The sequence below is a fragment of the Amycolatopsis thermalba genome (assembly GCF_003385215.1).
Taxonomy (GTDB): domain Bacteria; phylum Actinomycetota; class Actinomycetes; order Mycobacteriales; family Pseudonocardiaceae; genus Amycolatopsis_E; species Amycolatopsis_E thermalba.
Map to the genome: position 1 here is coordinate 1 of NZ_PQHW01000043.1, position 52,865 is coordinate 52,865.

The 52,865-nt window shown below is 73.0% G+C and carries 46 protein-coding genes and 1 pseudogene; 24 read left to right on the forward strand and 23 right to left on the reverse strand.

Going from position 1 to position 52,865, the window contains the following annotated elements; translation table 11 throughout:
* From D0D15_RS18385 to D0D15_RS18400, 4 genes are all read left to right on the forward strand, one after another.
* Positions 1 to 914: alpha/beta hydrolase family protein (locus D0D15_RS18385; protein WP_162830604.1), on the forward strand; the 914-nt coding region annotated here is incomplete at its 5' end.
* Entirely contained in the window at positions 911 to 1,768 is an 858-nt protein-coding gene (locus D0D15_RS18390; RefSeq protein WP_094003016.1) for a S66 peptidase family protein, read from the forward strand. The genes D0D15_RS18385 and D0D15_RS18390, both read left to right, overlap by 4 nt.
* Positions 1,758 to 2,186, forward strand: coding sequence for a TIGR03668 family PPOX class F420-dependent oxidoreductase (locus D0D15_RS18395; RefSeq protein WP_094003017.1), 429 nt, complete (start codon positions 1,758 to 1,760; stop codon positions 2,184 to 2,186). Before D0D15_RS18390 ends, D0D15_RS18395 begins: the two co-directional genes overlap by 11 nt.
* A 16-nt stretch (positions 2,187 to 2,202) precedes the next feature.
* On the forward strand, positions 2,203 to 2,565 hold the full coding sequence (locus D0D15_RS18400) for a hypothetical protein (RefSeq protein ID WP_143266126.1): 363 nt from the start codon (positions 2,203 to 2,205) through the stop codon (positions 2,563 to 2,565).
* Between the two features lie 588 nt (positions 2,566 to 3,153).
* On the opposite strand, the gene mptB is transcribed toward D0D15_RS18400, so the two are convergent.
* The 5 genes from mptB to D0D15_RS18425 all read right to left on the reverse strand — a co-directional run bounded on the left by mptB (position 3,154) and on the right by D0D15_RS18425 (position 10,088).
* Positions 3,154 to 4,707: a polyprenol phosphomannose-dependent alpha 1,6 mannosyltransferase MptB gene (mptB, locus tag D0D15_RS18405; RefSeq protein ID WP_094003139.1), complete on the reverse strand. Its 1,554-nt coding sequence runs from the start codon at positions 4,705 to 4,707 to the stop codon at positions 3,154 to 3,156.
* A 74-nt stretch (positions 4,708 to 4,781) separates the two neighbouring features.
* Positions 4,782 to 6,398 carry a nickel ABC transporter ATP-binding protein NikE gene (nikE, locus tag D0D15_RS18410; protein ID WP_115944607.1) on the reverse strand — a complete coding sequence of 539 codons (1,617 nt, stop codon included), beginning with the start codon at positions 6,396 to 6,398 and terminating at the stop codon, positions 4,782 to 4,784.
* Entirely contained in the window at positions 6,395 to 7,291 is an 897-nt protein-coding gene (locus D0D15_RS18415; RefSeq protein WP_094003020.1) for an ABC transporter permease, read from the reverse strand. The genes nikE and D0D15_RS18415 overlap by 4 nt, the downstream gene beginning before the upstream one ends.
* Positions 7,288 to 8,304 (reverse strand): ABC transporter permease, encoded by a 1,017-nt coding sequence (locus D0D15_RS18420; protein ID WP_094003021.1) that lies wholly within the window; start codon positions 8,302 to 8,304, stop codon positions 7,288 to 7,290. Before D0D15_RS18420 ends, D0D15_RS18415 begins: the two co-directional genes overlap by 4 nt.
* A gap of 2 nt (positions 8,305 to 8,306) precedes the next feature.
* On the reverse strand, positions 8,307 to 10,088 hold the full coding sequence (locus D0D15_RS18425) for an ABC transporter substrate-binding protein (RefSeq protein ID WP_094003022.1): 1,782 nt from the start codon (positions 10,086 to 10,088) through the stop codon (positions 8,307 to 8,309).
* A 140-nt stretch (positions 10,089 to 10,228) separates the two neighbouring features.
* On the opposite strand from D0D15_RS18425, the gene D0D15_RS18430 reads away from it, so the two are divergent.
* From D0D15_RS18430 to D0D15_RS18460, 7 genes are all read left to right on the forward strand, one after another.
* Entirely contained in the window at positions 10,229 to 11,056 is an 828-nt protein-coding gene (locus D0D15_RS18430) for a M55 family metallopeptidase (RefSeq protein ID WP_094003023.1), read from the forward strand.
* Entirely contained in the window at positions 11,049 to 12,338 is a 1,290-nt protein-coding gene (locus tag D0D15_RS18435) for a M20/M25/M40 family metallo-hydrolase (RefSeq protein WP_094003024.1), read from the forward strand. Before D0D15_RS18430 ends, D0D15_RS18435 begins: the two co-directional genes overlap by 8 nt.
* Before the next feature lie 54 nt (positions 12,339 to 12,392).
* Positions 12,393 to 12,956, forward strand: coding sequence for a DUF3558 family protein (locus D0D15_RS18440; protein WP_094003025.1), 564 nt, complete (start codon positions 12,393 to 12,395; stop codon positions 12,954 to 12,956).
* A gap of 117 nt (positions 12,957 to 13,073) precedes the next feature.
* Entirely contained in the window at positions 13,074 to 16,889 is a 3,816-nt protein-coding gene (locus D0D15_RS18445; protein WP_094003026.1) for a GH92 family glycosyl hydrolase, read from the forward strand.
* A gap of 80 nt (positions 16,890 to 16,969) precedes the next feature.
* Entirely contained in the window at positions 16,970 to 20,062 is a 3,093-nt protein-coding gene (locus D0D15_RS18450) for a GH92 family glycosyl hydrolase (RefSeq protein ID WP_115944608.1), read from the forward strand.
* Complete coding sequence (locus tag D0D15_RS18455) at positions 20,059 to 22,221, forward strand: FUSC family protein (protein WP_094003028.1); 2,163 nt, start codon at positions 20,059 to 20,061, stop codon at positions 22,219 to 22,221. The genes D0D15_RS18450 and D0D15_RS18455 overlap by 4 nt, the downstream gene beginning before the upstream one ends.
* Positions 22,218 to 23,207: a malate dehydrogenase gene (locus D0D15_RS18460; RefSeq protein WP_094003029.1), complete on the forward strand. Its 990-nt coding sequence runs from the start codon at positions 22,218 to 22,220 to the stop codon at positions 23,205 to 23,207. Before D0D15_RS18455 ends, D0D15_RS18460 begins: the two co-directional genes overlap by 4 nt.
* Positions 23,208 to 23,262: 55 nt before the next feature.
* Here D0D15_RS18460 and D0D15_RS18465 read toward each other — a convergent pair whose 3' ends face one another.
* Positions 23,263 to 24,444 (reverse strand): MFS transporter, encoded by a 1,182-nt coding sequence (locus D0D15_RS18465; RefSeq protein WP_094003030.1) that lies wholly within the window; start codon positions 24,442 to 24,444, stop codon positions 23,263 to 23,265.
* 96 nt (positions 24,445 to 24,540) lie between these two features.
* On the opposite strand from D0D15_RS18465, the gene D0D15_RS18470 reads away from it, so the two are divergent.
* Positions 24,541 to 25,119, forward strand: a complete 579-nt coding sequence (locus D0D15_RS18470; protein WP_094003031.1) for a TetR/AcrR family transcriptional regulator — start codon at positions 24,541 to 24,543, stop codon at positions 25,117 to 25,119.
* Between the two features lie 12 nt (positions 25,120 to 25,131).
* Here D0D15_RS18470 and D0D15_RS18475 read toward each other — a convergent pair whose 3' ends face one another.
* From D0D15_RS18475 to D0D15_RS18485, 3 genes are read right to left on the reverse strand one after another with little or no spacing between them, the layout of a single operon-like run.
* Positions 25,132 to 26,037, reverse strand: coding sequence for an NmrA family NAD(P)-binding protein (locus D0D15_RS18475; RefSeq protein WP_094003032.1), 906 nt, complete (start codon positions 26,035 to 26,037; stop codon positions 25,132 to 25,134).
* Positions 26,038 to 26,066: 29 nt separating this feature from the next.
* Positions 26,067 to 27,041, reverse strand: coding sequence for a zinc-binding dehydrogenase (locus D0D15_RS18480; protein WP_115944609.1), 975 nt, complete (start codon positions 27,039 to 27,041; stop codon positions 26,067 to 26,069).
* Positions 27,042 to 27,080: 39 nt separating this feature from the next.
* Entirely contained in the window at positions 27,081 to 27,551 is a 471-nt protein-coding gene (locus D0D15_RS18485; protein ID WP_094003034.1) for a MarR family winged helix-turn-helix transcriptional regulator, read from the reverse strand.
* A gap of 105 nt (positions 27,552 to 27,656) precedes the next feature.
* Here D0D15_RS18485 and D0D15_RS18490 point away from each other — a divergent pair, with 105 nt between their 5' ends.
* The gene (locus tag D0D15_RS18490; RefSeq protein WP_094003035.1) at positions 27,657 to 27,983 is read left to right on the forward strand and encodes a YciI family protein; all 327 of its coding nucleotides are present in this window, start codon (positions 27,657 to 27,659) and stop codon (positions 27,981 to 27,983) included.
* 4 nt (positions 27,984 to 27,987) lie between these two features.
* Here the strand turns inward: D0D15_RS18490 and D0D15_RS18495 are convergent, their stop codons facing one another.
* The gene (locus D0D15_RS18495) at positions 27,988 to 29,421 is read right to left on the reverse strand and encodes an amidase (RefSeq protein WP_094003036.1); all 1,434 of its coding nucleotides are present in this window, start codon (positions 29,419 to 29,421) and stop codon (positions 27,988 to 27,990) included.
* Positions 29,422 to 29,525: 104 nt separating this feature from the next.
* On the opposite strand from D0D15_RS18495, the gene D0D15_RS18500 reads away from it, so the two are divergent.
* Positions 29,526 to 30,644, forward strand: coding sequence for a YbfB/YjiJ family MFS transporter (locus tag D0D15_RS18500; protein ID WP_094003037.1), 1,119 nt, complete (start codon positions 29,526 to 29,528; stop codon positions 30,642 to 30,644).
* A gap of 55 nt (positions 30,645 to 30,699) precedes the next feature.
* Here D0D15_RS18500 and D0D15_RS18505 read toward each other — a convergent pair whose 3' ends face one another.
* The 4 genes from D0D15_RS18505 to D0D15_RS18520 are packed head-to-tail and all read right to left on the reverse strand — an operon-like array spanning position 30,700 to position 35,008.
* Positions 30,700 to 31,404: a class I SAM-dependent methyltransferase gene (locus D0D15_RS18505; RefSeq protein WP_094003038.1), complete on the reverse strand. Its 705-nt coding sequence runs from the start codon at positions 31,402 to 31,404 to the stop codon at positions 30,700 to 30,702.
* The gene (locus tag D0D15_RS18510) at positions 31,401 to 33,449 is read right to left on the reverse strand and encodes a M3 family metallopeptidase (protein ID WP_115944610.1); all 2,049 of its coding nucleotides are present in this window, start codon (positions 33,447 to 33,449) and stop codon (positions 31,401 to 31,403) included. The genes D0D15_RS18505 and D0D15_RS18510 overlap by 4 nt, the downstream gene beginning before the upstream one ends.
* The gene (locus tag D0D15_RS18515) at positions 33,446 to 34,162 is read right to left on the reverse strand and encodes a histidine phosphatase family protein (protein WP_115944611.1); all 717 of its coding nucleotides are present in this window, start codon (positions 34,160 to 34,162) and stop codon (positions 33,446 to 33,448) included. Before D0D15_RS18515 ends, D0D15_RS18510 begins: the two co-directional genes overlap by 4 nt.
* A 9-nt stretch (positions 34,163 to 34,171) precedes the next feature.
* Positions 34,172 to 35,008, reverse strand: coding sequence for an undecaprenyl-diphosphate phosphatase (locus D0D15_RS18520; protein WP_094003041.1), 837 nt, complete (start codon positions 35,006 to 35,008; stop codon positions 34,172 to 34,174).
* 176 nt (positions 35,009 to 35,184) lie between these two features.
* On the opposite strand from D0D15_RS18520, the gene D0D15_RS18525 reads away from it, so the two are divergent.
* The 3 genes from D0D15_RS18525 (at position 35,185) to D0D15_RS18535 (ending at position 37,453) form a co-directional block, all read left to right on the forward strand.
* Positions 35,185 to 36,147 carry an aldo/keto reductase gene (locus D0D15_RS18525; protein WP_094003042.1) on the forward strand — a complete coding sequence of 321 codons (963 nt, stop codon included), beginning with the start codon at positions 35,185 to 35,187 and terminating at the stop codon, positions 36,145 to 36,147.
* Between the two features lie 62 nt (positions 36,148 to 36,209).
* Positions 36,210 to 37,235, forward strand: a complete 1,026-nt coding sequence (locus D0D15_RS18530; RefSeq protein WP_369806726.1) for a YncE family protein — start codon at positions 36,210 to 36,212, stop codon at positions 37,233 to 37,235.
* Entirely contained in the window at positions 37,232 to 37,453 is a 222-nt protein-coding gene (locus D0D15_RS18535; RefSeq protein ID WP_094003044.1) for a DUF5703 family protein, read from the forward strand. Before D0D15_RS18530 ends, D0D15_RS18535 begins: the two co-directional genes overlap by 4 nt.
* 60 nt (positions 37,454 to 37,513) lie before the next feature.
* Here the strand turns inward: D0D15_RS18535 and D0D15_RS18540 are convergent, their stop codons facing one another.
* Together D0D15_RS18540 and D0D15_RS18545 are read right to left on the reverse strand one after the other, a co-directional pair.
* Positions 37,514 to 38,020: a helix-hairpin-helix domain-containing protein gene (locus D0D15_RS18540; RefSeq protein WP_094003045.1), complete on the reverse strand. Its 507-nt coding sequence runs from the start codon at positions 38,018 to 38,020 to the stop codon at positions 37,514 to 37,516.
* Entirely contained in the window at positions 38,017 to 39,327 is a 1,311-nt protein-coding gene (locus tag D0D15_RS18545; protein WP_094003046.1) for a M20/M25/M40 family metallo-hydrolase, read from the reverse strand. The genes D0D15_RS18540 and D0D15_RS18545 overlap by 4 nt, the downstream gene beginning before the upstream one ends.
* 351 nt (positions 39,328 to 39,678) lie before the next feature.
* Between D0D15_RS18545 and D0D15_RS37065 the strand changes: the two are divergent.
* A pseudogene (locus D0D15_RS37065) lies at positions 39,679 to 39,789 on the forward strand (aminoglycoside adenylyltransferase domain-containing protein); the annotation flags it as partial.
* 216 nt (positions 39,790 to 40,005) lie between these two features.
* Here D0D15_RS37065 and D0D15_RS18555 read toward each other — a convergent pair.
* On the reverse strand, positions 40,006 to 41,076 hold the full coding sequence (locus tag D0D15_RS18555; protein ID WP_198958097.1) for an NAD-dependent epimerase/dehydratase family protein: 1,071 nt from the start codon (positions 41,074 to 41,076) through the stop codon (positions 40,006 to 40,008).
* 95 nt (positions 41,077 to 41,171) lie between these two features.
* Between D0D15_RS18555 and D0D15_RS18560 the strand changes: the two genes are divergently transcribed.
* From D0D15_RS18560 to D0D15_RS18570, 3 genes are read left to right on the forward strand one after another with little or no spacing between them, the layout of a single operon-like run.
* Entirely contained in the window at positions 41,172 to 42,017 is an 846-nt protein-coding gene (locus D0D15_RS18560) for an SDR family oxidoreductase (RefSeq protein WP_094003047.1), read from the forward strand.
* 9 nt (positions 42,018 to 42,026) lie between these two features.
* The gene (locus tag D0D15_RS18565) at positions 42,027 to 42,299 is read left to right on the forward strand and encodes a hypothetical protein (RefSeq protein ID WP_094003048.1); all 273 of its coding nucleotides are present in this window, start codon (positions 42,027 to 42,029) and stop codon (positions 42,297 to 42,299) included.
* Positions 42,300 to 42,357: 58 nt separating this feature from the next.
* Positions 42,358 to 42,756 (forward strand): ChaB family protein, encoded by a 399-nt coding sequence (locus D0D15_RS18570; protein ID WP_094003049.1) that lies wholly within the window; start codon positions 42,358 to 42,360, stop codon positions 42,754 to 42,756.
* A gap of 68 nt (positions 42,757 to 42,824) precedes the next feature.
* On the opposite strand, the gene D0D15_RS18575 is transcribed toward D0D15_RS18570, so the two are convergent.
* A complete protein-coding gene (locus D0D15_RS18575; protein ID WP_094003050.1) occupies positions 42,825 to 43,502 on the reverse strand; it encodes a hypothetical protein in 678 nt (225 codons plus the stop codon).
* 153 nt (positions 43,503 to 43,655) lie between these two features.
* On the opposite strand from D0D15_RS18575, the gene D0D15_RS18580 reads away from it, so the two are divergent.
* Positions 43,656 to 44,756: a CaiB/BaiF CoA transferase family protein gene (locus D0D15_RS18580; RefSeq protein WP_115944612.1), complete on the forward strand. Its 1,101-nt coding sequence runs from the start codon at positions 43,656 to 43,658 to the stop codon at positions 44,754 to 44,756.
* On the opposite strand, the gene D0D15_RS18585 is transcribed toward D0D15_RS18580, so the two are convergent.
* Positions 44,747 to 45,277: a hypothetical protein gene (locus tag D0D15_RS18585; protein WP_094003052.1), complete on the reverse strand. Its 531-nt coding sequence runs from the start codon at positions 45,275 to 45,277 to the stop codon at positions 44,747 to 44,749. The two genes, D0D15_RS18580 and D0D15_RS18585, sit on opposite strands and share 10 nt — an antisense overlap.
* Positions 45,278 to 45,409: 132 nt before the next feature.
* Between D0D15_RS18585 and D0D15_RS18590 the strand changes: the two genes are divergently transcribed.
* Positions 45,410 to 47,263 carry a glycoside hydrolase family 3 protein gene (locus D0D15_RS18590; RefSeq protein WP_094003053.1) on the forward strand — a complete coding sequence of 618 codons (1,854 nt, stop codon included), beginning with the start codon at positions 45,410 to 45,412 and terminating at the stop codon, positions 47,261 to 47,263.
* Positions 47,264 to 47,313: 50 nt separating this feature from the next.
* Here the strand turns inward: D0D15_RS18590 and D0D15_RS18595 are convergent, their stop codons facing one another.
* Entirely contained in the window at positions 47,314 to 47,931 is a 618-nt protein-coding gene (locus D0D15_RS18595) for a hypothetical protein (protein WP_094003054.1), read from the reverse strand.
* 85 nt (positions 47,932 to 48,016) lie between these two features.
* Here D0D15_RS18595 and D0D15_RS18600 point away from each other — a divergent pair, with 85 nt between their 5' ends.
* Positions 48,017 to 48,838 (forward strand): MBL fold metallo-hydrolase, encoded by an 822-nt coding sequence (locus tag D0D15_RS18600; RefSeq protein WP_094003055.1) that lies wholly within the window; start codon positions 48,017 to 48,019, stop codon positions 48,836 to 48,838.
* On the opposite strand, the gene nrfD is transcribed toward D0D15_RS18600, so the two are convergent.
* The 3 genes from nrfD to D0D15_RS18615 form a co-directional block, all read right to left on the reverse strand.
* Positions 48,816 to 49,757, reverse strand: coding sequence for an NrfD/PsrC family molybdoenzyme membrane anchor subunit (nrfD, locus tag D0D15_RS18605; RefSeq protein WP_094003056.1), 942 nt, complete (start codon positions 49,755 to 49,757; stop codon positions 48,816 to 48,818). The genes D0D15_RS18600 and nrfD overlap by 23 nt on opposite strands.
* Positions 49,754 to 50,644, reverse strand: a complete 891-nt coding sequence (locus tag D0D15_RS18610; protein ID WP_094003057.1) for a 4Fe-4S dicluster domain-containing protein — start codon at positions 50,642 to 50,644, stop codon at positions 49,754 to 49,756. The genes nrfD and D0D15_RS18610 overlap by 4 nt, the downstream gene beginning before the upstream one ends.
* Positions 50,644 to 52,865: molybdopterin dinucleotide binding domain-containing protein (locus tag D0D15_RS18615; RefSeq protein ID WP_115944613.1), on the reverse strand; the 2,222-nt coding region annotated here is incomplete at its 5' end. The genes D0D15_RS18615 and D0D15_RS18610, both read right to left, overlap by 1 nt.

Below are 52,865 nucleotides of genomic sequence, written 5' to 3' on the forward strand. Positions count from 1 at the left end.
CCGTCGTGCACGTGGACCTGGACAGCGGCGCGTTGACCGAGCTGACCGCGCCCACCCACCCGCTGCCGCCGGCTGAGTACCTGCCGGTGCCGCGGGAGCGGACGTTCCTGGGCCCGGACGGTGTGCCGATCCCGGCCTACGTCTACCCGCCCACCAACCCCGGCTTCACCGGCCCCGGCGGCGAACGCCCGCCCTACCTGGTACACGTCCACGGCGGGCCCACCGGCCGCGTGTCCGGCGACCTCGACCTGGACTTCGCCTACTTCACCAGCCGCGGCATCGGGATCGTCGCGGTCAACTACGGCGGCTCGGTCGGCTACGGCCGCGCCTACCGGGAACGGCTGCGCGAACAGTGGGGCGTGGTCGACGTGCGGGACTGCGCCGCCGTCGCCGAAGCACTGGCGGCCGAGGGCACCGCCGATCCGGCGCGGCTCGCGGTGCGCGGCGGCAGCGCGGGCGGCTACACCACGGCGGCGTCGATGACGAGCGTGACCACCTACCTGGCGGCGACGATCAAGTACCCGATCCTCGACCTGGCCGGGTGGACCGGCGACGGCGGCGAGACCCACGACTTCGAGTCCCGCTACGTGCTCGGCCTGGTCGGGCCGCTGCCGGAGACCCGGGAACGCTACGTCGAGCGGTCCCCACTGCGGCACGCCGACCGCCTGGCCGGGCCGGTGCTGCTGCTGCAGGGGCTGGAGGACCAGATCTGCCCGCCCGAGCAGGCCGACCGGTTCGTGGCCGCGCTCGCCGGCAGCGGCATCCCGCACGCCTACCTGACGTTCGAGGGCGAGCAGCACGGGTTCCGCAAGGCGGAGACGATGATCGCCGCGCTGGAGGCCGAGCTGTCCTTCTACGGGCAGGTGTTCGGCTTCCCCACGCCCGGGATGCCGGAACTGGAGCTGCGCTCGTGACGACCGTCGCCCTGGTCGCGCCCGCGGGGCCGGTCGCCCCGGAGCGGCTGGAGCGGGCGCTGGCGGTGCTCGGCTCGTGGGGACTGCGCGTGCACAACCTGGTCACGCCGGGGTCCCGGCCCTTCCGGTACCTGGCCGACACCGACGCGGCGCGGGCGAAGCTGTTCACCGAGGCGTGGCTGGACCCCGAAGTGGACGTGGTGCTCGCCGCGCGCGGCGGGTACGGCACGCAGCGGATGCTGGACCTGCTCGACTGGCCCGCGCTGCGCGGCGCCGGGCCGACGGTGTTCGCCGGATCCAGCGACGTGACGGCCCTGCACGCGGCGATCCACGAGCACCTGGGGCTGCCGACGCTGTTCTCGCCGATGCCCGCGGGCGACTACTGGGACGAGGCGGGTGGCGAGTACCTGCGGCGGGCGTTGCTGGAGCCGGGACCGGTGACGCTGCCCGGGACCGAGGCGCTGGTGCCGGGCACCGCCCGGGGCCGGTTGACCGGCGGGAACCTGAGCCTGCTCGCCGCCGGCGTGGGCACGCCGGAGCAGGGCAGCGCGTCGGGTGGGATCGTGGTGCTGGAGGACGTGAGCGAGCCGGTGTACCGGCTGGACCGGATGCTCACCCAGTTGCTGCGGTCCGGCTGGTTCGCCGGGGTGGCCGGGGTCGTGCTGGGCACCTGGACGCGGTGTGGTGATCCGGCGGATGTGCGGGCGCTGATGCTGGACCGGCTGGCGCCGCTGGGGGTGCCGGTGCTGGCGGGCGTGCCGTTCGGGCACGTCGAGGGGTCGCTCACCGTGCCGCTCGGGGTCTCGGCGGTGCTGGACACGGCCGGGCTGCGGGTGGTGACGGGTGCGGCTTGATGCGGCGGAGGCGCGGGCGCGCTTCGCGGCGGCGCGGGTGGCGCGGCTGGCGACGGTGTCCGCGGACGGGCTGCCGCACCTGGTGCCGGTGACGTTCGCGGTGTCCGGGGACGAGATCGTGTTCGCGGTCGACCACAAGCCGAAGTCGACGCACGCGTTGCGGCGGCTGGCCAACATCGCGGCCAACCCCGCGGTGAGCTTCCTCGCCGATGAGTACGACGAGGACTGGACCCGGCTGTGGTGGGCGCGGGCCGACGGCACGGCGACGGTCGAGGAGCCCGGGCCGGTGCCGCTGCTGGTGGCGAAGTACCCGCAGTACGCGGAGCGGCCGCCGGAGGGCCCGGTGGTGATCACCCGGGTGACGCGGTGGAGCGGCTGGGCAGGAACCGGCCAATCCGGCCCCGGCGCGGTGACCTGATCCCTACGATCGGCGCATGAGAACCTTGCGCGCGGCCGCGATGGTGCCGGTGTTCGTGCTGGCGGCGGCCTGCTCCAGCGAGCCGGAGACGCCGCACACCATCGTCTACGAGGTGACCGGCACCGGGCAGATCGCGTGGATCAAGTACAAGGCCGACGGGAAGACCTCCGTGCAGGAGGACGGCATCACCCCGCCGTGGACGAAGACCTTCACGCTGCCCGCCGAGGGGACCCAGCAGCTGGAGCTGCTGATCCAGCCGGCGGGCGAGCACGACCTGTCCGCCTCGATCGAGGTCGACGGGCAGCCGCTGACGAGCAGCGCGAGCGCCGCCTCCGACGGCGGCGGCACGATGTCGCTCACCGGCGAACTCGGGCACTAGGGCGTGCTGTCGGATGACCGGTGAGCGTTGATCGAGGACTTTCCGCCGGCGCGGACGGGTAGGCCCGGCGGCCGTTTCCGGATGCGCGCCACCACCATCCCCGCCACCACGGGGCTGGATTCGAACTACCCGAAATCCGGGATCGAGCCGGCTGACCATGCCACCGGCTGCTCCCGTGGTGGCCCGCCACCAAGATCAATCGGCTGGGCGGCGGCTGACCCCGCACCCAGCCCGACCGAGTGTGCGGCGATAGGCCTACTCCCGCACCATCCGCAACCACCTGCGCCGCTGGGGCATCCGCGCGGTCACTCCCGACCCCGCGGACCAGATCGAGCACCGCACCGCCACGGATTCCGCGGCGACCGCCCACCCGCCTTCGACGCCCATCACCCGGACATAACCTTTGTCCGACACGGCCCGGGGTGGTGCCCCGCGAGGTTGACCCGCTCGATGGTGGGACGCGATGGGCGGCATCGTGAGAATCTCAGCGATCCGGGGGCCGCTCGGCGCGGCTCTCCTCCCGGCGAAGGCGTCGAGCGCCGCCTCCGACGGCGGCGGCACGATGTCGCTCACCGGCCAGATCGGCCACTAGCCCTTCGCGACGAAGTCCGGCACCTCGGGCTGGCGGCGCCACGCGCCGACCAGGCCGAGCGGGTCGGGGCGCAGCAGGGACGCCGCCGCGTAGACCGACAGCGCCAGGACCACCACGACGAACCACCAGTCGTACAGGGCCTGCTCGCCCGTCGGGTAGTAGGCCAGCACCAGGAACGACGCCACGGCGACCACGATCGCCAGGTGCCTGCGCCGCCACGGGAACGCCGAGGCGATCACGAAGCCCCAGGTCAGGTACCACGGCAGGGTCGGCGGGGCGAGGATCGCGGTGGCCAGCAGCGCCATCGCCATCCGGAAGATCGCCTCGTTGCCGCCGTTCCGGGCCTTCCACCACTGCTGCACCATGAACGCCGCCAGCGTCAGCATCGCCAGCGCGCGCGCCACCGTCACGAACGGCGACTCCGGCACGGTGATCACCACGTTCACCAGCGTGTGCGCCAGCTGCCCCAGCCCGGTCGGGAAGTTCAGCCAGTTCGTCACCAGCGTCGGCGCCTGCAGGCCGGTGACCCAGCCGAGGTTGAACGAGCCGAGCGACACCCAGGTGCCGGCCACGAACACGATCCCGAACAGGCCGACCGAGATCGCGCCGGCCTGGAAGAAGTTGCGGACCCGGCTGGGGTGCGGCAGGTGGTTGGCCCACACCCACACCAGGAACGGCAGCGCGACCGCCGCGGTCGGCTTGATCAGCATGCCGATGGTGACCAGCACGACCGCGACCGCGTGCTTCCGTTCCAGCGCGGCGAGCACGCCGATGGTGAGGAAGCCGAGCATCAGCAGGTCGTTGTGCGGGCCGCCGACGAGGTGGATGACGGTCATCGGGCTGGCGACCGCGAGCCACACGGTGATCGGCAGCTTGCCGCCGAGGTGACGCACCAGCCGCGGCAGCGCCCACAGCATCATCGCCAGCCCGATCAGCAGCACCAGGCGGGTCACGATGACCCCGGCGATCACGTTGTCGCCGGTCAGCGCCACGACACCCTTGGCGATCAGCAGGAACAGCGGGCCGTAGGGCGCCGGGGTGGTCTGCCAGACCGGGTGCACGTTCTGCACGACGTCGCGCAGCACCTCGAGCTCGGCCGGGCCGTGCGCGTACGGGTCGAGCCCGTGCAGCAGCTGGGCGCCCTGCCCGAGGTAGGAGAACACGTCGCGGGTGAACAGCGGCGGCGAGATCAGCAGCGGCGCCATCCAGCACGCGGCGGCGACGAGGATCGGCCTGCTGCCGATGCGCCCGGCGAGCATGTAGCGGCCCAGCCGGACCCACGCCCACACCACGAGCGCGAACCCGCCGTAGAGCACCGCGTTGGCGAGCATCTGCCCGTGCCCGTAGCGGACCCAGGACAGCGGGCCGTGCCCGAGGACGGGGTCGCGGATCAGGATGCCGCCGGCCCCGAGCGCGCCGATGAGGAGCAGGAGACTGCCGAGGGTGCCCATCGCGATCGTGCGGTACGGGAACCGCGAGGGCACGCGCACGCGCGCGGCCGGGTGCGCCCGCGCGGGCGCCCCGGGAGCGGGGTCAGTGGTGGTCGCCATTTCGTCCACGGAGATTACACACCGTTCCCCTGCGGGTTCCCGCCGGGAACGTCATTTCCTTGACTTGCGGGCATTCAGGACGGTAAGGACTCGCGTGTCGTGCCGCCGGGCAGCGCCGCGAGCAGGGAGCGCGTGTACTCGTGCTTCGGGTCGAGCAGGACCTCCTCCACGGTGCCGACCTCGACCAGCTCGCCCCGGTACATCACGGCCACGCGGTCGGCGATGTTCCACGCCAGCCCGAGGTCGTGGGTGATGACCAGCCCGGCCAGGCCGAGTTCGCGGCGCAGCCGCAGCAGCAGCCCGAGGATCTCGCCGCGCACCGAGGCGTCCAGCGACGCGACCGGCTCGTCGGCGACCAGCACCCCGGGCCGCAGCGCGAGCGCGCCCGCGATCACCACGCGCTGCCGCTGCCCGCCGGACAGCTCGTGCGGCAGCCGGTGCAGGAAGTGCGCGGCCGGGCGCAGTTCCGCGGCCTCCAGCGCCTCGGTCACGATCTGCCGCTCGTCGCCGGGCAGGCGGTGGATGCGCGGCCCCTCGGCGACCGCCTCGTAGACGGTGTGGCGCGGGTTCAGCGCACTGGCCGGGTCCTGCAGCACGAGCTGGACGTGCCGCCGGTAGGCCTTGAGCGCGGCGCCCGAGGCGGGCACGGGCGAACCGTCGTAGCGGACCAGGCCCGAGGTGGGCTTCTGCAACCCCAGCAGCGTGCGGGCCAGGGTCGTCTTGCCGGAGCCGGACTGGCCGACCAGCGCGACGATCTCGTTGCGCCGCACCTGCAGGTCCACCCCGGCGACGGCGTCGATGCGGGCGCCGCGGCGGTCGCGGAAGGTGACCCGCAGGTTCTCCGCGGCCAGCAGCACGTCCGGCGGGGGCGGGGTGTCCGGTTCCGGCGGCAGCGGCGCGGTGGTCGCGGGCGCGAACCGGGCGGCCGGGTCGCCGACGGTGGGGAACGCGGCCGCCAGCGCGCGGGTGTGCTCGTGCTCCGGCGTGCGCATCACCTCCTGCGACGGGCCTTCTTCGACGATCTCGCCGCGGTACATCACGGCGATGCGCGAGCAGGTCGCGGCGAGCACGGACAGGTCGTGGCTGATCATGACCAGCCCGAGGCCGTGCTCGGCGACCAGGCGGCTCAGCAGGTCGAGCACCTGGGCCTGCACGATCACGTCGAGCGCGGTGGTCGGCTCGTCGGCGATGATCAGGCGCGGGCGGCAGGCCAGGGCCATCGCGATCATCACGCGCTGCTTCTGCCCGCCGGACAGCTCGTGTGGATACGCCCCGGCGCGGGACGGGGGCAGGTCCACCGATTCGAGCAGTTCCGCGCCCACCGCGTCCACGTCGGCCGCGGACGGGTCGTGCAGCCGGATCGGCTCGGCGATCTGGTCTCCGATGGTGCGGACCGGGTTGAGCGCGTGCATGGCGCCCTGGAACACCACCGACGCCTTGGCCCAGCGCACCGCGCGCAGGTGTCCCCAGCGCATGGTGGTGACGTCCTCGCCGTCGAGCAGGATCTCGCCGGTGACGCGCGCGGATCTGGGCAGCAGCCGCAGCACGCTCATCGCGACCGTGGACTTGCCCGAACCGGACTCCCCGGCCACGCCGAGGGTCTCCCCCGGCGCGAGCGTCAGGTTCACACCGCGCACCGCGTCGACGTCGCGGTAGGAGACGCGCAGGTCCTTGATCTCCAGCAGGCTCACGCGTGTTCCCCCTTCAGCCGCGGGTTGAGCACCGTCTCCAGCGCGCGGCCGGCGAGGGTGAACGACAGCACGATCACCACGATCGCCAGGCCGGGCGGGATCAGGTACCACCACGCTCCGCCGGTGACCGCGCCCGAGGACAGGGCGCGTTGCAGCATCTGGCCCCACGACGGCGCGGTGGGGTCGCCGAGGCCGAGGAAGGACAGCGTGGACTCGGCGATGATCGAGTTGCCCACCACGAGGGTGGTGTTGGCCAGCACCAGCGGCAGCACCCCGGGCAGCACGTGCTTGCCGATGACGTGCAGGTGCCCGCCGCCCAGGGCGCGGGCCCGCTCGATGTAGGGGCGGGACTCGATGGTCAGGGTCTGCGCGCGCACCAGCCGGGCCGTGGTGGGCCAGGAGGTGACGCCGACCGCGACGATGATCGTCGGCACGCCGTGCGGCAGCACGGTGGACAGCGCGATCGCCAGCACCAGCGAGGGCAGCACCAGGAAGAAGTCGGTGAACCGCATCAGCAGGCCGGAGACCCAGCCGCCGAAGTGGGCGGCGGCGATGCCGACGATCGTGCCGATCAGCACCGACAGGATCGTCGCGGCGAACCCGACCAGCAGCGACACCCGCGCGCCCCACAGGGTGAGCAGCAGGACCGAGCGGCCGTCGATGTCGGTGCCGAGCGGGAACTCGCCGCTGGGCGGCTGCAGGGGCTTTCCGGCGGCGTTGACCACGTCCAGCCCGGCCGGGTCGGTGATCACCGGCGCCAGCACGGCCAGCAGCACCACCAGCACGAGCACGCCGAGGCCGGCCAGGCCGCCGCGGTCGGCGGCGAACTCGCGCCACACGGCGGCGGCCGCGGCACGGCGGCGCTGCCAGGCGATCGCGGCCGGGGCGGTCACTGGGCACGCACCCGGGGGTCGAGCACGCGGTAGAGCACCTCGGCGATCAGGTTCATCACGATGACCGAGCCGGCCATGACCACGAAGACTCCTTGCAGCAGCGGCAGGTCCGGCACCCGCAGCGCCTCGTAGGTGAGCAGTCCCAGCCCGGGCCAGGAGAACACCGTCTCGACCGTGACGGTGCCGGACACCACCAGGCCGAACTGCAGGAACACCAGCGTCACCGTGGGCAGCAGCGCGTTGGGCACCGCGTGGCGGCGGCGCACCAGGTCCTCGCGCAGGCCCTTGGCGCGGGCGGTGGTGAGGTATTCGGCGTTCATCTCGCCCAGCAGCGACGAGCGCATCACCAGCATGTACTGGGCGTAGATCACCGCGAGCAGCGTGACGCACGGCAGCGCGAGGTGGTGGGCGACGTCGAGCAGCTGCGGAAAGAACTCCGGCGGGGTGTCCGGGGAACGCATGCCGCCGCTGGGGAACACGCCCTGCGTGGCGATGAGCAGCAGCAGGCCCAGCCAGAACTGGGGCATCGACCACAGGGTCAGCGCGATGCCGGTGTGGGTGCGGTCGAACAGGCTGCCGCGCCGCCACGCCGCCCGCACGCCCAGCCACAGCCCGAGCGCGACGGCCAGCACGGTGGCGGTGCCGACGAGCAGCAGGGTCGGGCCGATCCGCTCCCCGATCAGCGCGCTCACCGGCCGGTTGTAGCCGTAGGAGGTGCCCAGGTCGCCGCGCAGCAGCCCGCCCAGGTGGTCCAGGAACTGCTGGTACAGCGGTTTGTTCACGCCGAGCCGCTCCCGCAGCTGCGCCAGCTGGTCCGGGCTGGTCGGCCGGTCCCGGGTCAGGGTGGTGACCGGGTCGCCGGGGATCATCCGGAACAGCAGGAAGCCCAGGGCAACCACCAGGAGCAGGCTGCCGATCGCGCCGCCGAGCTTGCCGAGCAGGAACCGGGCCGTGCCCGTGCCGCGGCGGGGCTCGTCGAGCTCCGCCGCGGCGGTGGAGACCGCGTTCGTCACGCCTACTCCTGGTCGTCGGCGGACTTGCGGCGCCGCCCGGCGGCGGTGCCCGCGATGGCGAGCACGATCACCACCCCGGCGCCGATGGCGATCCAGGCGCCGGCGGACAGGCCACCGGCGGCGGACGAGCCACCTTCGGCCGGGGTCGCGCCGTAGAAGCCCCAGTAGCCGCTCTGCTCCATGATCTGGCCGGTGCCGGCGGGCTGCTTGGTGAAGCTCGCGAAGTTGTCCGACCGGTAGGCCTCGAGCACGTTGTCGTAGTCCAGCACGATGCTGGGCACCTGGTTGTAGTAGCGGGCCTGGGCCTGCTTGACCAGGTCGGCACGCTTGGCCGGGTCGAACTCGGTGCTTTCGGCGGCGTAGAGGCGGTCGAACTCGGGGTCGCAGAAGAACGCGGTGCTACTGCTGCTGCCGGCCACGGCGGGCAGGGCGGCGCAGGTCTGCTTGGACAGGATGTAGTCCGGGTCGGGGCTGGTGCCCCAGCCGGAGAAGGCCAGGTCGTAGTTGCCGTCGTTGGTGCGCTCGTCGACCTCGTTGTCGGAGACCAGCTGCTTGGTGGCCTTGATGCCGATGGCGCCGAGCCAGCTGACCACGTAGTCGGAGGCGCGCTGGGCGAAGTCCTCGCTGGCGCGGCCGAGCAGCCGCAGCTCGATCGGCTTGCCGTCCGGGCCGATGCGGGTGCCGTCGGCGCCGCGCGGGTAGCCGGCCTGGTCGAGCTGGGCGTTGGCGGCCGCCGGGTCGAAGGTGTAGCGCTCGCCCGGCGAGGGCTCCCAGTGGTAGGCCGGGAAGGAGGCGGGCACGATGCCGCCGCCGGGCTGGCCGTAGCCGCCGAGCACCTTGTCCACCAGGGTCTGCGGGTCCAGGGCGCGGGCGATGGCCTGCCGCACCCGCACGTCCTTGAGGACGGGGTTGCCGTCGCCGATCGGCTGGCGGGACAGGGTCTGGGCGCCGTGGTTGATGATCAGCTCGCGGTAGCGGCGGCCGGTCGCCTGGTTGGTGGTGATGTCCTCGGCGTTCTTCAGCGTGTCGAACTGGGTCGAGGTGAGCCGGTTGACGAAGTCGACCTCGTCGTTGCGCAGCGCGTTGACCGCGGCCTCGGAGTTCTTGTAGCTGATGAACTGCAGCTCGTCGATCTTGGCGCGGCCGCGCCAGTAGTCCGGGTTGGCCTTGAGCCGGACCAGCTCGTTCGGCCGGTACTCGGTGATCAGGAACGGGCCGTCGCCGACCCCGACCACGGGCACCGAGTCGGTGGCCGGGTCGGTCATGTTCGCCTGGTTCGCCCAGATGTGCTCGGGCACGATCGGCACGTCCAGCGCGGTCATGCTGGCCTGCGGGGTCTTGGTCCTGATGACCAGCGTGCGGTCGTCTGGGGCGGTGACCGACTCGAAGTTCTCGACGTAGGTGCCGTTGGCCTCCTGCGCGTTCTCGTCGGTCATGATCCGGGTGAACGTGTAGGCCGCGTCCCGCGCGGTGACCGGCTTGCCGTCGGACCACTTGACGCCGTCGCGGATCCGGTAGGTCCAGGTCAGCTTGTCCGGCGAGGTGGACCAGGACTCGGCCAGGCCCGGCGCGGGGGTGTTGTCCTCGGCCGAAGGCAGCGTGAGGAACTCCCAGGTCATGCGGCCGACCATGGTGCTGGAGGCGAACGAGGCGAGGAACGGGTTCAGGTGGTCGATCTCCTGCACCAGCGCCACGCGCAGCACCGTGCCGCCCTGCTGCTGCGCGTGGGCGGCCGGCACGAACGGGCCGGTCACCAGCGCCGCGGCGGCCACCGCCGCACCCACGCGCGTTCGTCTCGGGAAACGCATCCCCACAGGTCCCCACCTCTCTGGCTGATTGTGGAACCGGAAAGTAACCACTTCCAAGCACGCCGAGTCAACGACTCACGGGTGGTGTTGCCGAGCCGTGACGTAAGGTCTGGACCATGCGGATCATGATCTCGGCGGACATGGAGGGCGCCACCGGCGTCACCTGGACCGACGACGTCGTCCCGGGCACCGAGCAGTGGCAGCGGTTCCGGCGGCTGTTCACCGGGGACGTGAACGCGGTGATCCGCGGCGTGTGCGCGGGCGGCGCGACCGGCGTGCTGGTCAACGAGGCGCACTCGTCGCAGCGGAACCTGCTGCTGGAGGACCTCGACGAGCGGGCCCGCATGCTCACCGGGCGGCACAAACCGCTGTCGATGATGCAGGGCATCGAGTCCGGGGTGGACGGGGTGGTGTTCCTCGGCTACCACGCCGGGGCCGGGGCGGACGGGGTGCTGTCGCACACCTACCTGGAGAACCAGATCACCGGGGTGTGGCTGGACGGCGTCCCGGCCAGCGAGGGCCGCCTCAACGCCGCGCTGGCCGCCGAGCACGGGGTGCCGGTGCTGCTGGTGTCCGGCGACGACAAAACCTGCGAGGACGCGGCGGACTACGCGCCGGGTGCCGAGCTGGTCGCCGTCAAGGAGTGCGTGAGCCGCTACGCCGCGATCTGCCTTCCCCCGTCGCGCACCGCCGAGATGCTGAGCGCGGCCGCACGGGCGAGCATGGAGCGTGCGGTGCGGACACCGGGCACGGCCGCCGCGCACCGCATCGAGGTCGAGTTCGACGCGAGCCACCTGGCGCAGGCCGCCGCGGTGGTGCCGACCGTCGAGCAGACCGGCGTGCGCCGGGTCGGCTTCGACGCGGCCACGATGACCGACGCGATGAAGGCGTTCAAGGTGGTCACGGCGATCGCCGCGGGCGCGGTGCAGGGGAAGTATGGCTAACGTCGAAAGTCTGTGCGCGCAGCTGCTGCGGTTCGACACCACCAACCGCGGCCACGGCGATGCCGAGGGCGAGCGGGACGCGGCGGAGTTCGTCGCGGGTGTGCTCGCCGGTGCGGGGCTGGAACCGGTGGTGCTGGAGTCCGCGCCGCGGCGCACGAACGTGGTCGCCCGCCTCCCGGGCGCCGACCCGTCGCTGCCCGCGCTGCTCGTGCAGGGGCACCTGGACGTGGTGCCTGCCGACGCCGCGGACTGGACGGTGCCGCCGTTCGCCGGGGAGGTCCGGGACGGGTTCCTGTGGGGCCGGGGCGCGGTGGACATGAAGGACTTCATCGCGATGGTGCTGACCGCGGTCGCGGACGGGCTGCGGCCGCGGCGGGACCTGGTGCTGGCGTTCGTCGCCGACGAGGAGGACCGCGGCGAGTACGGGGCGCACTGGCTGGCGGCCGAGCACCGCGAGCTGTTCGACGGGTGCGTGGCCGCGATCAGCGAGTCCGGCGGCTACACCTACCACGTGCCCGCGGCGGACGGCTCGGTCAAACGGCTCTACCCGGTCGGCACGGCCGAGCGCGGCACCGCTCACATGCGGCTGACCGCGCGGGGCCGGGCCGGGCACGCCTCCCGGCCCAACCGGGAGAACGCCGTGGTCCGGCTGGTCGGCGCGCTGCAGCGGATCGCGGCGCACGAGTGGCCGGTCACGCTGACCCCGACGGTGGAGGCGTTCCTGGTCCGCACCGGGCAGGCGCTCGGCGTCGAGGTCGATCTGTCCGATGTGGAGGGCACGATGGCGCGGCTGGGCCCGGCGGCGAGGCTGGTGGAGCCGACCATCCGCAACAGCACCACGCCCACGATGCTGGACGCCGGCTACAAGGTGAACGTGATCCCGAGCCTGGCTCAGGCCCAGATCGACACGCGGACGCTGCCGGGGACCGAGAAGCAGTTGCTGGAGGAGATCGACGAGCTGCTCGGGCCGGACATCACGCGCGAGTTCGTGGCGCACCAGCCGGCCGTGCAGGCGCCGGTGGACTCCCCGTGGTTCACCGCGATGGCCGACGCGCTGCGGTCGCAGGACCCGGAGGCGGTGGTGGTGCCTTACTGCATGGGCGGCGGCACCGACGCCAAGGCGTTCAGCCCGCTGGGCATCGCCTGCTACGGCTTCGCGCCGCTGTGGCTGCCCGAGGGCTTCCCGTACCGGGCGATGGCCCACGGGGTGGACGAGCGGGTGCCGCTGGAGGGGCTGCACTTCGGCAAGCGGGTCCTGCAGCACTTCCTGACGCACTGCTGACCGCTTCCTGCCGCGGCGTTCCCGGCCGGGGCGGCGGACCCCTACCGTGACGGCATGCCGCGGTTCGATCTCCACACCCGTGCCGGACTCGTGCTCGCGGTGGGCCTGCTCGCCGCCGGGTGTTCCGGCGGCGGCTCCGGCTCGCCGCTGGTGCCGCCCGCCACCAGCACAGCGCCCACCACCACGACAGCACCCACCACCACGACGGCGCAGCTGGGCAAGTACCCGCTGGCGGAGCTGGCGCGGCAGCCGTGCCGCGCGCTCGACGAGCGCGACCTCGCCGCGCTCGGCATCACCGGCCCGGGCCGGGAGGAAGCCACCCAGTACGGGACCGCCTGCCACTGGCTGGTCGGGGACCAGAACGTCAGCCTGCACCCGGACGTGCCGCTGTCCTACGCCCAGACGATGACCGAGGGCGGGCGCACCTCCCAGGTGCCGGTCGGGCAGCGGCAGGCGGTGCAGGCGGAGTTCCAGCGCATCTGTTTCGTCTTCGTCGCGGTGGGCGGTGTCGATCACCTGATCAGCGCCACGGGCATCCCGGAGCCCGGGGCGCCGCAGGAGGGCGCCTGTCCCGCCGCGGCGTCGGTGGTCGCCGCCGCCCTGACCCACCTGGAGTGAGCGGGATAAACCTCGTCCGCTGATCGCGGTAGGGGATTCACCCGACCCTGTCCGGTTTGGGTCAGGTTTGGCGCGCCCGCTTGACGCGCCCCCGACCTGCGCGTTTCGCTGCCTGACATGGTCCGAACCACGCGTGTGCTGGCCGTCGCCCTCCTGATGACCGGTCTGGTCGCCGCGCCGCCCGCGGCCGCGCAGCCGCCGGCGCGGTTCGCGTCGTCGTTCGAAGCCGGGCAGCCCGAGCCGGACTGGGTGGACACCGTCGAGACCGGCCGGGACGGGCGCCCGCTGGCCTCCGGGGTGAACGGCGCGAACGGCTCGGCCATCCCCGGTGACGTGCGCGGCAAGGCCACCGGCGCGACCGCGAGCGCGGAGAACACCGGCGCCGGGGAGGTCGCGGTGAACGTGCTCGACGGCAGGCCGGAGTCGAAGTGGCTCGCGTTCGCCCCCACCGGCTGGGTGCAGGCCGAGTTCGCCGAGCCGGTCGCCATCACCCGCTACGGCCTGACCTCGGCCAACGACGCCCCGGAACGCGACCCGCGCGACTGGACGCTGCGGGGCTCCGACGACGGCGTCACCTGGACCACTGTGGACAGCCAGCGCGGGCAGACCTTCGGCGAGCGGTTGCAGGCCAGGGAGTTCCGCCTCGCGGCCACCGCCACCCACCGCTTCTACCGGCTGGACGTCACCGCGAACAACGGCGCGGACATCGTGCAGCTCGCCGAGCTGCTGCTGGCCGACGACCAGCCGGCCCCGCCGCCGCTGCCCACCATGCGGTCCTATCCGGACAGTGGCCCGCCCGGCGGCTACACCAGCAAACCGCGCGCCGGGTTCACCGGGTTGCGTGCCTTCCACTACGGCGGCACCCAGACCGCGCGGCACGGCTACTCCTACAACAAGGTGTTCGACGTGCGGATCCCGGTGCGCGCCGACACCGAGCTGTCGTACACGGTGTTTCCCGAGCTGACCGGGGACGACCTGAAGTACCCGAGCACGCACGTCGCGGTCGACCTGGCCTTCACCGACGGCACCTACCTGTCCGGCCTGGGCGCGGTGGACCAGTACGAGTTCCCGCTCAGCCCGCGCGGGCAGGGTGCGGCCAAGTCGCTCTACGCCAACCAGTGGAACCTGGTGCGCTCCGCGATCGGCACGGTCGCCCGCGGCAAGACCGTCGCGCGCATCCTCGTCGCCTACGACAACCCGGACGGTCCCGGTTCGTTCAACGGCTGGTTCGACGACATCACGCTCGGCCCGGCCGCGCCGCAGGCCCGCGTCACCCGCCTGTCCGACCACGTGCTCACCACCCGCGGCACCAACGCCAACGGCACGTTCTCGCGCGGCAACAACTTCCCCGCCACCGCGGTCCCGCACGGCTTCAACTTCTGGACCCCGGTCACCGACGCCGGGTCGCTGAACTGGCTCTACCGCTACCAGGAGGGCAACAACGCGCAGAACCGGCCCGCGCTGCAGGCGCTGTCGCTGTCGCACCAGCCGAGCCCGTGGATGGGTGACCGGCAGACCTTCCAGGTGATGCCCTCGGCCGCCGCCGGGGTGCCGGACGGCAACCGGGCCGCGCGGGCGCTGCCGTTCGACCACGCCAACGAGACGGCCAAACCGCACTACTACGGCGTCACGTTCGACAACGGGGTCAAGGCCGAGATCACGCCGGCCGACCACGCGGCGATGTTCCGGTTCACCTTCCCCGGCGCCGACGCGAACCTGATCTTCGACAACGTCAGCGACGCGGGCGGCCTCACCCTCGACCCGGCCACCGGCACGCTGTCCGGGTTCACCGACACGCGCAGCGGCAACTCCGCCGGGGCCGGCCGCATGTTCGTCTACGCGGTCTTCGACCGCCCGGTCACCGGCGGGTCGATGCTGCCCGGCGAGGGCCGCGACCACGTCCGCGGTTACCTGAAGTTCGCCCCGGGCCGCGGCGGGGTGGTCGGGATGCGGATCGCGACCTCGCTGATCAGCGTCGACCAGGCGAAACGCAACCTCGAACAGGAGATCCCGGCGGGTACGGCGTTCGACACGGTCCGCTCCGCCGCGCAGGCCGCCTGGGACCGCAAGCTGGGGGTGATCGAGGTGGAGGGCGCCACGCGCGACCAGCTGACCACCCTGTACTCGAACCTGTACCGGCTGTTCCTCTACCCGAACTCCGGGTTCGAGAACGTCGGCACCACCCGCGCCCCGCGCCACGCCTACGCCAGCCCGGTCGCGCCGAAGGCCGGGCCGGACACGCCGACGCAGACCGGGGCGACGGTCGTCGACGGCGAGATCTACGTCAACAACGGGTTCTGGGACACCTACCGCACCACCTGGCCCGCCTACGCGCTGCTGACCCCGGACATGGCCGGGCGGATGATCGACGGGTTCGTGCAGCAGTACCGCGACGCCGGGTGGATCGCCCGGTGGTCCTCCCCCGGCTACGCGAACCTGATGACCGGCACCAGTTCCGACGTGGCCTTCGCCGACGCCTACCTCAAGGGCGTGCGGAACTTCGACGTCCAGGCGGCCTACGACGCGGCGATCCGCAACGCCACGGTGGCGCCGCCGAACGAGAACGTCGGCCGGAAGGGCCTGGAGCAGTCGATCTTCCTCGGGTACACGCCGACCTCGACCGGTGAGGGCATGTCGTGGGCGATCGAGGGCTACCTCAACGACTTCGGCATCGCGATGATGGCGCAGAAGCTGGCCGAGGAGGCCGCGCCGGACGACCCGCGCCGCCGCGAGTACGCCGAGAACGCCGAGTACTTCCGCGGCCGGGCGCAGAACTACGTGCACATGTTCGACCCGGCGGCCGGGTTCTTCCAGGGCCGCGCCGCCGACGGCACGTTCCGGGTCCCGGCCGGCCAGTACGACCCGCGGGTGTGGGGCTACGACTACACCGAGACCAACGGCTGGAACATGGCGTTCACGGTGCCGCAGGACGGGCAGGGACTGGCCAACCTCTACGGCGGCCGCGACGGGCTCGCCGAGAAGCTGGACGAGTTCTTCAGCACCCCGGAGACCGCCCGGTTCCCCGGCGCGTACGGCGGGCCGATCCACGAGATGCGGGAGGCGCGGGACGTGCGGATGGGCCAGTACGGCCACTCCAACCAGCCCTCCCACCACATCGCCTACATGTACGACTTCGCCGGGCAGCCGTGGCAGACGCAGGCCCGGGTGCGGGAAGCGCTGTCCCGGCTGTATCTGGGCAGCGAGATCGGGCAGGGCTACGCCGGGGACGAGGACAACGGCGAGATGTCGGCCTGGTACGTGTTCAGCGCGCTCGGGTTCTACCCGCTGCGGATGGGCAGCCCGTCCTACGCGGTCGGGTCGCCGCTGTTCACCAAGGCGACCGTGCACCTGGCGGGCGGCCGGGACCTGGTGATCAACGCGCCGAGGAACAGCGCCCGCAACGTCTACGTGCAGGGGCTGCGGGTCGACGGCCGGGCGTGGACGTCGACCGCGCTGCCGCACGACGTGCTGGCCAAGGGCGGCACGCTGGACTTCGCGATGGGCCCGAGCCCGTCGCGCTGGGGTGCCGGGGAGGTGCCGCCCTCGCTCACCGCGGGCGACCAGGTCCCGCGGCCGCCCGCGGACCTCACCACACCCGGCGGGCCGCTGTTCGACAACACCTCCGCCACCCAGGCCCGGCCGCTGGAGACGGTGGACTGCCCGGTCCCCGGCCCGGTGACCGCGACGTTCTACACGCTCACCTCGGCCAAGGATGGCGGCGACCCGAGCGGCTGGGTGCTGGAGGGCTCGGCCGACGGGAGGAGCTGGACGCCGCTGGACACCCGGTCCGGGGAGACGTTCGCCTGGCGGCAGCAGACGCGCGCGTTCAAGATCGCCGCGCCCGGCGCGTACGCGCATTACCGGCTGCGGATCACGGGCAGCACGGGCGGTCCGCCGGGGTTGTCGGAAGTGGAACTGCTCGGCGGGAGGTGACTCACCGGCGGTGCGGCGCGTTGTCCGGGGCGGCGCCGCTCGGCGGGAAGTGATCGGCCCGGGCGGTTACGGTAGGCCAGGTGAGCCGGACCCACTTCTTCTCCTCGTTCGAGGCCGGGGATCCGCCGCCCCGCGCCGGTGCCGTCGTCACCGTCGGCGCGGGCCCGGACCGCGCGCCGGCGGCCAAGGCCGGTGCCGGGTTCACCGGGCTGCGCGCCGCCCGCTACACCGCGGGCGGACCGGCACGTCAGGTGCTGTTCGAAGTGGACGCCGAGCTCGGGCCGGGCACGGCACTGTCCTATGTGGTGTTCCCGGAGTCCGACGCCGGCCCGTCCTGGCGCAGCACCTTCGTGGCGCTGGCCGTGGAACTCGACGACGGCGCGGTGATCGGCGGGTCGGCGCGCGCGGCCGGTGAGTCCAAGACGCTCTACCTCGACCAGTGGAACCTGGTGCGCCACGACCTGGGCGACGGCGCCGGCCGCCGGGCGCGGGCGATCCTGCTGACCGTCGAACCCCCGCCCGGCGAGCCGGTGTCCGGATGGATCGACGACGTCCGCATCGCCGACGTGCCACCCGAGCAACCGCGGGACCCGGTGGACTGGGTGCGCACCACGCGCGGCACCCACTCCAGCAACGAGTTCTCCCGCGGCAACACCTTCCCGGCCGCCGCCGTGCCGCACGGGTTCAACTTCTGGACCCCGGTCACCGACGCCTCGTCGACGGCGTGGCTGTACGAGTACCACCGGCGCAACAACGCGGACAACCGCCCTGAGCTGCAGGCTTTCGCGGTCAGCCACCAGCCGAGCCCGTGGATGGGCGACCGGCACCCGTTTCAATTCCTGCCGGGAATCGGTCCGGTGACCGCGGACCGCAAGACCCGGGCGCTGGCGTTCTCGCACGACCACGAGACCGACCGGCCGCACCACTACGGGGTGCGCTTCGACAACGGCATCACCGTCGACCTCGCGCCCACCGACCACGCCGCGCTGGTCCGCTTCGCCTTCCCCGGCGAGGGCGGCTGGGTGCTGTTCGACAACGTCAACCGCCGCGGCGGCCTGCGCCTGGACCCGGCACGCGGGGTGGTCACCGGGCACACCTGGGCCCGCAGCCGCCTGTCCGCGGGCGCGCGGCGGATGTTCGTCTACGGCACCTTCGACCGGCCCGCGACCGGTGGGCGCCGGGTGCGCTGGCCCAACACCGGGTATCTGTCCTTCGACGCGCCCCGGGTCGAGCTGCGGATCGCGACCTCGCTGATCAGCCTGGCGCAGGCCCGCCGCAACCTGGAGCAGGAGATCCCGGCCGGTACCACGTTCGAGCAGGTCCGGGAGCGGGCGCGGGCGGCGTGGCAGGACGTGCTCGGCCGCGTCGAGATCGACGGCACCCCGGACCAGCTGACCACCTTCTACTCGGGCCTGTACCGGCTGTTCCTGTACCCGAACTCGGCGCACGAGCGGACCCCGCGCGGGGTGCGGCACGCCAGCCCGGTGCGGCGCCGGTGGTGGCCGAGCACCCACACCCGGACCGGGGCGAAGGTGGTGGACGGGCCGATGTCGGTCAACCACGGCTTCTGGGACACCTACCGCACGGTGTGGCCCGCGCTCGCGCTGCTGGCGCCGCGGCGCTGCGGGGAGCTGATCGAGGGGTTCGTGCAGCAGTTCCGGGAGGGCGGCTGGATCTCGCGCTGGTCCTCCCCCGGCTACGCCAACCTGATGACCGGCACCAGCTCCGACGTGGCCTTCGCCGACGCGTACCTGCGCGGCGTGCGGGGCTTCGACGTGCACGCGGCCTACGACGCCGCGCTGCGCAACGCCACTGTCAGCCCGCCCGGCCGCAGCGTCGGGCGGCAGGGCCTGCGCGAGTCGATCTTCCTCGGGTTCACGCCGCTGACCACGCACGAGGGCCTGTCCTGGGCGCTGGAGGGCTGCCTGAACGACTTCGGCCTCGCCGCGCTGGCCGCGGCGCTGGGGCACGCCGACGACGCCCGCTACTTCCGGCAGCGGGCCGCGCAGTACGTCCACCACTTCGACCCGCACACCGGCTTCTTCCAGGGCCGGCACCGGGACGGCCGGTGGCGCTGGGCGCCGGAGCACTACGACCCGGCCCGGTGGGGTTTCGACTACACCGAGACCAACGGCTGGAACACGGCGTTTTCGGTGATGCACGACGGCGCCGGCCTGGCGGAGCTGCTCGGCGGCCGCGCCGCGCTGGAGTCCACATTGGACACGTTCTTCACGGCACCGGAGACCGGGCGGGTGCCGGGATCCTACGGCGGGATCATCCACGAGATGACCGAGGCGCGCGATGTCCGGCTCGGCCAGTACGGGCACGCCAACCAGCCCAGCCACCACATCCCGTGGATGTACACCCACGCCGGGGCCGCGGCGAAGACGCAGGCGATCGTGCGCGAGATGCTGACCCGCTGCTACCTGGGCAGCGAGATCGGCCAGGGCTACCCCGGCGACGAGGACAACGGCGAGATGTCCGCCTGGTACGTCCTGGCCGCGCTCGGCCTCTACCCGCTGGCGCCGGGCAACCCGGGTTACGTGCTGACCGCGCCGCTGTTCGAGAAGGCGGCCCTGCGGCTGGAGAACGGGCGGACGCTCACGATCAGTGCCCCCGGCGGCGGGACGTACGTGCGGGACGTGACGATCGACGGCGAACCGCACCACTCGACGTGGCTGTCCCACGCCGAACTGGTCGCCGCCGAGCGCCTGGAGTTCGACCTGAGCGACACGCCCACGGACTGGGGTGACCCGCCGCCGTCGCTGGACGAGCAGCCGATGACCGACGTGACCGGCTCCGGCACCTGCGACGACGGCACCGACGTGACCGAGCTGTTCGCCGACACCACGGCCACGCAGGTGACGTTCCGCTCGCGCACCCCGGTGATCGAGTGCACGGTCCGGGAACCGGCGCGCGTGCCGCTCTACACCCTGACCTCGGCCGCGCGCGGCGGTGATCCGCGGGACTGGGTCCTGGAGGGCACCACCGACGGGGTGTCGTGGGTGCGGCTGGACGAGCGGCGCGGGGAACGGTTCCGGTGGCGGCGGCAGACCCGGCCGTTCTCGGTCGCCGAACCCGGGACGTACCGTGCCTACCGGCTGCGGGTCACCGCGGCGACCGGGCGGCGGACCGCGCTGACCGAATGGGAACTGCTCGGGAGCCGCGCATGAGGGTGTGGAAGGTGGCCCAGGACCGGCTGGTGGCCGCCGATCCGGGGCTGGTGCGGTTGCGGCTGGCCGGGATCGCGGTGGGCGGGATCGTGCTGTCGATCCTGGTGCTGCTCCTGCTCGGCCGCCCGATCCCGACGATGATGGTGGCCTGCATCGCGGCGATGAACTCGGCGTTCTCGGTCAACGACAAGACGCCGAAGGACCAGGCGATCACGCTGGCGCTGGTCCTGGTGTGCGGGTCCGCCTCGCTCACCGTCGCCGCGTTCGGCGCCACCGCTCCCCCGCTGGACAGCGTGCTGTTCGTGCTGCTGATCTTCGTCGCGGTCTACGCGCAGCGGTTCGCGCCGCGCGGCACCGCGATGGGTGCGCTGTCGTTCTTCATGTTCTTCTTCGCGATGTTCCTCGCGATCCACCCGCGTCAGCTGCCCGAGTACATCCTGGCGCTGGCGATCGGGCTGGCCGCGAACGCGGTGATGCGGTTCGCGGTGCTGCGGCGGCGGCCGGAGGGTGAGCTGCTGCGGGCGCGCCGCGCGTTCCGGGCCCGGATCAGCGCGGTGTTGCGCGCCGCGGCCGCGTGCCTGGCCAGCGGCGGCAGCGAGTGGCGGATCAACCAGCTGCGCAAGGCCGACACCCGCCTGCACGAGGCGGTCCTGATGATCGAGGACACCATCGGGGACCTGTTCGACGAGACCGGCACGCAGCTGCTGCGCCGCCGGCTGCTGGCCGTCGAGCTGGCCTGCCAGTGGCTCGCGATCACCGTGCGCCGCACCGCCGAGGAGGACGGGCTGCCCGAGGCGGTCCGCGACGACCTGATCGCGAGCCTGCTGCGGCTGGACTCGCTGATCGAGCGCGACCCGCGCGAGCTGCCGGTGATCAGTGACACCGAGGAGTTCAGCAAGATGCTGGTGGCCGGCAGCCGGCTCGCCGAGCGCACCGAGCCCGGTGACGAGGTGCGCCGCGCGATCGCGGAGCTGGCGCTGGCCGACGTCAACGCCCAGCGCGTGGCGGAGAAGGACTACTCGGCCGAGACCGAGCTGCCCGGGGAGGACACCGAGGAGGAGCCGGGGAAGGTCTTCGCCTACGACAACCGCACCCGCAGCGCGATCCAGGCGATGGTCGGCGGCGGCCTGGCGGTGCTGGGTGGCGAGCTGATCTCCGACGCCCGCTGGTACTGGGCGGTGCTGACGGTGTTCGTGGTCTTCCTCAACACCTCGACCGCGGGTGCGACGTTCGTGAAGGGGTTCCGCCGGGTCACCGGCACGCTGGGCGGGATCTTCGGCGGGATGCTGCTGGCGCTGCTGGTCACCGGCAACACGATCGCGACGGTCGTGCTGATCCTGGTGTGCGTGTTCTGCCTGGTCTACGTGGCGCGGGTGTCGCAGCTGCTGATGGCGTTCTTCATCACCTGCATGCTGGGCCTGCTCTACAGCCTGCTCGGCACGTTCAGCATCGAGGTGCTGTGGGTGCGGGTCGCGGAGACCGCGATCGGCGCGGCGGCCGGGCTGATCGCGGCGATCCTGGTGGTGCCGGTGCGCACCCGCACGGTCATGGTGTCCGACATCGACGCCGCGCTGGTGGACCTGTGCGAGTTCCTGTCCAGCGCCGAGGCGCTGCTGTCCGGCCGGGAGAACGTGAACGTGATCGAACTCTCCCGGGAGCTGGACCGCTCGGTGGAGAAGGTGCGCACCACGATCGAGCCGCTGACGCACCCGATCAGCCTCGCCAGCCGCCGTGACTACGGCTGGTACGTGATGAGCACCCTGGAGCGGCTGGCGTTCCGGGCGCGGCAGATCGCGGCCCGGTCCGAACCGGGCCTGCTGCCCGCGGACGACCGGCTGAGCGCGGTCGTCGAGCGGATCAGCCGCAACATCGACGTGCTGCGCGACGCGCTCGACGGGGACGAGCGGGGCAGACTGGTGCGCAACACCGCCACGCCGGAGACGCGGGAGACGGACAACGCACCGGCACGCTCCGTGCTCACCAGCCTGGGCCGTCTGGAGGCCGGCATCATCGCGCTGGGCAGGGCGTTCGAGGTGCCGGTGGCGGAGCCGGCTCGATCGGTTCAGCAGAACGTGAGGCGACGCACCGCGTCAGCGCAGGCAGAGGGCGATAGGGTCACCAGCACAAGCCAAGATTCCGTCCGCAGGAGTACGCAATGACCCAAGCCCCCGTGAACGTCACCGTCACCGGCGCCGCCGGCCAGATCGGCTACGCGCTGCTGTTCCGCATCGCGTCCGGTCAGCTGCTCGGCCCGGACACGCCGGTGAAGCTGCGGCTGCTGGAGATCCCGCAGGCGGTCAAGGCGGCCGAGGGCACGGCGCTCGAGCTGGAGGACGGCGCGTTCCCGCTGCTCGCGGGCACGGACATCTTCGACGACGCGAAGCAGGCCTTCGCGGGCACCAACATCGCCCTGCTGGTGGGCGCGCGTCCGCGCACCAAGGGCATGGAGCGGGCCGACCTGCTGGAGGCCAACGGCGGCATCTTCAAGCCGCAGGGTGAGGCGATCAACGCCGGCGCCGCCGACGACGTCCGCGTGCTGGTGGTCGGGAACCCGGCCAACACCAACGCGCTGATCGCGCAGTCGCACGCGCCCGACGTCCCGGCCGAGCGGTTCACCGCCATGACCCGCCTGGACCACAACCGCGCGGTCGCCCAGCTGGCGAAGAAGCTGAACGCGCCGGTGAGCGAGATCCGCAAGCTCACGATCTGGGGCAACCACTCCGCCAGCCAGTACCCGGACATCTTCCACGCCGAGGTGGCCGGCAAGAACGCCGCCGAGGCCGTGAACGACGAGAAGTGGCTGGCCGAGGAGTTCATCCCGCGGGTGGCCAAGCGTGGCGCGGAGATCATCGAGGCGCGGGGCGCGTCCTCGGCCGCGTCGGCCGCCAACGCCGCCATCGACCACATCTACAACTGGGTCAACGGCACCCGCGAGGGCGACTGGACGTCGATGGCCGTCCCGTCCGACGGGTCCTACGGCGTGCCGGAGGGCCTGATCTCGTCCTTCCCGGTCGTCTGCAAGGACGGCAAGTACGAGATCGTGCAGGGCCTGGAGATCAACGAGTTCTCCCGCACCCGCATCGACGCCTCGGTCGCGGAGCTGGCCGAGGAGCGCGAGGCCGTGAAGAAGCTCGGCCTGATCTGAGTCGTGGTCGGCGGAGGGCCGGTTCCCCGGGCGGGGAGCCGGCCCTCCGGTCGTGTCACCGCAGGTGCGGGGCCCGGCGGACCGTCCACACGGCGAGCCCGGCCAGGAGGAAGCAGGCTCCGGCCGGCACCAGCACGCCGCCGAGGGTGAGCGCGTCGACGATCACGCCGCCGATCAGCGCGCCGAGGCCGATCGCCAGGTTGAACACCGCCACCCACAGGGCCGAGGCGGCTTCCACCGCGCGCGGCGCGGCCTTGATCATCCAGGTTTGCAAGCTCACCGACACCCCGCCGTAGGCCAGCCCCCACGCGACCAGCAGCGCGATGCCGCCCGCCGGTGACCGGCCGGCGAGCGGGAACAGCAGCACCGTCACCGCCAGGGCGCCGGTGATCACCAGCACGGTCCGGTTCAGGCGGCGGGCCAGTGCCGCGCCGGTGAGGAAGTTCCCGGCGATGCCGGCCAGGCCGAACCCGAACAGCAGCGGCCCGACGAGGGTTCCGGGGACGCCGGAGTGGTCCCGCAGGACCGGGCCGACGAACGTGTACGCGGCGAAGTGCCCGCTCACGATCAGGGCGGTCGCCAGGATTCCCACGCGCACGCCCCGGTCCCGCAGCTGCGCGGCCAGGTCGCGGGGACGGACCGGCTGGGTCGCGGCCAGCGGCGGCAGCAACGCGAACAGGGCGATCAGCACGGCCAGCGCGAGCGCCCCGAGCGTGGCGAACGCGGCGCGCCATCCGGCGAGGTCGCCGAGGACCGCGCCGATCGGCACGCCGAACACGTTGGCGGCCCCGACGCCGCCGAAGATGACGGCCGTGGCGCGCGGTACGCGCTCGGCGGGCACCAGGCGGACGGCCAGGCCGCCGGCCACGGCCCAGAACCCGCCGATCGCGACCCCGGTCAGCGCGCGGGAGGCGATGAGCACCGCGAAGCCCGGCGCGAGCGCGGAGATCACGTTGGCCAGGGTCATCAGGCCCATCAGCCCGGCCAGCAACCACCGCCGGTCCAGACTGCCCACGAGGACCGGGACCACCGGGGCGGCCAGCCCGGCGACGACGCTGGTCACGGTCACCATCAGGCCCGCGGTGCCGGCGGAGACCGAGAGGTCCGAGCCGACCCGGGTCAGCAGCCCGACCGGGAGCTGCTCCGCGGTCACCAGCAGGAACGTCCCGAACGCCACCACGACGACGGCGAGCCACCGGCCGCGCTCCCGGGTGCGCGGCGGTTCCGTTGTCACCACTGCCGATCTCCCTCCAGTTTGGGAGCGATCGCTCCCGTATGACGGCGTACGCTAGTACGGGAACGATCGCTCCACAATCCTGGTAGGCTGTGGGACGTGCCACGGCCACGGGAGTTCGACGAGCAGGAGGTGGTCGCGCGGGCCGCCGGACTGTTCCGGCGCCTGGGCTACCACGCCACCTCGGTCCGGGACCTCAACGGCGAACTGGAGCTGACCTCCAGCAGCCTCTACCGCACCTTCGGCGACAAGCACGCGTTGTTCCTGCGCGCGCTCGACCACTACCGCGCGACGGATTCGGCGGAGGCGCAGGCCCGGCTCGATCGCGCCGGCCCGGTCCGGGAGGTGCTGCGGGATTGGCTGCTGTGGTTGGCCACCGGCGCCGGAGAGCACGCCGGGCTCGGGTGTTTCGTGGTCAACACCACGACCGAGCTGGGCACGGCGGACCCGGAGGTGCGTCAGCGCACCGAGGCGGCGTTCGAGGTCACCCGGGAGGCCATCGCGGCCGTGTTGCGCCGCGGCTGCCGGGACGGTGAACTGCCCGCGGACCTCGACGTCGAGGGGGCCGTGGAGCTGCTGTTCACCATCGTGCTGGGGCTGCGGGTCCGGGAACGCGCCGGGCACGCCCCGCCGCGGCTGGCCCGCACGATCGACTTCGCGATCGGCTCCCTCGGGTGACCGGGCGCCGCGTCAGGCCGCGGGTGCGGTGGCGCGCACGAAGTCAGTCAGCGATTGCGGCGTGACCTGCGGGTACCGGGCGTTGTCCAGGTTGTCGAACTTGGCCTTGCCGGTGACCATGCACCACTGGTACTGCAGCGCCACGTACTCGAACGGGTTCTCGGTGGCCGCGGCCCGGCGGGTGATCTCCGCACGCAGGTCGTCGGCGCTGCCCAGGTGCCGCAGCTCCAGGGTGCGGCCGGAGCCGCGCTGGAGCGCGTCGTGGAACTGGCGCATCGAGAGGACCTCACCGGCGAAGCGCAGGGTGCCGGTGGCGGCCGGGTCGAGGGCGGCGGCCGCGGTGTAGGCGGCGGTGTCGGGCACCGAGGTCAGGTCGAGCGGCTGGTCGGGGTCGCCCCAGTGGGACACGGTGCCGCGCTCCCAGTCGACGAGCCCCATGAAGCCGGTCATCACCTCGTAGAAGGCGCCGTTGAGCACCGAGATCACGTCGAGGCTGGTGGTGCGCGCGGCGGCGGCCTGGCGGCGCCAGTCGATCATGAAGTTGTCGCCGTCGTCGAGCTTGGTGAGGTCGATGGCGAAGTCGGACGGGACGAACCGCCGGGCGCCGGCCTTCTCCGCGGCGCGCAGGAGGTTGGCCTGACCGTCCACGATCACCTCGGGGCCGCCCTGGACGGCGGAGATCACCGTCGTGGCGTCGCCGACGGCTTCGGCGAGCCGCTCGGCCGGATCGGTGAGGTCGCCCTCGACCAGCTGCAGCCGGCCGGTGGCCGGGGTGGTCAGGGCGCTCTTCTTCTCGTCGCTGGTGCCGGGCCGCACCAAGGCCCGCACGGCGGCGCCCTGGTCGAGGAGGGCCCGGACGATCCGGCCGCCGAGCAGTCCGGTGGCGCCGGCGACGAAGATCGTGGGGGAATCGGACATGGTGTGGAACTCCTTCTTTTCTTGGTGGGTCAGGGAATGAGCAGGGTCTTGCCAACGGTGGCGCGCGCTTCGATAGCGGCGTGCGCGTCGGCGGCCCGGTCCAGGGGGAAGCGCTGGCCGATCACCGCGGTCAGCTGTCCGGCCGCGGCCAGGTCCAGGACCTCGGTCGCCAGTTCGCGGGCGAGAACGGGCCGGTTCCAGAGGAAGCCCGCGCTGAAGCCGGTCACGGTCAGGCCGCGGCCGACCAGTTCGCCGGGCCGGACGTCCAGCGGCGTGCCGCTGGAGAAGCCGAACGTGACCTGGCGTCCGCGGCCCGGGGTGAGCAGCTCGAACGCTGCCCGGCCGAGCGCGCCGCCGACGTGGTCGAACACCACGTCCATCGGGCCGCTCGCCCGCGCCTCGTCCGTCCAGCCGGGACGCGTGTAGTCCACGACGTGGCCGGCGCCCAGCTCGCGGAGCAGGGCGAGCTTGTGCTCCCCGCCGGCCGCCGCGACGACCGTCGCCCCGGCCCGCTTCAGCAACTGGACCAGGACGGTGCCCACGGCACCGGCGGCCGCCAGCACCAGGATGCGGTCACCGGCGGTGACGCGGGCCGCCCGGATCAGGCCCTGGGCCGTGACGCCGTACCGGTAGAGGGCGAGCGCCTCGGGCAGGCCGAGGTCCTCGCCGACCGGGACGAGGGTGGCGGCGGGGACCGCGGCGGTCTCGGCGTAGCCGCCCAGGCCGGTGGTGCTGGCCAGGACGCGCGTGCCGATCAGGGCGGGGTCGCCACCGGGGCCGACCTCGGTGACCAGTCCGGCGATCTCCTTGCCGAGGATGACCGGCAGGGGCGAGCCGCCGAGCGCGCCGCGCATCGTTCCGGCGCGGATCTGCGTCTCCAGGAACTGGACGCCGGCCGCGGCCACCCGCACCGCGACCTCGCCCGCCGCGGGCGTCGGGGCGGGCTCGTCCGTGACCCGCAGGTGGGCCGGTGGCCCGAATTCGTGCAGCACAACGGCACGCATGTGTCCTCGTTTCGTGGTGCGGGAGTTGACGGGCGGGCGTCAGCGGGTGTTCTTGATCGCGTCGCTGAGCGCGCCGAGGCTGGTGGCCAGTTGCTCGACGTCGGCGGTGTCCCAGTCCGCGAGCAGCTCGGCGACGGCGGCCGCGCGGGCCTTCCAGAGCTTGCCGATGGCGAGCTTGCCGGCCCGCGTGACGCTCACCAGCTGCGCCCGGGCATCGGCCGGGTCGGGGCGGCGTTCGATGAATCCACGCTGCTCGAGGCGTTTCGCCGGCGGGGACAGCGTGGACTTGTCCACCTCCATCAGCTCCGCCAGGACCGACAGGCGCACCGGCGCGTGCACCGAAATCTGGGCCAGCAGGGTGTAGTCCCCCAGCGACAGCCCCAGGCCGGAGGACGCCATGATCCGGCGCCGGGTGGCCGGGGAGAACATCCAGTTGCCCACGGTGGCCAGGGCCGCCGCCACGCCGTCGACGGCTTCCCGGGACGGGCGCTCCTCGTCGGCGTGTGCCATCTTCGACTCCCTCGAATGGTTGGTTGGGCAAAACCAACTATGCCATGCGACGGAGATTCATGCAAGCGCATATACACGTCGGGTCGAGGGGGCTATACCGGACGGATGGGGAAATTCATCACGATCGGCTACGGCGACAGCGCCGGCTACGAGCGGACCGACGAGGCGGTGCGCGCCGCCGCGCACGAGCATGACTCCCGGCTGCGCGCCGGCGGCGTCGAGATGGGGATCGCGGGCCAGCCGGTGCAGGTGCGCAACCACGACGCGGCCGGAGCGCAGGTGACGCCGGGCCCCTACCTGCGGTCGGACCTGCCGGTGGCGGGTTTCGCGATCATCGAGGCGGACTCGGTCGAGGAGGCGGCGCGCATGGTGGCCGGCACGCCGTGCGCGGTCGCGCACGGCGTGGTCGAGGTGTGGCCGCTGCGGGCGTGACGCCCTACCTCGGTGGTGCCTGGAAGCCGCCGATCTCCCGCTCGAGCAGTTCGGCCAGCCGCAGCGGGGTGCGGTCCTCGAACATCGGACCGATGAGCTGCACGCCGACCGGCAGACCCTCGGGCGACCGGCCCGCGGGCACGGCGGTGGCGGGCAGGCCGGGCATGGTGGCCAGGCCGGCCCACACGAGCTGGTCGAAGTACGGGTACTCGGCGCCGTCGATGTCGATGCGCCGTGCCATCGGGTTGGGGGTGTGGTCGTGCGGGAACGCCGGTGTCGGCGTGATCGGGCACGCCACGGCGTCGAACTCGGTGAACAGCTGCCGCCAGCCGTGGCGGTGGAGTTCGCGGCCGGTGTTCGCCTCGATCCAGTTGCGGTGGCTGAACGCCATGGCCCGCAGCCGCACGGCGTTCAGGCTCTGATCATCGGCGGCGGGGAGTTGCAGCGAGCCGAGGGGAAAGCGCGCGACAGCGCCGGAAATCAGCAACTGCATGTAGAGCGTGGCGGCTTCGGTCAGATCGGGCAGCAGCGGGCTGTGCCACTCGACGCGGGCGCCGGCGTCGGCGAGCGCGGCGGCCACCCGGTGCACGCCCGCCCGCACGGCGGACCCGGTCGGGAGGAGCGGGTGCTCGTCGAGGACCAGGACCCGGAAATCGCCCAGCCGCTCGTGACGGGCAGGCGGCAGTGCCAGCCGGTACGCCACGCCGAGCGTCAGCGGATCCGGCCCGGCCATGACGTCGAGCAGGAGCGCGAGGTCGCGTGCGGTGCGCGCCATCGGGCCGACGACGGCGAGGTCGAGCTCGGCGGGCAGGGCCGGTTCGGACGGCGGGACCATGCCGCGGCTGGCCGCCAGCCCGACGGTCGGCTTGTGGGCGTAGACGCCGCAGAAATGCGCGGGGGTGCGCAGCGAGCCGGCGATGTCGGAGCCGAGGGACAGCGCGCCGAACCCGGACGCCAGGGCCGCCGCCGACCCGCCGGAGGATCCGCCCGAAGTGCGCGCGGAATCCCACGGGTTGGTGGTGGTGCCGTAGATCTCGTTGAAGCTCTGGATGTCCTGCAGCCCCAGCGGCACGTTGGTCTTGCCGAGCACCACCGCGCCCGCGGCCTTGAGCCGCGACACCTGCACCGCGTCCGCGGCCGGCACGTAGTCCCGGTGCGGCGGCATGCCCCAGGTGGTGGGCAGCCCGGCGATGTCGTAGGACTCCTTGACGGTCACCGGAACCCCGAGCAGCGGCCGGTCTTCGCCGTGGGCGCGGGCCTGGTCGGCACGGTGTGCGGCGGCCCGGGCGCGGTCGAAGTCCGGTACGCAGATCGCGTTGATCACCTCGTCGTCGCGCTCGATCCGGGCGATCGCCTCGTCGGTCAGCTCCACCGAGGTCACTTCGCCGGCACGCATCGCGGTCGTGAGCTCTTCGGCCGACCGGTAGTTCCATTCCATGAATCCGACCGTATCCGCCTTCCGAACAGGTCATAAAATCCCGATTTGCACAACGGATTCGGGGCCTGCTGCGCGACGTCGATCCCGTCGGGGATAGTGGTGGGATGCCTGGCGATCCGGTGTGGCAGGCCGCGCGGCTGTCGCTCGGCACCGCCTCGGCCCTGGGGTTCGCGCGCTTCGCCTACGGGCTCGTCGTCCCGGCGATGGGGCGCGATCTGGGGTGGAGCCTCGCCGACGCCGGGGTGATGAGCACCGCCAACGGGCTCGGCTACCTCCTCGGCGCGCTGGTCACCGCCACCGTCGCCCGGCGGGTGGGCGCGGCGGCCGCGTTCCGCTGGGGCATGGTGCTGACCGCGCTGGCGCTGGCGGCCACCGCGGTCAGCGGGAACTTCGTGGTGCTGCTGGTCGTGCGCGCCGTGGCCGGGGTGACGGGCGCGGTGGTGTTCATCGTCGGGGGTGTGCTCGCGTCGCGGATCGCCGTCCGCGCGTCGTTCGGGACGCCCAGCACCGTCTACTTCGCCGGCAGCGGGCTCGGCATCGTCCTCAGTGGAGCGGTGATCCCCGCCCTGGGGCCGCACTGGCGCCTGGCCTGGCTCGGGCTCGGCGCCGCGGCCGCGGTCGCCGCGCTGGTGAGCTGGTCCGCGGCCGCAGTGGACGTCGGCGCCCCGGCCACGACCACCGGCCGCGCCCGGATGAAGCCGTTGTGGCCCACCGCGGTGGCCTACCTGCTGTTCGCCCTGGGCTACATCACCTACATCACGTTCCTGTCCGCCGTCCTCGCCGCGCACGGCGCCGCGGTCTGGCAGGTGAGTCTGGTGTGGACGGTGCTGGGCCTGGCGGTGGTGGTGGCGTCCGCGCTGTGGCGCGGCGGCCGCGGGCTGGCCACCCTGCTCGCGGTGCTCGCCGCGGGCTCCGCGCTGGCGCTGGTCTCCCCCGCGCTGCCGGTCGTGCTGACCTCCGCGATCGTCTACGGGGCCACGTTCATCGGGGTGCCGGCCGCGGTCACCGCGCTGATCAGGGACCACACCCCGCCCGCCGACTGGACCGCCACCCTCGGCGCGTTCACCACCGTGTTCGCGGCCGGGCAGACCGCGGGCCCGTGGCTGGCCGGTGTGGTGGCCGACCACACGTCCCCGGCCGCGACCGTGGCGTGGACCGCCGTGCTGTGCGCCGCCGGGGCACTGGTCGCCCTGATCCCGGCTCCCCGGCGCGGCCCACGGTGACGCGGCAGTCGCGGACCTCGTGTCGCCGACACGTCGCGCTGCGCGGGGCCGGTTGTCAGGCGCGTGGGTCCGGCACCGCGCGGATCGCCAGGAAGCCGGTCGGCTCGCGGGTCAGCCGCGCGTAGCGGTCGGGGTCCACGGTGGCCGCCTCGGCCGGGGGCCGGGGCTCGAGCAGCCGTTCGATCAGGAAGCCGGCCTCGTGCAGTTCCTCGCAGGTCTGCTCCAGCGGGTTGAGCCAGTAGCGGACCCGCCAGCCCCGGCTCCACACCTCCTCGATCACGCGCGGCTCGAAGTAGTTGCCGCCGTGCCGGAGCCAGTCGCCGAAGGGGTGCTGGCGGGACAGCACCAGCGCACCCTCCGGCCGCAGCACGCGACGCAGCTCCCGCAGCACCGCGACCCGGTCGTCGAGGTACTCCACGGCCAGCGCGAACAGCACCCGGTCCACCGACGCGTCCGGCAGCCAGTCCAGCGGCCGGGCGAGGTCGTGCACCCGGAACTCACCGCCGGGCACGCGACGCCGGGCCAGCTCGACCATGCGCGGGCTGATGTCCGCGCCGATCACCCGGGCGCCGCGCTCCACCAGGTCCGCGGCGTAGAGCCCCGGACCGCAGGCGGCGTCCAGCACCGTCAGCCCGTCCACCTCGCCCAGCAGGTCCCGGCACGCGGGCCGGTCCAGGTGGGCGTTGTAGAACCCGTCGCGGGCGTGGTCGAGGAACTCGTCGGCGAACGCCTCGTACTGCGGCTCGGGGCCGACGCTCACGCGCCGGTCAGCCCGCGCCGCGCCAGCAGCGGCGCGATCTCCGGGTCGCGGCCGCGGAAGGCGCGGAAGAAGGCCATCGGGTCACCGGCGCCGCCACGGGAGAGCAGCGTGCGGCGGAAGTGGTCGCCGTTGGCGCGGGTCAGGCCGCCGTTCTCGCGGAACCACTCCACGGTGTCGGCGTCGAGCACCTCGCTCCAGATGTAGGAGTAGTACCCGGCCGAGTAGCCGCCGCTGAACACGTGCGCGAAGTAGGTGCTGCGGTAGCGCGGCGGGATCGCCGGCACCGCCACCCCGGCCTTCTCCAGGGCCGCGGCCTCGAACGCGGCGACGTCGCCGACCGCGTCCTCGGTGCCCAGCCCGTGCCAGGCCTGGTCCAGCAGCGACGCGGCCAGGTACTCGGTGGTGGCGAAGGGCTGCCCGTACTGGGCCGACTCCGCCAACCGCTCCACCAGGCGCTGCGGCAGCGGCTCGCCGGTTTCGTGGTGCTTGGCGTAGTTGGCCAGCACCTCCGGCCACAGCATCCACATCTCGTTGACCTGCGACGGGTACTCCACGAAGTCGCGCGGCACGCTGGTGCCGGAGAACTTCGGGTAGCGCACGTCGGAGACCAGCGCGTGCAGCGCGTGCCCGAACTCGTGGAACAGCGTGGTGACCTCGTCGAACGTGAGCAGCGTCGGCTCACCCGCCGGCGGCTTGGCGATGTTGAGGTTGTTCACCACCACCGGCCGCTCCCCCAGCAGATGCGACTGGTCGGTGAAGGTGTTCATCCAGGCGCCGCCGCGCTTGGAGTCGCGCGTGTAGTAGTCGCCCAGGAACAGGCCCAGCGGGCTGCCGTCGGCGTCGAAGACCTCGAACACCCGCACATCCGGGTGGTAGACGGGCAGGTCGTGGCGTTCGGTGAAGCTCAGCCCGTACAGCTTGCTCGCGGCGAACAGGACACCGTCGCGCACCACGCGGTCCAGCTCGAAATACGGGCGCAGCGTGGCGTCGTCCAGGTCGAACTTCGCCTTCCGGACGCGTTCGGCGTAGAAGGCCCAGTCCCACGGCTGCAGCGTGGCGCCGGGGTGGTCCTGCTCCAGGTAGGCCTGCAGCTCCTCGGCGTCGCGGCGGGCATTGGCGACCGCGACCGGCGCGCGGCGATCCAGCAGCCCGACGGCGGCCTCGGCGGTGCGGGCGGTCTCGTCGGAGATCACGTACGCCGCGTGGCTGGGGTGGCCGAGCAGCGCGGCCCGTTCGGCGCGCAGTTGCACGACCCGGGCCAGCACCGCGGTGTTGTCGTTGTCGTTGCCGCGGTTGCCGCGGGAGATGGACGCGGTGAACAGCCGCTCCCGCAGCGCCCGGTTCGCCAGCGACGCCAGCAGCGGCTGCGAGGTGGGCAGGTTCAAGGTGAGCAGGTACTTGCCCGCCTCGCCCCGGGACGCGGCCGCCTCACCGGCCGCGGCGATCGTGCCCTCGGACAGCACGGCCAGCTCCGCCACGTCCTCGACCAGCACGGCGAGGTCGTTGGTGTCGCGCAGCAGGTTCTCCTGGAACCGGGTGGACAACGTGGACAGTTCCTCGTTGAGCACCCGCAACCGGGCCTGCTGGCTCTCGTCGAGCCCGGCGCCGGCGCGCTGGAAGTCGGTGTAGGTGCGCTCCAGCAGCCAGGCCGACTCCTCGTCCAGGCCCAGCTGGTCGCGCCGCTCGTAGAGGTCGCGCACGCGGGCGAACAGCGCCGGATTCAGGTGGATGGCGTCGGAGTGCGCGGCCAGCTTCGGCGCGACCTCGGCCTGCAGCTCCTGCCGCGCCGGGTTGGTGTCGGAGGAGGTGAGGTTGAAGAACACCGACGACACGCGCTGCAGCAAGCGGCCGGAGGTGTCCAGGGCCACGATGGTGTTCTCGAAGGTCGCCGGTTCCGGGTTGGTGGCGATGGCCTCGATCTCGGCGGCGTGCTCGGCCAGTCCCGCCTCGAACGCCGGGCCGAAGTGCTCGTCGGCGATCCGGTCGAACGGGGGCAGACCGTAGGGCAGGTCACTCGCCTGCGAGAACGGGTTGTCCGGTGTCATCCAGCGCGGCCCTTCTGTCCTGTCGACCCTCCGACCTCCGCGTCGGAGGACGTCTTCTTCTTCCTACCGCGCTTCGGTGCGGGCGGCACCACCCCGGCCAGATCGGAGCTGTGGTCGTTGACGCGCATCACGAACGGGCGCACCTCGGTGTAGCGGACGACGGAGATCGACGCCGGGTCGACCACGATCCGCTGGAACGCGTCCAGGTGCTGGCCCAGCGCGTCGGCCAGGATGGACTTGAGCACGTCGCCGTGGCTGCACAGCAGCCAGACGGCGTGGTCGCCGTGCTCGGCGCTGATCCGCGCGTCGTGCTCGCGCACCGCGGTGACCGCGCGGGCCTGCATGCCGGCCAGCCCCTCGCCGCCGGGGAACACCGCGGCCGAGGGGTGGGCCTGCACGACCCGCCACAGCGGTTCCTTGACCAGGGTCTTCAGCTCGCGGCCGGTCCACTCGCCGTAGTCCACTTCGGACAGCCGCGGGTCGACGGTGCGGGTGAGGCCCCGCTCGGCGACGAGCGGAGCCACGGTGTTCTTGCAGCGCAGCAGCGGCGAGCACACGACCTCGGCCAGCCGCACGCCGGCCAGCCGCTCGACGAGCGCCCGCGCCTGCGCGCGGCCGGTGTCGTCGAGCCCGACCTTGGGGGTCCGCCCGGCCAGCACGCCCGACCCGTTCGCGGTCGAGCGGCCGTGCCGGAGCAGGATCACGGTAGCCACGCCGCCAACCTACAGGGCGGGCCCCGCGTCCGGATCAAGGACGCCGGTGGCGACCAGCACGATCAGCAGCGCGCCGAGCGCGAGCCGGTAGATCACGAACGGCACGTAGCTCTTGGTCTTGATGAAGTTCATCAGCCAGGCGATCACCACGTAGCCGACGCCGAAGGCGACCAGGGTCGCGAGGATCGTCGGCCCCCACTGCGGGCTGTGCTCGCCGCCGATGTCGGTGAGCTTGTACAGGCCGGAGGCGAACACCGCGGGCACGGCCAGCAGGAACGCGTACTCGGTGGCGTCGGCGCGGGTGTAGCCGAGGAACAGGCCCGCGGTGACGGTGCCGCCGGAGCGGGACACGCCCGGGATCAGCGCCATCGCCTGGGCGAAGCCGTAACCCAGGCCGTGCGGGACGGTCAGGTGGTCCAGCGTCCGGTACTGGCGGCCGACCCGGTCGGCGATGAGCAGCAGGATGCCGAACCCGATCAGGGTCGTCGCGGTGAGCCGCAGGTCGCGGAAGGCGCTGTCGATGGCGTCCTGGAACAGCAGGCCCAGCACCGCGATCGGCAGCGACCCGACGATGATCAGCCAGCCCAGCCGGGCGTCCGGGTCGTGACGCGCCTCCCGCTGGTAGAGCGAGCGCCACCAGGCGGCCAGGACGCGGCCGATCTTCTTCGAGAAGTAGAGGATGACCGCCAGCTCGGTGCCGATCTGGGTGACCGCGGTGAACGCCGCCCCGGGGTCGTCCCAGCCGGCGAGCGCGGCGGTGATGCGCAGGTGGGCGCTGGAGGAGATCGGGAGGAACTCGGTCAGGCCCTGCACCAGGCCGAGGACGAGTGCTTCGAACCAGCCCATGCTCACCGGGCCTTCGGGAAAATCAGTCGCGTTCGCACGGTGGGAGAGGCTATCGGCGGCCCGCGTCACTCGATGAGCCGCCTTCGTCAAGTTGTTTACGGTACTGTCGTTACGCCCTCCCGTCGCCCGCCGCCACCCTCAACGGTGGCGCTCCGCGCCGCAGTTACCCTCTGTGCATGCAGAAGCGACAGCTCGGCAGGTCGGGGTTGCGGGTCTCCCGGATGGCGCTCGGCACGATGTCCTGGGGCGCGGAGACCGACGCCGACGAGGCGGCCAGCCAGCTCGTCGCGTTCGTCGAGGCGGGCGGGACGCTCGTCGACACCGCCGACATCTACTCCGGCGGCGAGAGCGAGCGGATCCTCGGCGGGCTGCTGGGCGACCTGGTGCCGCGCGACGAGATCGTCGTGGCGACCAAGGCCGTCGCCCGCCGCACCGACGGGCCGTTCGGCGGTGGCGCCTCCCGCGGCGCGCTGCTGTCCGCGCTGGAGGGGTCGCTGCGGCGGCTCGGCGTGGACCACCTGGACCTGTGGCAGCTGCACGCCTGGGACGACTCGGTGCCGCTGGAGGAAACCCTCTCGGCACTGGACTACGCGGTGACCTCCGGCAAGGTCCGCTACACCGGGGTGTGCAACTACTCCGGCTGGCAGCTGGCCTCGGCCGCGGCGGCCCGGCCCGCCGGGCTGGTCGCCAGCCAGGCCGAGTACTCGCTGGTGGAGCGCGGTGTGGAACGGGAGCTGGTGCCGGCGGCCCGCTACCACGGGCTCGGCGTGCTGCCGTGGGCGCCGCTGGGCCGCGGGGTGCTGACCGGCAAATACCGGCACGGCACGCCGGCCGACTCGCGGGGCGCGTCGGCCGAGTACGCCGGCTACGTCGAGCAGCACCGCACCGAACGGGCGGCGCGGATCGTGGAGGCGGTCGCCACCGCGGCCGACGGGCTGGGGGTGTCTCCGCTGGTGGTGGCGCTGGCGTGGGTGCGGGACCGGCCGGGTGTGGTGGCGCCGGTGGTCGGGGCGCGCGACACCGGGCAGCTCACCGGGTCGCTGGCGGCGGAGGAGATCGCGCTGCCGGTCGCGATCTCCTCGGCGCTGGACGACGTCAGCGCCGTCGAGTTCGGTTACCCCGAGCGGGGCACGAAGTGACCGTGAGGTGGATGGCACGTGACGCGGCGGGGTTTTCAGGGGATGCTGGAGGCAACAGAGGAATGCGATCCGGAGGTCTTGTGCGCTCCTCCGCCACCGTCGGGACCGGTGTCGCGCTGGTCTGCGCCCTGGTGCTGAGCGGGTGCTCGTCGCAGTCCACCGAATCCACCGACACCCTGCAGGTCGTGGCCAACCCGGTCGCGGCGACCGCGCCGGTGTCGCCCCCGCCTGCGGCCGCCCCGGCGGGCACGGTGATCCCCTCCGCCGAGGTCACCGCGCTGGCCGCCGACCCGGCCACCGGGACACTCGCCGTGGCCGTTCCGGACGCCGTGCTGCTGTACCGGTCCGCCGATCCGGCGGCCGCGCCGGCGCGGGTGCCGGTGGCCGGGCGCGTCGAGCAGCTGCGCGTGTCCGGCGGGGTGCTGCTGGCCACGCTGCCCACGGCCGGGCAGGTCGCGCGGATCGCGCTGCCCGGGGGCGAGGTGAGCACGCTCGCGGTGGCGGGGCAGCCGGCCGGCGCGGTCGTCGACGGCGACCGGACGCTGGTCGCGGTGCGGGACCGCAAGGCCGTGGACGTGTTCACCGGCGGGCAGCTGACCAAGACCATCCAGGGCCAGCTCTACAGCGCCGACGACGTGCTGCGGGCCGGCGGGCACACCGTCGTGCTGGACGAGCTGCGCACCGCCGTGTTCGCGGTGGACGTCGACGGCGGCACGATCGCCGAGGGCCTGCGCGCCGGGGACGGCGCCACGCACGCGGTCGCGGACTCCTTCGGCCGGGTGCTCGTGGTCGACACCCGCGCCGGTGCCCTCCTGGCGTTCTCCACCGGCCCGCTGTTGCTGCGGCAGCGGTACCCGGTGCCCGGCGGGGCGTACGGCCTCGCCTACGACGCGCAGCGCGCGCTGGCGTGGGTGACGCTCACCGAGCGCAACGAGGTCGTCGGGTTCGACGTGCGCGGCGGCGAACCGGTCGAGAAGTACCGTTTCCCGGCGGTCCGGCAGCCGAATTCGGTTACCGTCGAGGAGCGGAGCGGGCGGGTGGTCGTCGGCTCCGCGGCGGGAGAAGGGGTCCAGGTGATCCAGCCATGAAGCACCCGGAGGCGGTGGTCGACGAGGACTGGGAGTACCGCCGGTTGCAGTTGCCACCCGGCGTCTCCCGGCGGGCCGCGGCCACGCAGCTGTCCATCAACGCCGAGTACGGCGGGTGGGAGCTGTCGACGGTCCGGCTCTACTCCGACGGCACCCGGCGCGTGTGGCTGCGCCGCAAGCGCCAGCCGGCCACCGCGCTGCCCGAGGTCCTGATCTGACCGAGCGGCGTGGCGCCGCCTCCGCGGGGGCGTGGCGGCGTTGGCGCTGCCCGCCCCGCGTCAGCCGGCGAGCGAGCGGCCCGTCTCGGCGAGCGCCTCGCGGAGGATGCGCATCGCTTTGGGGCCCATGCCGTGCAGGGCGAGCAGCTCGGCCTCCGTCAGGGCGGCGACCTGGTCGAGTGTGGTGATCCCGGCGTCGGCCAGCGCGCGGGTGGCGGGGCGGCCGATGGCGCGGGGCAGGTCACCGGTCCCGGGCTCCGCGGACTCGGCGGCCCGCGCCCGCGCGGCCAGCGGTTCGGGCGCGTGGGCGAGCCAGGCGCGCCGGACCCAGTGGTTGAGCTGCTGCCCGTTGATGTCGGCCAGTGGCACCCGCACCCCGCCGCGCACGCGGGTGGCGGAGGGGTGCGCGGCGAGCACCTCGGCCACCTCCGCGGCGGGCAGCCGCAGTTCCGCCTGCTTGTCCGCGAGCGCCGCGAACACCACGCCGCCCACGGTGAAGGCGCCGCCGTCGGCCACCGCCTCCGGGAGGGATCCCGCCGTCTTGCGCAACTGCGCCGCGGTGGTCATGACGCGCGGAAGAACCGGTCCAGCACGCGGGTGCCGAACTTGAGCGCGTCCACCGGCACCCGCTCGTCCACGCCGTGGAACAGCCCGGAGAAGTCCAGGTCGGCGGGCAGTTGCAGGGGGACGAACCCGAAGTTGCGGATGCCCAGCGTCTGGAACGACTTGGCGTCGGTGCCACCGGAGAGCATGTAGGGCAGCACCTTCGCGCCGGGGTCCTCGGCGGTGATGGAGGCGGTCATGGCGTCCACGAGCGCGCCGTCGAACGTGGTCTCGACCGGGGGCAGCTCCATCCACTCCTTCTCGATGTCCGGGCCGAGGATCTCGTCCAGCTCGCGGTCGAAGGCCTCCATCCGGCCGGGCAGGATGCGGCAGTCCACGGCGGCCTCGGCGACCGAGGGGATGACGTTGGACTTGTAGCCGGCGGTGAGCATGGTCGGGTTGGCGGTGTCGCGCAGGGTCGCGCCGATCATGCGGGAGATGTTGCCGAGCTTGGCCACGGCGCCGTCGATGTCGTCCTCGGGGAAGTCCCAGCCGGTGATCTCGGTGACGCCGGCGAGGAACTCGCGCACCGAGTCGGTGAGCACGAGCGGGAACCGGTGCTGACCGAGCCGCGCGACCGCGGCGGACAGCTTGGTGACGGCGTTGTCGCGGTGGATCATGGAGCCGTGGCCGGCGGTGCCGCGCACGCGCAGCTTCATCCACCGGATGCCCTTCTCCGCGGTCTCCACCACGTAGGTGCGCACGTCGTCCTTGAGGTTGATGGAGAAGCCGCCGACCTCGCTGATCGCCTCGGTGGCGCCCTCGAACAGGTCGCGGCGGTTTTCCACCAGCCACTGGGCGCCGAACTTGCCGCCGGCCTCCTCGTCGGCGAGGAAGGCGAAGATGATGTCGCGCGGCGGCACGATGTTCTCGCGCTTGTAGTGGCGGGCCAGGGCCAGCATGATGCCGAGCATGTCCTTCATGTCGACGGCGCCGCGGCCCCACACGTAGCCGTCCTGGACGGCGCCGGAGAACGGGTGGACCGACCACTCGGAGGCGTCGGCGGGGACGACGTCGAGGTGGCCGTGCACGAGCAGCGCCCCGCGGCTGGGGTCGGCGCCGGCGAGGCGGGTGATCACGTTGTGCCGGTTGCGCCCGCCGGACTCGACGTAGTCGATCTCGTAGCCGACCTCGGTGAGCTTCTCCGCGACGAACTCCGCTGCCGCCTTCTCCCCCACCAGCGTGTCCGGGTCGCCGGTGTTGGTGGTGTCGATGCGGATCAGCTCGCTGGTCAGCGTGACGGCTTCGTCGGCCGCGATCTCGATGCTCACGCCGCCATTCCTATCATCACGCGGGTGCGAGATCAGCTGGAGCGGGCCGTCGGGCTCGTCCGCGACGTCACCGGCGCGGCGCTGCTCGGCGTCTACCTCCACGGTTCCGGTGTGCGCCGGAGCCTGGACCAGCGGCAGCGGCGGGCGCTGCTGGAGGGCTTGCTGGAGATCTCCGCTCCGGCCACCGCAGCCCGGCCGGTCGAACTCACCGTCGTCGTCCAGTCCGAGATCCGTCCCTGGCGGTTCCCGCCGTCCGGCGACTTCCTCTACGGCGAGTGGCTGCGGGACGACCTGGAAGCGAGCGGGCCTCCCCGGCCCGGCCCGATGGCGGACCTGGCCGTGGTGCTCACGATGGTCCTGGCCGGTGACCAGGTCCGGGCGAGCGTCGCGGGCATCCCGGAGCTGCTCGCCGAACTGGACGACGACACCCGCGACGTCGTGCTGACCTTCGCCCGCGTCTGGGCGACACTGTCCACCGGCGAGATCAAGTCCAAGGAGGCCGCCGCGGACTGGGCCCTCGCCGTCTCCCGCCGGCACACCGCCCCGTGCTGGCGCACGCCCGCGATCTGTACCACACCCGCCACTACGCGGACGAAAGCTGGAGTCCCGACCTGCGGGCGCGGGTGCGGCCGCACGTGGACGAGGTCCTCGCCCGCATCGGCCGGCTGCGGGCCTGAGTCAGGGCCGGGAGCCGATCCCGGTGCCGATCTCGCCGATGCGGCCTGCCGCGGAGTCGGCGGCCAGCGGCGGGGTGTTCATGCCCGCGCCGGCACGCAGACCGGCCAGGAACTCGCCGATCGCCTCGAGGCCGTCGTGGCGCGGGATCCAGCCGAGTTCCTCGCGGGCGCGAGTGGTGTCCATGATCGGCAGCCGCAGGACGGTGTCGAGCAGGCCGGGTGAGGCCGGCAGCAGGTGGGCGTACCAGCCGGCGGACACCGCCGCCCGCAGCGTCCACGTGGGCACGGGCACGGTGCGGGCGCCCAGCAGGCGGGCCAGTGCCTTGGCGTCGATGACCGGGTCGGCGGCGATGTTGAACGCGCCGCGCACGTCGGTGAGCGCCGCCAGGCGGAACGCTTCGCCGATGTCGGCGGAGTGCACGGCCTGCACCCGCAAGCCGGCAACGTCCGGGATGACCGGGATCAGCGACGGCCGGGCCAGGCTGCCGGGCAGGAACGGGCCGGCGAACAGGCGGCGCTGCTCGGAGGCGGCTTCGCGTTTGAAGACGAACGCCGGGCGCAGCCGCACGACCCGCACGCCGGGATTGGTTTTCTCGAACCCGTCCAGGTAGCGCTCCAGGTAGGACTTCTCGCGCGGGTAGGCGGCCGCGGGCCAGCCGTGGGTGGGCCAGGTCTCGGTGACCGGGCGGTCCTTCGGGCCGGGCGAGTAGGCGCCGACCGACGAGGAGTACACCAGGGCGGGCACGTGCTCCCGGGCGGCGGCCTCGAACACGCGGATCGCGCCGAGCACGTTGGCGCGCCAGGTCAGCGCCGGGTCGTGGGTCGGCTGGAACAGCCACGCGAGGTGGACGACCACGTCGGCGTCGCGCACCAGGTGGGCGATCTGGTCCTCGGCCAGGTCGGCGGTGCGCCACCGCAGCTTCGGCACGCTCCACTCGGGTTCGCGGCGGACCACGCCGAGGATCGACGCCACCGCCGGGTCGCGGCTGAGCGCCTGGACGGTGCTGGTGCCCACGTTGCCGCTGGCGCCGGTGACCACGACGCGCAGGCCCTTGCTCACTGGCGAGTTCATGCGCACGCGGATACCCGGCGGGCCGGGGCGTCAACCGTCGCGTTTGGTGCGGCCGGGATCGGGGACACCTCGGGGCAGATGAGGAAGGAGTGCGCATGGGACAGCCACCCCAGCAGCAGGAACCGCCGGGCGTGACGCACGAGATGGAGCCCGCGCCGCGGGACCGGATGGCCGGCTACACCGGGCGCGGATTGCTGCGCGACAAGCGCGCGCTGGTGACCGGCGGGGACTCCGGCATCGGGCGGGCGGTCGCGATCGCGTTCGCCAAGGAGGGCGCCGACGTGGCGATCGCCTACCTGGAGGAGCATTCCGACGCGGAGGAGACCGCGGAGCTGGTGCGCAAGGAGGGCCGGCGCTGCCTGTTGCTGCCCGGCGACCTCGGGGAGCGGGAGCGGTGCCGCACGATCGTGGACGAGACCGTGCGCGAGTTCGGCGGGCTGGACGTGCTGGTCAACAACGTGGCCACGCAGCAGGAGCTGGATTCGCCCGAGGATCTGACCGACGAGCAGTGGATGCGCACCTTCGACGTGAACATCCACAGCTACTTCCGGGTGACGCACGCGGCGCTGCCGCACCTGGGCGAGGGCTCGTCGATCATCAACACCGCGTCGGTGAACGGGTTGCGCGGCAACAAGTCCCTGATCGACTACTCGGCCACCAAGGGCGCGGTGATCGCCTGGACCTACGCGATGGCGCAGGCGCTGGCCGGCCGGGGCGTGCGGATCAACGCGGTCGCGCCGGGTCCGGTGTGGACGCCGCTGATCCCGGCGACGATGTCGGGCGAGCACGTGGAGAAGTTCGGGCAGCAGGTGCCGATGGGGCGGGCGGCGCAGCCGGACGAGCTGGCGCCGTCGTTCGTGTTCTTCGCGTCCGGCCAGCTGTCGTCGTACTACACCGGTGAGGTGCTCGCCGCGCTCGGCGGCGAGACGCTGCCGGGCTGAGGAGGGACCATGCCGCAGGAGCCAGTGTCGGAGCAGCAGGAGAACCTGGAGCTGGACGCCGAGCCGGAGCCGCTGGAGGACCCGGTGACCTGGCGGGTGACCGATCCGGACCGGGCGGTCGAACCGGATTCGGAGGCCGCGGCCGAGCAGGTGTCGGCGCCCGACCGGTCCAACGAGCTGATCGACGCCGAGGGCACCGAGATCGGTGAGGACCAGGGCCGCCGCCGGCCGGCCGGGGGCGCCGAGCAGCAGGCGTTGCGGGTCGAGGACGGCGAAGTTTGACGTACGGGCGTCCCGGGAAACCGTCGGCCAGGCACGAGAGGCGACAGGAGGTGCTCCGATGCCTGGACGTGAGGCCCTGCCCAGCACGCTGAAGCGGTCGTCGAAGAAGGCGCAGGACACGTGGGTGAAGACCCACGATTCGGCGGTGGAGACCTACGGCGAGGGCCGGCGCGCGCACCAGACGGCGTACGCGTCGCTGAAGCACTCGTTCGAGAAGGTCGGCGACCACTGGGAGGAGAAGGGCCGCAAGGGCCCGTCGGACAAGCAGGCCGCGCGGGGCGCCGGCCGCAAGCCGGCGAAGACCGCCGGCGGGGTGGACGCCTCGGCCAGCAAGCAGCACCTGTACGACGTGGCGAAGAAGCTCGACATCAAGGGCCGCTCGTCGATGAACAAGAACGAACTGGTCAAGGCGATCCAGAAGGCCAACGACCGGGAGACCGCGAAGGCTCGCCGGTAGCGGTCCGGCAGGTACTGGTTGAGGAAGGGCCCGGCTCCGGCCGGGCCCTTCGTCATGCCCGGCCGCGCTCAGGCCGGGGGCAGTGGCGGGCGCCCGTGCCGGTCGATCGTCTGGCGGGCCGGGCGGGGGACCCGCCAGTCGAGACGGGTGCCGGCGCTGCGTTCGAGCTTGGTGAGCACCTGGCGGGCCGCGGCGAAGGCGGCTTCCTGCTCGGCCGGGGTGGCCGCGCCCTCGGCCAGTTCGAGCAGCTTGATGCCCTGGTTGATCAGCGCCCGCTCGTCGGTGGTGAACCGCGAGGCGCGCAGCTTGTCGGCCGCCTCGCAGGCCGCCCGCCACGCCTGTTCCGCGTTCTCGGTGGCCGCGACGTACTTGCGGGCCACCTCGGTGGGCGGGTAGCTCTCGGTGTGCAGCGCCATGGCCTCGTGGAACGCGTCGATGAACCGGCTGGTCGAGGGCACCGCCGGATCGGCGAGCGCGGGCCGCCGCAGGACCTGCTTCGGGTCGGATTCGTAGTCGCCGTACTCCCCCGCGATCCGGGCGTACCGGTCACGCGCGGCGTCCCACAGGGCGCGCAGCGACTCGGCGGCGTCGGGGGCGTCGACGGGCCGTCCGGGTGGCCGGGACGGCGCGGGGTGCGCGCGGGCCTGCCAGCGCTGGTGCATCGCCGCGCGGGAGTAGGACGCGGCCAGCACCCAGATCAGCACCATGATGGGCCAGATGAACGCTCCCAGGTCTTGGTAGGGCATCGGCTGCTCCCTCACCACGGCGGCGCCCGGCGCGAGCGCCCTGCCTCCATGATGCGCCTGGTTCCGGGTGGCGGTGGAATGTGCGCCACACCCGCCCGCCCGGCGCGCCTGGCACAATCCGGGGCACTGCACGACGACGAGTGGGGAGCGCCGATGGGGCCGCTGGCCGGGATCAAGGTGCTGGAACTGGCGGGCATCGGCCCGGGACCGCACGCGGCGATGATCCTCGCCGACCTCGGTGCGGACGTGGTGCGCGTGGAGCGGCCCTCCGGTGGCCTGCAGGTGCTGCCGCCGCAGGCACGGGACCACGTGCTGCGCGGCCGCCGTTCGATCGCGGCCGACCTGAAGACCCCCGAGGGCAAGCGGCTGGTGCAGCAGCTGATCGACAAGGCCGACGTGCTGCTGGAGGGCTTCCGGCCGGGGGTGGCCGAGCGGCTCGGCGTCGGGCCGGAGGACTGCCTGGCCCGCAACCCGCGCCTGGTCTACGGCCGCATGACCGGCTGGGGCCAGGACGGCCCGATGGCGCCGCGGGCCGGTCACGACATCAACTACATCTCCCTCACCGGCGCGCTGCACGCGGTGCGTGACACCGCCGGCAAGCCGATCCCGCCGCTGAACCTGGTCGGCGATTTCGGTGGCGGCTCGATGTTCCTGGTCACCGGGGTGCTGGCGGCGCTGGTCGAGCGCGCGGGTTCCGGGCGCGGCCAGGTGGTGGACGCGGCGATGGTCGACGGCGCGAGCGTGCTGCTGCAGATGGTGTGGGCGCTGCGGGCGCAGGGCGCGTGGGCCGACGAGCCGGGCACGAACCTGCTCGACACCGGCTGCCCCTACTACGACACCTACCGGTGCGCCGACGGCCGGTACATCGCGGTCGGGGCGCTGGAGCCCCAGTTCTACGCCGAGCTGCTCAAGGGGCTGGGCCTGGACGGTGCGGACCTGCCCGCGCAGGGCGACCGCGGCGGCTGGCCGAAGCTGCGGGAGCGGTTCACCGAGGTCATCGCCTCCCGCACCCGCGACGAGTGGACGGCGGTGTTCGCCGGCACGGACGCGTGCGTGACGCCGGTGCTGTCCTTCGCCGAGGCGGCGGAGAACGAGCACCTGGCCGCGCGCGGCTCGGTGCGGGACATCAACGGCGTGACGCAGGCCGCGCCCGCCCCGCGCGACTCCCGCACGGCCAACGCGGAGCCGGCGCCGCCGGCCACGCCGGGCGCGGACACCGCGGAGGTCATCCGCGACTGGGGCGTTCAGGCCTGAGCCGGCCGCGGCAGCCCCACCTGGTCCGGCACCACGCGGACCAGGTCGCGTAGCCAGGTCTCGACGTCGTCGGGCCACCACCGGCCGGACGGCAGCCGGGAGAGCGCTTCCCGCACGGCGGGCACCGTCGGCGCGGCCGGGACGACCCGGCTGGGCGCGGCGCCCGCGAGCACGCCCAGCCACCAGTGCTTCCCCGTGGCGGGCAGGGATTCCGGGTCGAGGACGAGGTAGTAGTCGGGCAGCAGCGTGGCGCCCCGGCGCAGGTCGGCCACCGCGGTCTCGATCGCGACCTCCAGGGTGCCGGGTGGTGCCTGCCGGTCGAAGAACCGGGCCCAGGCGTCGGCGACCCCGGCGAGCGGATCCCGGTCGTGCACCACGTACGCGGCGTGGGTCTGCCCCACGAGCGCGGCCGCCTCTCCGGAGGACGCCACGCGGACGTTGGCCAGCCCGTCGAGCCCGGCGAGGACCTTCTCGCTGCCGGAGCCGGCGAGCACGACGACGGTGCTGTTCGGCCTTGCCATGCCGTCCAACCTACCGACGGAAGTCGTAGGCCGGACAGAGGTCTGGACCTCTCGCTGGAGTGTGGGCTAGGTTACACCCGGGCCATTAAGTTGCCCGCGGCAACAAATCCGATGTGTCAAGGAGGACCACGGATGAGACCCCGATCTGTTCGCCGGAGATCCCTGTTCACCGCGCTCGCCGCCACCGTCGCACTCACCTCCGGTGCGACCTCGGTGTCGGCGGCGCCCGTCCAGCGCGGACCCGCCTACCTCGACCCGGGCAAGCCCGTCGCGGTGCGGGTGACCGACCTGATGTCCCGCATGAGCCTGGACGACAAGCTCGGCCAGATGACCCAGGCCGAGCGCAGCGCCATCGCCGACCCCGCCGACATCGCCACCCACCGGCTCGGGTCGCTGCTGTCCGGCGGCGGCTCCGTGCCCACCCCGAACACCGCGCAGTCCTGGGCCGACATGTACGACGGGTTCCAGCGCGCCGCGCTGACCGCTCCCCTGCGCATCCCGATCATCTACGGCGTGGACGCCGTGCACGGCCACAACAACGTCCACGGCGCGACGATCTTCCCGCACAACATCGGCCTGGGCGCCACCCGCGACCCGCATCTGGTGGGCCGCATCGGCGACGCGGTGGCCGAGGAGGTCTCGGGCACCGGCGTGGACTGGGACTTCGCGCCCTGCCTGTGCGTGGCCCGCAACGACCGCTGGGGCCGCACCTACGAGTCCTTCGGCGAGACCCCGGAACTGGTCTCGTCGATGTCCACGATCATCGACGGCCTGCAGGGCCGGTCCCTGTCCGGCCGCGATTCGATCCTGGCCACGGCCAAGCACTACGTCGGCGACGGCGGCACCACCGGCGGCGTCGACCAGGGCAATACCGAGCTGACCGAGCAGCAGCTGCGCGCCATCTACCTGCCGCCGTTCCGGGCCGCGGTCCAGCGCGGGGTCGGGTCGGTGATGATCTCCTACAGCAGCTGGAACGGCGTGAAGATGCACGCCAACCGCTACCTCGTCACCGACGTGCTCAAGGGCGAGCTGGGCTTCACCGGGTTCGTCGTGTCGGACTGGCAGGGCATCGACAAGATCGACGGCCAGGAGGGCTTCACCGCCGAGGAGGTCCGCGCCGCGATCAACGCGGGCGTGGACATGGTGATGGTGCCCTACGACTACGTGAAGTTCATCGACACGCTGCGCGCCGAGGTGCAGGCGGGCCGGGTGCCGATGAGCCGCGTCGACGACGCCAACCGCCGCATCCTGACCAAGAAGTTCCAGCTCGGCCTGTTCGAACGGCCCTTCACCGACCGCCGCTACACCTCGACGGTCGGCAGCCCGGCGCACCGGGCACTGGCCCGCCAGGCGGTGCGGGAGTCGCAGGTGCTGCTCAAGAACGACGGCGGTGTGCTGCCGCTGGACCGCGGCGGCCAGAAGATCTTCGTGGCCGGCAAGAACGCCGACGACATCGGCAACCAGAGCGGCGGGTGGACGATCACCTGGCAGGGTTCCAGCGGCCCCATCACACCGGGAACCACGATCCTGCAAGGCATCCGCGACAAGGCGCGCGCCGGCACGGTCACCTACGACCGGGGCGGCGCCGGCATCGACGGCAGCTACGACGTCGCGGTCGCGGTGGTCGGCGAGACGCCGTACGCGGAGTTCATGGGCGACCGGCCGGCCGGCCTGGGCCTGGACGCCGAGGACCTGGCGACCATGCAGCGGCTGAAGGACTCCGGGGTGCCGGTGGTGGTCGTGCTGGTGTCCGGCCGGCCGCTGGACATCGCGGCGGAGCTGCCCGGCTGGGACGCGCTGCTGGCGTCGTGGCTGCCGGGCACCGAAGGCGGCGGGGTCGCCGACGTGCTGTTCGGCGACTACAACCCGTCCGGCAAGCTGCCGGTGACGTGGATGCGCAGCGCCGCGCAGCAGCCGATCAACATCGGCGACGGGCAGGACCCGCTGTTCCGCTACGGGTTCGGCCTCCGCTACGGCCGGGGCTGACCACGCCCGGGGAAGCACGGCCTTGAGGCCCGGGCGGTCACGCGCGCCGGTCAGCGGCGGCCCGCGCGGCTGCCCTGGTACGCGGGCTCCCGCAGGCGCGACAGCCAGTCCGGGTAGAGGCGGGCCCCGGGTGGGCTGTGCAGCATCGGGTCGAAGCTGGGGCGCTCGCCGTCACCCAGGGGGCTGTCCAGCACGATCCGCGCCACCGGGGTGGCCGGGCCGGTGAGCTTGGCGACGCAGCACGTCACCGTCACCGGCCCGGCCGCCACCGCGTCCAGCGAGGCGCCGTCCGGCCCGTCCACCGACGCGAGGATCCACCGCAGCCCGCGCGCCACCCGGTAGGGCACGACACTGCTGAACCGCGCCCGCCGCCACCCGCGCGCCGGGCGCAGCAGCACCCGGGCGCTCGCGCTGGCCAGGGTGAGGTCCCACGGGCCGTCGTCGGTCGGGATGCGCAGCGCCAGGCCGAGGATGTCGGGCATCCGGCCGGGCAGACCGGCCCCTTTGGACAGCCGCGCCACGACCGGGCCACCGGGCGGCAGCGGCAGCTCGTCCGGTGCCAGCGTCTCGAGCGTGCCCCGCAGCAGGATTCCGCGCGGGTGGAACACGCGCGCCCGCCGCCACCGGGCCAGCGCGCCGAACACGGGTCGCACGACGGGAGGTGCCATACCTGGCGGCTACCCAGCCACGGGCGAATCATCCGTCCTCCGATGGGTAGCCGTACCCGGACACCGACCGGGAAGGGGCCGACGAATGTTCCCCGCCGACTCGCTCACCTTCATCGGCACCGCCACCACCCTGGTCCGGCTGGGGCCGTTCACGGTGCTGACCGACCCGAACTTCCTGCACCGCGGCCAGTGGTCCTACTTCGGCCAGGGCCTGGTCTCCCGGCGCCGCACCGAACCGGCCGCGCAGGTCGCCGACCTGCCGCCGCTGGACGGAGTCGTGCTGTCGCACCTGCACGGCGACCACTTCGACCGGGTCGCCCGCCGGGACCTGCCCGCCGACGTGCCGATCCTGACCACCGAACACGCCGCCCGGCGCCTGGCCAAACGCGGCTTCCGGGCCACCGTCGCCCTGCCCACCTGGCACCACGACACCTTCCGCGACGGCGACGCCCGGCTCTCCGTCACCGCCGTCCCCGCCCGGCACGCCCGCGGCCCGCTCAACCGGATCCTGCCGCCGGTCATGGGCAGCATCTGGGAGTACACCCCGCACCCCGGCGCCGCCACGCTGCGCATCTACGTCAGCGGCGACACGATCGTCCACGACGAGCTGGCCGGGATCCGCCGCCGCTACCCGGAGATCGACGTGGCCGTGCTGCACCTGGGCGGCACCCGCGTGCTCGGCGTGCTGGTCACCCTGGACGACCGGCAGGGCGGGCGGATGCTGGAGCTGATGAACCCCACCCACGTGGTACCGGTGCACTTCGACGACTACGGCAAGTTCACCTCGCCGGTGTCGAACTTCCTCGCCGAGGCCGCCCGCCGCCACCCGGCCACCGACGTGCGCCTGCTCGCCCGCGGCGAGAGCTTCTCCCTGGCGAACCTGCTCAGCGCCCGCTCGCCCGGCTGATCCGCTCCCGCTGCGGCACCACCACGTACCGCGGGTCCTTCGTGGACGCCACCCCGGCCTCGAACACCCCGAACCGCTGCACCGCGCTGCCCGCCAGCAGAGCCAGCCCCGACACCACCTGCACCGCCCGGCTGCGGCGGCCCGCCAGCGCACCCACCGCGCCGCCCAGCGTCAGGTACTCCGACCACTTCCGCAGCCGGTGCGCCTTCCCGGTGGTGTAGGCCTGCGAGACCAGCCCGAGCCGCTGGTCGATCACCTTCGACGCGACCAGCTCCGCCGCCGCGCCGAGCACCGCCAGCCGCCGCGCCGGCCCCGCCTCCGACACGGGCGCGCACACCATGCCCAGCCCGGCGCCGCTGGCCGCGGCCGAACCGGTGAACACGAACGGCAGCTGCCGGTGCGCCTCCCGCCAGGCCGGCACCGCCGTCTGCGACAACAGCACCGCCGTGTAGGAGGCCACCCCGGGCGCGATCGCCGCCGCCGACAACCCCGCCGGCCGCGCCGCCCACCGCACCAACCGCCCGGGCAGCGTGCGCTGCCACCGCCGCGGCACCAGCTCGGCCACCCCCGCCACGCCCGCGCCCGGCCCGTAGGCGACGAGGATCCAGGTGCCCACGCTCATCGGCGAGCTGGGCTTGGCCACCCGCAGCATGTGCAGGAACCGCTCCGGCCGCCCCAGATCCGCCACCAGCAGGTACATCGACGCCGCGAGCGCCCCCAGCGCCCCGGCCCGGCTCGCCCTGCGCAGCACCGGACGGCCGGTCAGGTCGGCGCCCGCGCCGAGCATCGCCGACCCGGCCGACAACCCGCCGGTGAACAGGTAGGCCGGGATCTTCCACTCCCACACCGGCGGCTTGAGCACCGGCCGCCCGTAGTAGGACCGGAACTCGGCCCTGGGCACCGCGACCTGCTCCCTCATCCCCTGCCCCGTCCGAAGAAGACCGACACCGCGGCGGCCACGAACGCCGACGCGGCCATGCCCGCGTACTTCCACATCGACCCCGCGTCCCGCGTGGGCACCACCGGATCCGGCGGCAGGCCGTACACCTCGGGCTCGTCCAGCAGCAGGAAGAACGCGCCGTCGCCGCCCACGCCGTCGTCCGGGCTCTCCCCGTACAACCGCGCCTGCGGCACCCCGGCCTCGTGCAACGCGTCCACCCGGCGCGCGGCCCGCTCCCGCAGCTCGTCCAGCCGCCCGAACTGGATCGAATCGGTCGGGCACGCCTTCGCGCACGCCGGTTCCAGCCCGTCGCGCAGCCGGTCGTAGCACAACGTGCACTTCCACGCCCGGCCGTCGTCCTCGCGCCGGTCGATCACCCCGTACGGGCAGCCGGACACGCAGTAGCCGCACCCGTTGCAGATGTCCGGCTGCACCACCACCGAACCGAACTCGGTGCGGAACAACGCGCCGGTCGGGCACACGTCCAGGCAACCGGCGTGCGTGCAGTGCTTGCACACGTCCGAGCTCATCAGCCACCGGAAGTCCGTCCGGCTCTCCGCGCCGCCGCCCGCGCCGGGCAGGTCGAACGACGGCATCCCGAGGTCCACCGACGGCGGCTCCGGCTGCTCGACGAACGCCACGTGCCGCCACGAGTTCGCCCCGAGCATCCCGGTGTTGTCGAACGACATGCCGAGCAGGTCGAACCCGTCGTCGGGCACCCCGTTCCACTCCTTGCACGCCACCTCGCACGCCTTGCAGCCGATGCACACCGAGGTGTCGGTGAAGAACCCCATCCGCGGCGGGTGCTCGAGGTGGCCGGCGTCGCCCGCCGGATCGTCGAGCGGACCGTAGAAGCTGTTGCCCATCACCCCTCCGCTCCCCGCGCCGTGTCCAGGTGGGTGCCGGTCGCCACGGTGATCCCCGCCCGCGCGCGGTACTCCTGCAGGTAGGCCAGTAGATCCGGGCCCCGGGGGCGGCGGCCCGGCCGGATGTCGCAGGTGGCGACCTTGCTCTCCTGGATGAACACGTTCGGATCGAGCACCACGCCGAGCAGGTCGTTGACCACGTCCCCATCCACCAGGCCGGTCTGCCCCCAGTGGTAGGGCATCCAGATCTGGTGCACCACCCGGTCCTCGATCCGCAACGGCCGCATCCGCTCGGTCACGAACACCCGCGCGTCCACCGCCGCCCTGCTGGTCACCACGTGCGCCCAGTCCAGGTGCGCCAGCCCGCGCTCGGCGGCCAGTTCCGGCGACACCTCGACGAACAACGCCGGCTGCAGCTCCGCCAGGTAGGGCAGCTGACGGCTCATCCCGCCCGCCGTGTGGTGCTCGGTCAGCCGCGCGGCGGTGAACACGTACGGGAACACCTCGCCGTGCGGCTCCGGCGGCGACGGGTTGGACGGGTTGTCCACCCGCGGATACACCTTGCGCGCCGGGTTGCCCTGCTGCCCGTACAGCGGGTTGCGCACCGGCGACTCGTGCGGCTCGTAGTGCGTGGGCAGCGGCCCGTCCAGCACCCCGTTCGGCGCGAACAACCACGCCTTGCCGTCAGCCTGCATGATGAACGGGTCGTCCCCGTGCAGCGCCTCCGGGCCGACGGCGCCCGGCTCGGGCCGGTAGTCCGGCGGCTTGGTCTTCTCGAAGTCCGGCACGTCGTGCCCGGTCCACTCGCCCTTGCCGGCGTCCCACCACACGAGCTTCTTGCGTTCGCTCCACGGGCGGCCCCGCGGATCGGCCGAGGCGCGGTTGTAGAGCACGCGCCGGTTCAGCGGCCACGTCCAGCCCCACTCCGACTCGTACGGCCCCTGCTCGTCGTGCGGTTTCCGCCGCGCCGCCTGGTTCACTTCGCCGGCGTAGACCCCGCTGTAGATCCAGCACCCGCACGCCGTGCTGCCGTCGGCCTTCAGCTCCAGGTAGCCGTTCAGCGCGCGCCCGGTCTCCAGGTTCACTCCGTTGATGCGCCGCAGCACGTCCTCCCCGGAGGGCTCGTCGCCGTGCTCCATCCGGTAGTCCCACCACAGGTCCAGCAGGGGCCGGTCCCGCTCGTCGGCGGAGCCGGCCAGCTTCTCCTTCAGGATCCGGCCCAGGTGGTAGAAGAACCACAGCTCGCTGCGCTGGTCGCCCCTCGGCTCGACGGCCTTGTCCCGCCACTGCAGCATCCGCTGCGTCTGGGTGAACGTGCCCGACTTCTCCACGTGCGAGGCCGCCGGGAAGAAGAACACCTCGGTGCGGCACCGCTCCGGCGCGATCTCCCCGGTCTCGATCTCCGGCGAGTCCTTCCAGAACGTGGCGCTCTCGATCATCGCCAGGTCCCGCACCACCAGCCAGTCCAGGTTCGCCATGCCCAGCCGCTGCAACCGCCCGTGCGCCGAGCCCACCGCCGGGTTCTGCCCCAGCAGGAAGTAGCCGAAGACCTTCCCGTCGATCATGTCCATGACCGTGCGGTAGGTGCCGTGGTCACCGTTGATCCGCGGCAGGTAGCCGAAACACCAGTCGTTCTCCGCGGTGGCGTGCTCGCCCCAGTACTCCTTCAGCAGCGACACCAGGTAGGCGTCGGCGTTGCGCCAGAACCCCTTCTGCCGGTCACCCCGCACCAGGCGCAGGTAGTCCGCGATGCTCTCGTGCGAGGTGTCCGGCATCGGCAGGTAGCCGGGCAGCAGGTTGAACAACGTCGGGATGTCCGTCGACCCCTGGATCGAAGCGTGACCCCGCAACGCGAACACCCCGCCACCCGGGCGGCCGATGTTGCCCAGCAGCAACTGGATGATCGACCCCGCCCGGATGTACTGCGCCCCCATCGAATGCTGCGTCCAGCCCACGCTGTACACCAGCGCCGCCGTCCGCTCCCGGCCCGAGTTCTCCGTCCACGCCCGGCACACCTCGTCGAACAGCTCCCGGGGCACCCCGCAGGTCCGCTCCACCATCTCCGGCGTGTACCGCGCGAAATGCCGCTTGAGCACCTGGAACACGCACCGCGGGTGCTCCAGCGACGGATCCGCGGCGATCTCGTCCGCCCCGCCCTCCAGCGGCGGCCCGCCCGACCCGTGCTGGTCCGGCGCCGACTGCTCCTTCGCCCGCGCACCCC

Excerpts from the sequence above, each read along its gene's own strand:
- D0D15_RS18400 (WP_143266126.1), top strand. The coding sequence starts at position 2,203 with ATGAGAACCTTGCGCGCGGCCGCGATGGTGCCGGTGTTCGTGCTGGCG.
- mptB (WP_094003139.1), bottom strand. The coding sequence starts at position 4,707 with ATGGCGACCACCACTGACCCCGCTCCCGGGGCGCCCGCGCGGGCGCAC.
- D0D15_RS18430 (WP_094003023.1), top strand. The coding sequence starts at position 10,229 with ATGCGGATCATGATCTCGGCGGACATGGAGGGCGCCACCGGCGTCACC.
- D0D15_RS18435 (WP_094003024.1), top strand. The coding sequence starts at position 11,049 with ATGGCTAACGTCGAAAGTCTGTGCGCGCAGCTGCTGCGGTTCGACACC.
- D0D15_RS18440 (WP_094003025.1), top strand. The coding sequence starts at position 12,393 with ATGCCGCGGTTCGATCTCCACACCCGTGCCGGACTCGTGCTCGCGGTG.
- D0D15_RS18445 (WP_094003026.1), top strand. The coding sequence starts at position 13,074 with ATGGTCCGAACCACGCGTGTGCTGGCCGTCGCCCTCCTGATGACCGGT.
- D0D15_RS18455 (WP_094003028.1), top strand. The coding sequence starts at position 20,059 with ATGAGGGTGTGGAAGGTGGCCCAGGACCGGCTGGTGGCCGCCGATCCG.
- D0D15_RS18460 (WP_094003029.1), top strand. The coding sequence starts at position 22,218 with ATGACCCAAGCCCCCGTGAACGTCACCGTCACCGGCGCCGCCGGCCAG.
- D0D15_RS18475 (WP_094003032.1), bottom strand. The coding sequence starts at position 26,037 with ATGTCCGATTCCCCCACGATCTTCGTCGCCGGCGCCACCGGACTGCTC.
- D0D15_RS18480 (WP_115944609.1), bottom strand. The coding sequence starts at position 27,041 with ATGCGTGCCGTTGTGCTGCACGAATTCGGGCCACCGGCCCACCTGCGG.
- D0D15_RS18485 (WP_094003034.1), bottom strand. The coding sequence starts at position 27,551 with ATGGCACACGCCGACGAGGAGCGCCCGTCCCGGGAAGCCGTCGACGGC.
- D0D15_RS18490 (WP_094003035.1), top strand. The coding sequence starts at position 27,657 with ATGGGGAAATTCATCACGATCGGCTACGGCGACAGCGCCGGCTACGAG.
- D0D15_RS18495 (WP_094003036.1), bottom strand. The coding sequence starts at position 29,421 with ATGGAATGGAACTACCGGTCGGCCGAAGAGCTCACGACCGCGATGCGT.
- D0D15_RS18500 (WP_094003037.1), top strand. The coding sequence starts at position 29,526 with ATGCCTGGCGATCCGGTGTGGCAGGCCGCGCGGCTGTCGCTCGGCACC.
- D0D15_RS18510 (WP_115944610.1), bottom strand. The coding sequence starts at position 33,449 with ATGACACCGGACAACCCGTTCTCGCAGGCGAGTGACCTGCCCTACGGT.
- D0D15_RS18520 (WP_094003041.1), bottom strand. The coding sequence starts at position 35,008 with ATGGGCTGGTTCGAAGCACTCGTCCTCGGCCTGGTGCAGGGCCTGACC.
- D0D15_RS18525 (WP_094003042.1), top strand. The coding sequence starts at position 35,185 with ATGCAGAAGCGACAGCTCGGCAGGTCGGGGTTGCGGGTCTCCCGGATG.
- D0D15_RS18530 (WP_369806726.1), top strand. The coding sequence starts at position 36,210 with ATGCGATCCGGAGGTCTTGTGCGCTCCTCCGCCACCGTCGGGACCGGT.
- D0D15_RS18535 (WP_094003044.1), top strand. The coding sequence starts at position 37,232 with ATGAAGCACCCGGAGGCGGTGGTCGACGAGGACTGGGAGTACCGCCGG.
- D0D15_RS18540 (WP_094003045.1), bottom strand. The coding sequence starts at position 38,020 with ATGACCACCGCGGCGCAGTTGCGCAAGACGGCGGGATCCCTCCCGGAG.
- D0D15_RS18555 (WP_198958097.1), bottom strand. The coding sequence starts at position 41,076 with ATGAACTCGCCAGTGAGCAAGGGCCTGCGCGTCGTGGTCACCGGCGCC.
- D0D15_RS18560 (WP_094003047.1), top strand. The coding sequence starts at position 41,172 with ATGGGACAGCCACCCCAGCAGCAGGAACCGCCGGGCGTGACGCACGAG.
- D0D15_RS18565 (WP_094003048.1), top strand. The coding sequence starts at position 42,027 with ATGCCGCAGGAGCCAGTGTCGGAGCAGCAGGAGAACCTGGAGCTGGAC.
- D0D15_RS18570 (WP_094003049.1), top strand. The coding sequence starts at position 42,358 with ATGCCTGGACGTGAGGCCCTGCCCAGCACGCTGAAGCGGTCGTCGAAG.
- D0D15_RS18575 (WP_094003050.1), bottom strand. The coding sequence starts at position 43,502 with ATGCCCTACCAAGACCTGGGAGCGTTCATCTGGCCCATCATGGTGCTG.
- D0D15_RS18580 (WP_115944612.1), top strand. The coding sequence starts at position 43,656 with ATGGGGCCGCTGGCCGGGATCAAGGTGCTGGAACTGGCGGGCATCGGC.
- D0D15_RS18585 (WP_094003052.1), bottom strand. The coding sequence starts at position 45,277 with ATGGCAAGGCCGAACAGCACCGTCGTCGTGCTCGCCGGCTCCGGCAGC.
- D0D15_RS18590 (WP_094003053.1), top strand. The coding sequence starts at position 45,410 with ATGAGACCCCGATCTGTTCGCCGGAGATCCCTGTTCACCGCGCTCGCC.
- D0D15_RS18595 (WP_094003054.1), bottom strand. The coding sequence starts at position 47,931 with ATGGCACCTCCCGTCGTGCGACCCGTGTTCGGCGCGCTGGCCCGGTGG.
- D0D15_RS18600 (WP_094003055.1), top strand. The coding sequence starts at position 48,017 with ATGTTCCCCGCCGACTCGCTCACCTTCATCGGCACCGCCACCACCCTG.
- nrfD (WP_094003056.1), bottom strand. The coding sequence starts at position 49,757 with ATGAGGGAGCAGGTCGCGGTGCCCAGGGCCGAGTTCCGGTCCTACTAC.
- D0D15_RS18610 (WP_094003057.1), bottom strand. The coding sequence starts at position 50,644 with ATGGGCAACAGCTTCTACGGTCCGCTCGACGATCCGGCGGGCGACGCC.